Genomic DNA, 44543 nt, shown 5'->3' with positions numbered 1-44543 from the left:
CAAGGCCCGGAAACTTGCCAGCAAGAAACACGTCGCGTAAGAATCGCCCACTTCTGCTCCGCCAGTGACCTCACAAGGTGATCCCCAACTCGGGAAATCGGGTGGTCCTCAACTGGGAAATCGCGCAGCCGGCGATGAATCAGTTCGCTGTGCTGTACGGAGATCGCTTCGTCAGTCACGCGAGTTAACGCAACCCGCCTCGAACACAGAAAATCTGATACGTCCTCTGCGGCAGCGTTTCACCTTGCCGACGCACAAGGGCTGCGAGCATGCCAGCTGGCATCGCCGCTGCGTTTCGAATCGGGCCCACTGCGCCCATGTAATGACCCGGCGAATCCTGCTCAGGTCATGCCGCTAATTTGAAAGCCTCAGCCGGCGTTCTCATCTCCAGCGACTGATGAGGTCTGCCGTTGTTGTAGAAGCGGATCCAGTCGCCGATCACCCGACTGGCGTGCTGCAAGGTCTCGAAGCGATGGCGGTGCACGCATTGGTCTTGAGCGTGCGGATCACGCGCTCGACCATGCCGTTCTGCTCCGGCGAGTGCGGCGTGATGAACTCCTGTCGGAGCCCATAGTGACTATTCCACGCGATCGTGAACAGGGTTTCCACGGGATGGTGAACACCAAATCCACGGCAACGTGAACACGATTCCACGGCATCGTGAACACTTGGGTGGGGTGCGTGACCCGCGTATTGCGTCACGTAATTTTGTTACCGGATGCCTCACCAATGATGTTACCGGCTTGGCTCGGTCTCGTGGATTTGAACGGCGTTTGCCCACCTGTAAAGCAAAGCCCAGGGTGACACCCGACGTGAGCAGAAGCTGCGTCTACATTGGTCATGATTCATCACACCGCCGCTGCGGAACTCACGTCCTGTGTATGGTCCTGCATCCCGCAGATCAACCGCTGAATCGCTTCTCGACGCCAGATCTGTAGGCGACGCCTCAGCGTGCGCAGATGGCTGCGGTTGTAGAGCCCCGGATAACGCGCTTGGAATTCGACGAGCAGTTCTGCTGCGGTTTGATCTGGATGTTCCTCCATCCACTGAAGCATTTCAGACCAGTGAGCTGTGCAGCTCTGCATAGTACGGCCACGTCCGCGAGGGTTATTGCTGAAGCGGCGATACTTAGGGCGCGGGATCATGACGCCTCGAGCCCGTGCGTCCTGGCGCCACTGTTTCACCAACTTTGCTAGACGATTCACGTGCTTCGGATGAAATCGACCGGGAAACTGGACACACAGCTCGTCGAATAATTGCGCGGAAGTGATATTCGGGAAGCCTTCGAGACGGCGACACACCAGTGGCCAGATCATTGTGAATGCACGGTAGACGGGCTTGCCGGGTTCGGCGTAGATCAACTGAGGTCGTTTAAGAATAGGCTTGGGTGAAATAGCTGGCGGAGTCTGGACGAGCGGCTGTATCACAGTCGCGGCCGCCGCTGCGTTCTTCGGCGTTTGGGCGCCAACGGGTAGCGCCACGGTCTGCAGACTGCGCAGATAGCGCGGTTTGGCTTCTACGGAAAATGTCGGGCGAATCTCGCCAGCGCGCCACGCACTGGAAAGACTCGCAACGAAGCCGGCAAGATCGGGTGGTTCGGGCATTGTGCTGGGAAGGTGGCCTCCATCAGCGAGTGTCACCAGATGCGCTTGGACCGCGCGTATCTCCTCTAGCAGCTTCAACGGATCTAAAGCGCCGGCCACTTCCCGCAGCTTGGCTTTGGCAGTCTCAGAAAGGTTCTCTGCCTGCAGCAGCCGTTCGCAAGGGGTCTGCGGAGGATGGTACCGCTTGGACACCTGAGCGCCCTGGCGATGCTTCTCCGCGAGCTTGAAGGAGGGTTGGAAGAAGTTCACGAACAGACGGGCGGCACCGTACAGTCGAGTGATGACCTGCGCGGCGGCGATCCCCTGGAAGCGACGGTAGCCGAGGAGCTTGCGCACAACAGCGCCATTCTTCTGCTCGATCCAGGCCTGGTCGTTCTTTCTCCAAGGCCGCGAGCGAGTGAGCTCGATCCCCTGGCTGAGGCAGTACTTGATCAGAGACTCGTTCACAAACTCGCTGCCATTATCAACGTCCAGCGCACGAAGTGCGAACAGTAGTGCCTGGCGAATGCAGTCGAGTGTCTCAACAACCAAGCCACTCTCGCGAACCACCAGCGGTGCAGCCTCGGTCCAACCGCTGGCAATGTCAGTCATCACAAGGCTGTTGACGTAACTTCCGCAGTTGGCATCTCCGCAGTGTGCAACGAGGTCCATCTCCATGCTCCCCGGCGGCGGCTCGTTCCAGTCCGCAAACGTTCGTACCGGTACCCGCCGGCGTGCCGCAGGCATCGCACGGCGGGCCTTCTTCAAGCGTGTCGCGCTACGCGGTACTCGCAACAGCCGATCAATGGTCGAGGCGCTCATGGCCAGAATTTTTTGGCGCATCGCCTCGCCTAAATGCAAATGTCCGTTCCGCTCTAAGGCGGGCAACAAGATCGGCAGCAGTGCCCGCAGGCGCTTCCCACACACGCGATCGGATGCCTCCCACAGCACGATCAGCACGGCGCCCGCTGCTTCGTCGTACAGCGATGGTCGGCTGCGGGTCTGTCGCCTCTTCGTGGTGGGCTTAGCGTTGAGTGCCCGAATCGCCGACTTCTCGTGATAGCCGGTCGCAGCAATGAACTCATCGAGGATCTTGCGCTTCTCAGCACCGGATGCCGCGCCATATCGGCGACGAACCACGTGGGTCAGCTCAGCCCGCGCCGTATGTGTCATCGTGGTGCCCATAGCTTGCCTCTGAGTTAGTGGGAGACAAGCATGGTGCCAGTGATGATCACCGGTAACATCTTAGGTGAGGCAACGATCCCTGCTCGGTAACATTACTTATGAGGCAATGCGCGGGGCGTGGAAAGGTGTTCACGATCGTGGAAAAGCGTTCACGATGCGTGGAAAGTCGTCGGCGGCTGGAGATTGATCGAGACGCGAACTGCGTAATCTTGCGGGTTTTGCCCCGCGGAGCCGTAGTCGATGCCGAACGAGAGGATCTCCATGTCGAAGTTGAAGCAGCTGATCGGGCTGCAATCGAGCAATTTGAGCGTGCGGGCGCTGGCGCGTGCCCTGGATCTGTCGATTGGAGCGGTCTCAAAGTACCTGCGAGCGGTGCGCGCGGCCGGAATCAGCCCAGCCGACGCCGAATCTCTGTCGGAGGTCGAGTTAGAGCTGCGCCTCTTCGGGACGACGACGACGGCGACGACCGGCGCGCTAGTGGCGCCGGATTGCGCGTGGATCCACAACGAGCTCAAACGCCACCGGCACGTGACGCTGCAACTGCCGTGGGAAGAGTACGCCGAGCGTTATGGCCAGGCGACGCATCGAGCGCTACAGGCGCTTTTCCCACCGCCGGTAGCCCAATGATACGTTGCACAGAAGCCTCCCGGAGATGTTGAGCAGCGCCTCCATTTCTCCGTCATGTCGGGTGGGAGGCGTCCATACCATCTTCTGTGAATCGACTCTTCTTCATCTTGCTTCTCGATCCGAGGAGCGATCATCTCACAAAGCTGGAACTGTTCCGAAATTCGACTAGCAGGTCAATAGCTCATCAGCTCGCAAGCTTTGGAGGTCTTGTCGATATCCTCGGCCGACTGCGCCGGCTGAGCCGGCGTGCGTCGCCTGAATCGTTAGGTTGATGGCCGGAGGTCTGGGTTCCGGGAAAATTCGTGCCTGTACACAGAAACCGCGGATTAAACACGCTGAGCCGGCAACCGCAAGATGCGGTTGTTTGATCGATTACGTTACTGAATTGTCGTTACGCCGACGAGCAAGGATTGTTGGCTACTTTCTGATTTCGAAACAATTGTTCACGCGATGTAAAGCGGTATCGAGATTCTCAATAACTAAGATGCCAATACGTGACACTTTGTTCATGACGGGTACGCACTGAGTGGATCGCGCCAAATTCCGAGTCTGCACGCATTAGAGTCGATCTTGTCAGGGCAAATGGGCTGGCGTTGTTGACGCTCTCGTCGAGTGATGATGCAGTCCTTGTACTGCCGAAAATGCGATCGGATGGGAAGCCAAGACTGCCGGTCTTTTCCCCCAACGTGGAGTAATAAATGAGTCCTAAGCACATCGCGTTCTTTCCGTTTCCGCATCATCCACACATACTTCCAACGCTTGCCTTTGTCTCGGCACTAGCCAGGCGAGGGTATCGGGTCACTTACGTTGCGCCGGATATATTCGAGGTAAGGGTGAAGGAGGCGGGGGCTCACGCAGTTATAAGCCCACGATTTATCAACATGTCGGGCAACGGCAGGCCAATATGCACTGATCTCTTTGCTCTCACGGATCAAACGATTGATACTGTCGCTGCTTTTTACGAAGGAAATAGACCAGATCTGGTCATCTACGACCGGGCATGCCTAGCGGGACGGCTGCTCGCACGGCGGTGGGGTACACAAGCGGCGACGAGCACATCAGTCCTTGCATTCGAACTGGCAAACCCGGAGGTTCTGGGTGAATCCGCCAGGAAATGGCGCGATGTTCTTATGATGTCTCATAAAGAGAGAGATGTCTTCATGACCCAGCGTGGGATTGAAAACGCTAATACATTTTTTCACAAAGAAGATTTGAACATACATTTATATCCGCGGATATATCAGGTCGCAGGAAGCGTCTTCGATGAGAGGGATTTCTATGCCGGGCGGTGTGCTGCCGAGTTGCCATGTTGGGCAAATTGGCAGCCGAAATGGGAGCGACGGGGGCCAACAGTATTGGTGGCCACGTCGACGGCATATATACCAGGTCCGCAGTACTTCAAGATGTGTATTGAAGCGCTGTCCGAACTTCAGGGTCATGTCATCTTGTCGATCGGAGACCGGATGGACGCCAATGTGCTGGGTGTACTGCCCCCAAACTTCGAGGTCGTTCAGGGTATTCCGCAGGTCAAGGTAATGCCCTACGTCGATTTGTTCATTTGCAAAGCAGGTCCAGCCTCGGCGGCAGAAGCTATGTATCATGGGGTGCCGATGTTAATGATAACGCACGGCGACATCGACCCGGAGTCCTACGCAGAGAATGCAGAACGATTGGGTATGGGACTACATCTTCGAGGAGAAATTAGTGCCGCAAGGCTGCGAACTGCAACCTACCAGATGCTTCAGCAGAAGGAATTCTTCGACAGAATGAAACTGCTGAGTGGCATAACTCGTCGTGAGCCTGGAGGCGAGGAAACTGCTAATCGCATCGAGGAATATCTCAGACGGTAGGCTTGAGAGCGAGTCCATTCGTGCCTTGTCTCAGCAGTCGCCCTGACGACTTGCACTGATTGAGGGGGGCGAGCGCAACGACTTGCGCGGACAGTCCATCATCTCATGGTATGCGAATGAGTTCGGTCCGGTTGAGTGCGAAGACGGTCCTCAGGTTTGTATAGGTCTCGTATTCTCGCAAACTTCCGGGTCTCTGGGCCAATGTCTAGAGTGGCTTGCCAGAGCGGCACGCTATGTCAGGTCCTGGCCGCGACGCCGTTCCTCGGCGAAGGTTATCGCAAGGTTTGGGGGAAGCTGCGCTTTGCTGGCATTCGCACGAGCCCCGGGCGGGTGATGCGTCTGATGCGTGAGCACAACCTGCGAGCGCCGGTAAACTTCGGTGCACTGAAGGGGCCACGCTCTCACGACGGAACGATCATCTCGCCGGCGCCCGATATGCGCTGGGGAACGGATAGTACTTGCTGTCGCACGATCGACGTAATCGAACGACGTTCACGCGGATCGACGTTGCGTAATCGGCGCGGACGCTCCGCCCCGTCAATGATCCGGAGTTCATCGGGGCAATTGAGAGAGCTCGCGACTCAGCGGCCGACCTATCGCTACCGCAGATGGTGGGCATTGCCACGTCGGCTTCGTGCTGCTCGTGGCCAATCCCGAATAGGCGCCAAGCGGGTCTATCGACTCGCGAAGGCGCATCAGCTGCTGCTCTAGCGGCATGCCGGTGAGCCTTCGTGCGGCTTGGCGCACAAGGGTACCGTCGCGGTGGAGCGCGGCGATCAGCGCTATTGCTCAGATGGCTTCGAAATCCGCTGTGACAATGGCGACAGGTTCGTGTCGCCTTCCGTCTGGACTGCTGCGACCGCCAAGCCATTCAATTCGCAACCACTACCGGCGGAATCCGCGGAGAGCTTATCGGCCACGCGATGGTACAGATGCTGTTGGAACGCTTTGGTCTTGCGCCGGAGCAACTGAGTCGCTGAGTGGCCAATCGACAGCGGTTCGGTATATATATGGCTCGTGAAAACTCGGCCATTCCCTGAAGAAAAACGGCTCCATCCCGGGGCGGATACTTCATCGGTCACCTCAAAGCAACGGCAGCCGAATTCTTCCTGAACCTTCGAGCGCGACTATGTGGCCATTCGCGCCGCAACTCTCGCTGAGAGGTCCTGCTGAAAGAGCTGCCCGACCGGGTTCGCCTACTACAATCTCGGCCATTCGAATCGAGCGTTGAAGTATCGTTTGCCGGAATGAGGTCAGACACGACAAATTCAATATACCTGTCCGTCCTGTTCGTAGAGGCAACTCCAGAAGGATCTTCAAGCGTGACTATGTAGACATCCGTGCCGGTACTGGGGCTGAGCTTGTGCCGAAAGCCGCGGAACTGGTTCGCCGACGCCAATTTACTGCACCCGAATTGATGGCGGACGTTAGCTCGCCAAAAGTTCAGAGGTGCGGAACTGAATCACTGTGTCTGTTCGATTCACTGAGCGACGACGGGGAGTGAGCCGGTCTCGCCTGCCTTTGGCACGCCATTTCTTCGTTAGCCGCAACATGTCCGGCTTCAATGATGTCCTCCAGCGTCATTTCAATCATAAGCAAGGGGTCAAGGATAAGACCGGATCGATCTATTCAAGGTGTTTGGTCGATCACGTGCGTCTCGGGTCGCTCTGCGGAGATACAAATGAAAACTATTAATCGTGGTCTAGTACCACTCGCCGTGTGTCTTGCGATTCCGACACTGGGTAAGGCAGCTGACAATACTCGCAATCCGGATGTCGACCATGAACCAGTTGTCGATGAGAACAGTGGACAGGCGGTTGCCAAAACAACGAGCTTCAAGCTGGTGATGCTGAAAGAGGAAGAGAGCGGAAACGTGGTGAGCGGCACTTCCAATGAGAGCGGCGCCACTGATGGTCAGCGCAAACGCAGGAGCATAGAGGAGGTTATTGTAACAGCGACCAAGCGGTCTGAGCTTCTACAGAATGTTCCAATGAGCGTTGCGGTGGTTACAGCCGTTGACATCGAGGAGCGGGGCATCGTCAACGCGGAGGATTACCTGCGGGGAATCCCCGCGGTAAGTCAAACCAACGGTGCTTTTGGGGGGCCTGCAATCATTATCCGGGGAATTGTCGACACTACCTCGTTCCAGAACTATGGATCGGGGCCGACGGTCGCTACGTACTTTGGGGAGACGCCAACCACAAACTCTGGGGGAGTAACGGGTGGTTCAAACGTGGACACGAAGTTGGCAGACATCGAACGGGTCGAGGTATTGCGCGGGCCGCAAGGCACCGCCTTTGGTACTTCTTCGATGGGCGGCGCCATACGGACTATTCCAGTGGCCCCAAGGCTAGATCGAATTGAGGGCAAAGTAGCGGCAGGTTATTCGGTCACTTCAGGGACTGGTGGGGACAACTACGAAATTCAGGCTGTGGGCAATCTTCCCATCATCACGGACAAGCTGGCGATTCGCGCGACCGCGTATCAGTATCAAGACAGCGGCTATTATCGAAATCGCGCAGGTTCTGATGCGGCTTTCCAAGCAGCTGCGGTCATACCTTATGGCGCGCAGGCGTTCGCTCGCGATGAGAAGGAAGTTGGACAGTTCTTTGTTTGGGGTGCGCGCGTGGCGGCGCTGTTCCAAGCCACCGAGAAGCTGCGGTTCACCTTCAGCTACCTCAATCAGGAGACTGAAACGGATGGATTTCCGATAACTTCGAATGGAGTCGCCTTCGATCAGCAGTTGCTGCAGGTCGCACCGGAACACGTTCGCCGTGGGCAGACTGGCGGGTTGGCCGATTCGAACCTCGAAATTGCAAACGCAGTGGTGGAGTATGACCTGGGCTGGGCGGACCTTCTGGGAACCTATTCATACCTTGAGGGGGGAGCGCCAGTGATCGTCCCCGCGACCTACCTGAATCTGCCCTGGCCGGTATCGTTTTCGACAACGAGTCATAACCGCCAGAACGTAGGAGAGATCCGTCTGGCGACGCGACTCGACGGGGCGTGGAACTTCCTCGTCGGGCTCTACGCAGAGGACGTCTATGACGACTATTCATACAACTGGCTATGGCATGGTGATCCAGCAACCAATTTTTTCCCATCGGGAACGCGAGACCTGGGGACGTACTTTGATCAGCGCGATCGGACGCAGACGGCAGTGTTTGGTGAAGCCTCCTGGAAGTTCTCACCCAAATTTACCCTGACGGGGGGCGTGCGTGCCTATGAGTATGAACGCAAGATTCAGAGTGTCTCGACAGGGGATATCCATGGTGGCGGCGCATCGGAAAAGGGGGGCATCGATGCCTCAGGCACGACCTTCCGCGGAAACTTGAGCTACAAACCGAATGAAAGTGCACTGGTATATGCCGGATGGGCCGAGGGGTTTCGTCTCGGTAAGCCTCAACCCGTAGCACCTTCTGCCTTGTGCGACCACGATGGTGACGGAGTTATCGATGGAACCGCCATCACGATCGAATCGTCCAAATTTGTTAACTCAGACAGTCTCGAGAACTACGAGGTGGGTAGCAAGTTTGCGCTCTTGGACCGACGCCTCACGATAGACGCGACTGTCTTTCGGACGGAGTGGTCTGATATCCCGGTCAACTCCAATCCCCGAGCAATCAATCCCTCCGCCTGTAATTGGGGCTTTGACGTAAATGGCGGCACGGCTCTTTCAGAAGGCGTCGAGGTTCAGGCGCAATTTCAATTGACGAATTCATTCCGAGTGGACCTTGGAGGGGCATACATTGACGCACATCTAACCGAGGACGTGCCAGCGCAGGGGCTGTTCTCCGGTGATCCATTGCCAGGGTCACCGAAGGTGAACGGGAGTCTTAGTCTTCAATACGCGCTAGATTTCGCTGGTCACGCCACTTCGCTCCGCGCGGATACCATATATGTCGAGTCCTTTCCGGTCGCTCCAAGACAAGTAGCCGCCGCGGAAGGGCCTGGCGGATATGTGAAGGTTGATCTTGCAGCACGGATGACGTTCGCGAGTTTGACTTTGGACCTCTTCGTTCGAAATTTGACAAACGAGGATGCATTGACTCTTAACGCCGGTGGGATCGGCGGTGGCTACAGACTTCGGCCGCGCACCGTTGGCGTTCGTCTCGGATACGATTTCTAGCGAGGCGGGCTGTGCACTTGTCAACTACACTTGGAAGCGGTTCGTCACTCCTGATTTCCGGTGCAACTATTATTGATGGTGTGGAAGATCGTCCGATTCAAGGCTGCGCAGTCTGGATCGAAGGGAATCGAATTCGGGCAATCGATCGGTACGAGAACTTGAGGATACCCCCGGGAACGCAGACTATCGATGCTCGAGACAAATACCTGATCCCCGGTCTGATGAATGCAAATGTTCATCTATGGCTTGGAATATTTCCTCTCGGTGATCTTCTTCGATATAACGATCGGGCCCAAGACGTTGTCGCCGAGGCGGCGCAAGTTGCACTAAAAAATGGACTCACCACCGTGTTCGACACGATGGGTGCCCGGAAACCGCTCATTGCGGTGCGTGAGCGAATTAACGCGGGCGAGTTAGTAGGTAGCCGCATATTCTGCGCCGGTTGGATTGTCGGGCTTGACGGAATCTTCTCCCTTGACTTCAATCCAAACGCCGCCCCGGTACTCGACAAGACCATAGTCGAATACATCAACGCTCAATGCGCCGAGAATGTGGGGCCCGCGTTATCTTGGATGACACCTGAGCAAGTTGCCAAGGAGATTCGTAGGTATATCGGAAAAGGGGTCGACTTCATAAAGTATGCCGCCAACGAACATCGATGGGGTGACGCAACGACATCACTTGTGTTTTCTCCTCGAGCGCAGGCCGCAATTGTCGAGGAAGCTCATCGCTCGGGAGTCACGGTGCAGGCCCATACGTCCTCCGTAGAGGGATTGAGAGCAGCAGTTGAAGCGGGCTGCGATCTCATTCAACACTGCAATATCACAGGGCCATTCCCCATTCCGGAGGAGACGCTCAAATTGATGGTGGAAAGAAGAACTGGGGCAGTCGTGTTCCCATTCACGCAACAGCGATTCGATTGGATCATGGGAAACTGTGAGATTGATCGTGCGTACTTCTCGACGTCAGACGTGAACTGTCGAAATCTTCTCCGCGCAGGAGCGATGCTGTTGCTCGCCAACGATGGTACGCAGTGGGGGCCAAGTCAGGCAGCTGATCCATTGCTCAGTACATACTGGAGCGCTCCCGGGGATGACAATCTGAACCCGCTCGACCAGGGGCACTTTGTCTGGCTAAAGGCAATGGAGGAAAAAGGAACCCCGGCAATGGAGCTACTGCGCGCCGCGACACGCAACATCGCTGTTGCCTACGGCAAAGAAAAGGATCTGGGAACACTGGAGCCGGGAAAGATCGCTGACATGGTCATTCTAGACCGGAATCCTCTAACGTCGGCTGAAAACTACCGCAGCATCCACATGGTGCTCAAAGATGGTGTGGTCGTCGACCGCAGTTCACTGCCGACGAACCCTGTGTTGACGCGCCCTCTTGACCCACCGACAGAGGAAGTATTGGACTATCGAGCTCACCGTCATATCGGTCGAAGTGGATTTCCAATGTGTCCGATGTGCGTTCCGCGCTGAGCCGATCGATGGTTGAATCATGAGCGGCAGGTGACGTGTCTGCCGATGAGAGACTCTGAATCTTCTACATGAGACTGGCACGCTTACCTGGCACAACCAATGATATCGGGGCGTTTTAGAGATATCCAGTGATCTGTCGCGAGTGAGTATTAGGTATGTTCGATGCCCGCAGGAACGGCAGAGAGTAGTGTTGCGCATGTTTCGATATAAGAACTATCTGCTCTGCGTTCTCGTCCTAATCTTAGCGTGCAACTACTTAGATCGGATTGCATTGGGGCTGCTACTGCAGAACATTAAGAATGATCTGGGGATGAGTGACACGCAGCTTGGTCTTCTGAGCGGGATAGCGTTTGCTTTGTTTTACGCTGTGATGGGCATACCGATCGCGCGATGGGCGGATCGAGGAAACCGGGTAACAATCATTGCAGCGACCACGGCTCTTTGGAGCGTGACGGTGGCGCTATGTGGAACTGCCGGCACCTTCATTCAGCTCATGTGCATTCGCGTGGGTGTGGCAGTGGGAGAGGCGGGGTGCTTTCCTCCTGCGTATTCGTTGATCGCTGATCATTTTTCCCGCGCGGAGCGCCCTCGTGCGGTTGCAATCTACATGCTGGGAATTCCTTTGAGCATGGTGGGGGGGTTCTTCTTTGCGGGATGGATGAACGAGCTGTTCGGGTGGCGGACGACGTTCATGATACTTGGCATGCCTGGGTTGTTCCTCGCCGCGCTCTCGTGGGCAACGTTGCGAGAACCGCGGTGCGGTAGTTCTCCCGCGGCTGATTCATTGCAGTCACAGATGTTCGATACACGGACATCGCCTCAGCATCCCAACGTGCGTGCAGTGTGCATGACCCTTTGGGCGAATCGGACTTTCCGTCACCTGCTGGTGGGTTGGTCCGTCCTCTCTTTCTTTGGGTACGGGATCTGGCAATGGCAACCCGCATTCTTCGTACGTACCTATGGACTGCAGACGGGCGAACTCGGAACTTGGTTCGCCATTATTTGGGGTGGTGGTGGATTGCTGGGGACATTGCTAGGTGGAGAGCTCGCATCTCGCCACGCGCCTCACAATGAGTCATTGCAACTGAAAGCCTTGGCGGTTGTGTACTGTGGTTTCGGCGCTCTATCGACCTGCATGTACCTATCACAAAGCCTCTATCTAGCATTGACGTTGATGGGAATTTCCGCGATTGGTATCACTACCGCCAACGGACCGTTCTTCGCGACCATCCAAACGCTGATTCCAGAACGCATGCGGGCGATGGCGATATCGCTGATATATCTGTTCGCTAATCTAATAGGAATGGGGCTTGGGCCACTAGTAGCAGGGATGCTGAGCGATGCCTTTCAACCGATCGTTGGCGGGGAGTCGTTACGATATGCGCTGCTGGCCTTATCCCCTGGCTACCTGTGGGGCGCTTGGCATTTGTGGAAGGCCAGCGAAACGATCAACGAAGATCTGAATCTTGCGCCGGCTGCCTTCTCGCAGGACGAACCCACGACATTGAAGAAACGTGCACGAACCCATTGAGCGACGGGTGATCAAGGGGAGATACGATGGAAGATGACCCTTCCTATGAGGCCTTGTATCGAGAAGCCGAGCGAATGCACACCGAGATATGGAGGCCGGGAAGCGGGGAGATTTGTGACGTAAGGGAAGTTCAAGTAGTACCGGGCGGGCAAAGTGCTGTTTTTGCAGGCGCCGTGATGGGGACGTTGGAGGGCCTCCCAAGAACTGGAATCTTCCAGATCGATCTGGGCTCGGCGGAGACTCAGCTGTTGAGCCTGGGGCCTCACACAGATCGACTACCGAAATGTTCGCCGGACGGTCAGGTGATCGCTTTCCTGTCGGATCGCAATGGCATTGGAAACTTCCAACTTCATTTCATCAGGCTCGCGAGTCGTACCGTGCTGTCGGCTCCCTCTGTGGATGGTTGGGTCGAGTACTTTCACTGGTCACCCGACGGTCGGCAGATACTACTCGGCGTGGCTGGTCACGGCGCGGATGTTTCCGGCGTGAACGGCGCGGTTACAAGCAAGCGGGATGCCGAATCCTGTCTCTCGTGGATGCCCACCGTTGATGATGGAGTTGGTGACAATCGCTGGCGCAGTACATGGGTTTATGATCTAGACAACGATCGTGTGCGTCGAGTGAGCCCAGTTGGATGCAACACTTGGGAGGCCGTATGGTGTGGGAATCGAACCCTCACAGCTGTTACGTCCTACGGCCCTAGTGAGGGGCTATGGTATAGCGCACGGCTAAGCCTGATCGATGTTCAGAGCGGCGAGGTTAAAACGCTGTACGTCCCCAAGGAGCAACTGGGGTGCCCTGCATGTTCGCCATCAGGAAGATCTGTAGCCGTCGTAGAGGCGATTTGCAGTGACCGAGGTCTGGTCGCCGGAGTGCTGCTACTGATTGATTCTGAGACGGGTGAGTGTCGTTACGTGCCGACGGGCGATGTCGATGTCGCATATCTCGAATGGTGTTCCGAGACGCGCTTGTTACTCGCGGGTCATAGAGGACTGGAAACAGTTGTCGGCCACTTTGATCCCCGAATCGGAGCGTACCGGGATGTGTGGCGCAGCTGCGAAATTTCGACGGGCGGCGTGTATGTCACAGTCGCGAGCACGAATCCTAATGGTGACTGCGTGTTAGTTGGCGAGGGGTTTGCGCGCGCGCCGGAGATTGCACTGATTTGCAATGGCACGTATCGGCGAGTTAAGTCATTCGATAACGGCTATACGAAGGAGGTTAGTACGATCGGATCAATTGAGACCGTGAGCTGGCAATCGACAGAGGGTCTTCAGATTCAAGGTTGGCTATTGACACCGCAAGGAAAGGGGCCGTTTCCGATGGTGATGAATATACATGGCGGACCGGTGTGGCATTGGCGCCAAGCGTGGTTAGGGCGTCGGCTGTGCTGGATTCTGATGTTAATCAACCGCGGCTTTGCGGTCTTTCTTCCGAATCCGCGTGGTAGCTCAGGTCGTGGTCACCGCTTCGCCCGGTATGTGGTTGGCGATATGGGTGGGGCTGATACATGTGACTATATGTCGGGACTGGATCATCTCTGTGCGGCAGGGGTCGCAGATCCCACTCGGTTGGGCGTTACGGGAATCAGCTATGGTGGCTTCATGACTGCTTGGCTGATCACACAAAGGCAGTGCTTTGCCGCGGCAGTAGCCGTGGCGCCCACTACCAATCACGTTACGCAGCGATTGCTCTCGAACATTCCAGAGTTCGTCGACCTGTTCTTAGCCGATTCGTACAACAACCCCGGTGGAAAATACTTCCGCCGCAGCCCAATTATATATGCTAATCGAGTGAAAACGCCCACGCTGAATGTCTGTGGTTTGTTGGATCGGTGTACACCACCCGAGGAGGCTGCGCAGTTCCATAGAGCCCTATTGGAGAACCGCGTCAGATCGGTATTGGTTACCTATCCGGAGGAAGGTCATGGAGTACGAAAGTTTCCAGCCTTGCTGGACTACTCAGCACGAGTCGTCGCTTGGTTTCTAGAGCATATGCCAGCGTTGAATCCCATATGAGAGCAGGTTAAGGCAATGACAGTGATGGCTGCCCCAATGCGCGCTCGCGAGCTAGGCATACCTTTTTCTGGTACACCCGGAACTCTGAACGCAATTACCGACGTTCCTGGTGTTGAGGTTGGATATTCGACGCTGTGGTCGGGGAGTGGAATCCTCAAAGTGGGTGAGGGCCCCGTGCGAACTGGCGTGACTGCGATCCTTCCTCGAGGCCGTCTGGATGCGAGACCTTGCCTAGGTGGGTCCTTTGCTCTGAACGCTGGCGGGGAGTTCACGGGCTTCACCTGGCTAGAAGAGCGCGGCATCTTTGAAGGGCCAGTGTTGATCACTAACACGCATAGCCTTGGGCTCGTGCGTGATGCGGCAATTCAATGGATGCGTGCCAGACGATGGCCCCGATTGATCGAGTACGTGGTCCCGATGGTTGGGGAAACCTTCGACGGATTCTTCAACGATATCGACGGCGGTCACATTGAATCAGCACACGTATTTGAGGCGTTGGACAGCGCCAGGGGCGGTCCGATCGCGGAGGGTAATGTTGGCGGTGGGGCGGGTATGATCAGTTACGCATACAAAGGAGGGACAGGCACGTCGTCACGCCGACTTCCGGAGAAAGAAGGGGGCTATACCGTGGGCGTGCTGGTGCAATCGAACTATGGCGCGCGGAGACACTTGCGCATCGCCGGCATTCGAATCGGGGAAGCTCTGACAGGGGATATGCCTCGCTATCTTGATCCAGGAGTCCTTCCCGATGATCTGAAGCGGAGGTACGCATCCTGGTGTACAAAGGGTGTCGTTGAAGGTTCTATCATTGTCATTGTTGCAACTGACGCACCTTTGCTGCCACATCAGCTCAGACGGCTTGCGAAACGTCCGGCGCTAGGTATGGCTAGAATTGGCGGCATTGGTACCACACTCTCTGGCGACCTGTTTCTTGCGTTCTCGACAGCGAATGCCGATCTGGGTGAGGTTGTTGGCGAGTTTCCGGCCCCCGCGTGCATCGATCCATACAATGTCAGAATGCATCCTAATCTGGCACTGACAGCTCTGTTCGAGGCGGCGATCGACGCGACAGAGGAAGCCATACTCAATGCACTGGTGGCATCAGACGCTGCAGAGGGCGTGAATGGTCTTTACGTTCCGTGTCTCCCGCACTCTCGAGTGCAGGAAACTCTGCGTGCACACAATTTATTGACAATATAGCCTGCCGGGAGGGCTCAATTGGCAATTGCGAGTGCATCGATCCGTTGCCGCTTGTGTGCCTGTCTTTCAGGGCTGCTCCGGATGCAACCCAGCAACTCTGGAGTGCAGCAGCCTGACGAGAGCGAAAACGGCCCACCTATCATGGCCGCTCCACACGCGGCACAAGTCCGTCGCCCAGCGTTCGTTCGGCGCACTTGCTACAGATGGGAGCGCTTGCACTCGTGGCCTGTTAAGCGGTCAAGGATTTCTTGGACACACGGTTGCAGGTAATTCGATTCTCTCAGGCCGCCAATCTGGTATTGGCGCCGTAGTACGCTCGACGCACGTGAGCCGGTGACCGATGCTGATGCCGTTCGATCATCCAGCGCTCATTGTAGAGCTCCGCCCAGTCGATGAGCGCGCGACGCAGTTCCTCGATCGTCGCAAACGATCGGATCCACAGCAGCTGTTCCTTTAGCGTGCGAATGGCGCGCTCGGCGCAGCCGTTGCCTTCGGGCGCGCGCACGAACGAAGGGCTCGACTGGATGCCGAGGAAGGCGATCTCCTGCTGGAACGCGTCGCTCATGTACTGGCTGCCATGGTCGTGCCGCAACTCCAGGCCGGTGGCGACGTTGCGTGCGATCGCCCCGAAGTGTTTGCGTACGCCCTGGCGGATCGGTTCCAGCGCCTCCCAACGCGTCGCACGCTTGACAGCGTGGATACCCACGATTTCCGCGGTTAGTGATCCACGGCGAGCAACACCGAGGCCTGACCTTCCTCGAGCGTGAAGGTCGTCGTCAGATCGGTGCCTCAGCGCAGATCCGGCGCGTCCGGAATGATCGTACCCTCATGGCTCTGCGGTCCGCGCGGCCCGCCGCATCGTGTCGGCGCCTGCAGGCTGTGCTCACGCATCAACCGCAGCACGCGCGGCTTGCTGGTGCGAATGCCGGCGAAGCGCAGCTTCGCCCACACCTTGCGATAGCCCTCGCCCAGGAAGGGCGAACTGCTCAACTGCGTGCGAATCCGTTCCACCAGCTCCTCATCGCTCCAGGGTGTTCTTGGTCCGCGACGCACGCTCGACACCGTCGCCTTGGCTCGACGCTGCGCGTACACGCTGGAACGCGCCACGCCGGCCACCTCACACACCACACCCAAACCGCAGCGTTCATTGCGGGAAATCGAAATCGCGGCTCTCACAGCTTCGACTTCCCAGGCGCTAAAGGGCCCGCTTTCCTCTCATACACGTCGATCACTTCACGAGCGACCTCAAGTCGTAACGTCGTCGCGCCAAGCGCCTTCTGCAACTGCGCGATCTTCTCGTCGCGCGAATCCACCTCGCGGCTCTTCAATCCCGCCAGGCCATTCTCCAGAAAGACATCGCGCCAGCCGGACAACGTCGCCGCATTCACCTTCAGCTCCCGCGACAACGTATCCAGATCCTCGCCCTTCAGAAGTCGCAGCACCGCCTCCGACTTCTTCCTGGCCGACCAGCGGCCACGCTCTACCTCATTCACACCGGAATTCTTCTTTGCCATCGGACACTCCTCCAGCCACTACTTTGGCCCAAAATGGTGTCCAAGGAAATTCTAGGCCGGCCCAGCGTTTATCCACAGCCTCCAGCCGGCCCTTGGGAGGGGGCCGGCATGCCGCGGAATCGGGAGCCGGCATGCAGCGGAATCAGGGGCCGACATCAGGCGGAATACACACGCGCCATCGCCAAAAACAGGCGGTTCCTGACAGCCATCAACAAGCCGAGCATGTCAGAAGAAGGGCCAATGTTCAGCGGACAAGAGAACAAGTGAATAAGCGATGCTCGGAAACCTCTGTGATAGATACAAAAGTCAACAAGTTAGGACGATATCGTCTGCCGACATATCCAGAATCACGCACTCAAGTACGCTTATCGGGTTGGTCATGTCATGTGTCTCATAGCCTTAGCTCGCGGTGTCGTCAGTTGAGACGGAATTCCAGGGTGAGAGTCACAGATGCCCGTTACCGAGCGACTAGCCTGGCCGACGCTGCCTACTTCTCTTGAGGTATACCTATGCGGATAACCCTGCTGCAAGCAAAACTACATCGCGTGCGCGTCACACGAGCGGATCTACATTACGAAGGCTCATGCGGTATCGACGATGACCTGCTAGAGCGATCTGGAATACGCGAGTTCCAGCACTTAGAGATTTATAACGTAGAGAATGGGGAGCGATTCACGACTTATGCAATAAAGTCGCGTCGAGGAAGCGGTGAGATTTGTCTCAATGGTGCCGCAGCCCGCAAAGCTGCAATCGGAGATCATCTGATCATCTGCGCGTACTCAAGCTATGAATCAGAAGAGATGAAGGCATATCAACCGATTGTCGTTTTGGTTGACGACGATAACAGGGCCGAACATAAGATCGTTCGGGCGGCGAAAGCCGAGTAACTCCTCCTCTATCGGAACGCGTCGCCCTGCTTGTTGGAGCACAATGGTGAGCACACAAATTTCCCCCGAGTTCTCGGGTCGAGATGCATTGGTGCGGGAATCGTATCAGGTGAGGCTTCGGCTTTCGGAAGGGCGGTCGGAGTTTACGGTCTCCTCGCAAGTTACGCAGCGAATGCGAGAGTTGGCGGGAGCGCATGGCGTACCCTCGGTAATGGTAGTGCATAGCCTGTTGATAGGCCTTCTGAGCACATGGGGAGAGAACATAGAGCAAGCATCGGCTGCTGGCATTGGAAATGAAAGTAGGAGAGATGAACAACAACTCTCTGCGCTAGCCAGCATCAATGCGCTTGAGAGTGTGGATGAGCTAACCGTATCGGACCTGATCGATCGAATGAGAGTGAGCGTGTCAGAAGGAAGTGGTCACGAGCGCGGAGATGGAGAGAATATATTGTGGATGTCATTGGAGGGGGAGGCGGAAAGAGCGAAGATATCACTAGGGAACTTGAACGGGCGCGCTGGAAAGGAAATGGTCGATCGAATTGCCGAATCGTTGGGCGTAATGCTGGAGGAGCTTGCTCAGTATCCGGAAAAGAGGATCTGCGATCTGGCAACTTTAGCTGAGGCCGAGAGGGATAAAGTAACATCGGAGTTCAACAATACTGAAATGAGCTATCGGCAGCAATCGCTAGTACACGAGCTCTTCGAGGAGCAAGTGGATCGTGTGCCGAATGCGATTGCACTGAAGTTTGAAGGGGAGGAGATCACGTACACAAGACTCAACAGATTAGCAAATCATTTTGCATTGCAGCTGAGGGCGCGGGGGGTAGGCCCAGATAGAATTGTCGGTGTATGTATCGAGCCGGGTGCGGCGTTGGTAGTCGCATTGCTCGCAGTTTTGAAGGCGGGAGGAGCCTATCTGCCTCTAGATCCGGGCTACCCAAACGCGCGCCTTCGATCAATGATTGAAGATGCGGATCCTTGCGTGCTGCTGACGCAGGAGCGACTGTTGAGCACGCTGGCAGACGTGGCGCGCGATGTTGTGTTGTTACAGAGTGGATCGTCGGCGCTGATAGACGGCGAGCACGAGAACCTCGGCCGAGGCCTGGTGCAGGTGACCCCGAGGAATCTTGCATATGTAATCTATACCTCTGGGTCGTCTGGAAAGCCGAAAGGGGTGCTAGGGGAGCACCGTGGCATGGTCAATCGAATCTCGGCACAAGAGGCGATCGGCGCCTTCCGGGACGATGACATTTGTATCCACAAGACCTCGATCGGCTTTGTGGATGCCATCTTCGAAATCTTCGGACCACTATCGCACGGCCGCCCGCTGGTGATAGCTCCGGCGGGCGCAGCTCGCGATATTCCGTCAGTGGCACGATTGATCGAGCGCGAGCGCGTCACGCGCCTCATAACTGTGCCTTCTCTAGCGAGGTCTCTGGTCGATTGTGCTCAGTCTGAAGTTTTCCTCCGTGGTGTGCGGAGCTGGACTTTCAGCGGGGAGGAACTGCCCGAACAGTTGCTCAGCGAGATGGAGGCGCGATTCCCATCGTGCAGCTTTGTAAATATATATGGGTCATCGGAGGTGGCGGCGGATGCCACCTATTACCTGGTCAAAAATTCAGAAGGATCGCGTCCATCGATTGGTAGGCCGATAGCAAACTCGAAGGTTTACATCCTTGATCGCCTACTCCGGCCGTCGCCGGTGGGGGTCGTTGGAGAGTTATACATTGGAGGTGTGGGCGTCGCGCGTGGATACCTGAATCGGGGGGGGGCAACTGCGGAATGCTTCATAGCCGATCCATTCTGCACAGAAGGCGGAGGTCGCATTTATAGGAGCGGAGATCGGGGGCGATGGCGCAAGGATGGAACTATCGAGTATTTGGGGCGCAAAGACCGTCAAGTCAAGGTCCGTGGGGCTCGAATCGAATTGGGTGAGATCGAAGCACAGATACTGAGAAATATGAAAGTTCGTGAAGCGGCGGTAGTTATGCACGACGGTGGGACACCGATTGGAGCGCAGCTGATGGCGTACGTGACTCTGCGCGATGATAACGACAAAGCCGTCGAGGAATTGCGCTTGAACTTGCGGACTGCGTTGCCGGAGCACATGGTTCCAAGTTCAATTACTGTTCTGAAGAGCTTTCCGCGCACGCCGAGCGGAAAATTGGATCGATACCGTCTTCCGAAGCCGGAGCGAGAGGCATATGTAAGCAGTGCGTTTGAAGAGCCGCAAGGGGAGGCGGAGCGGGTCATCGCAAGGGTTTGGCGTGAGTTGTTGGGCATTGCGAAGATATCCCGCCACGACAATTTCTTTGAACTGGGCGGTCACTCGCTGATGATTGCAGAGATGATGGAGCGCCTGCGCGAAGAGAATCGGGTCATCCCAGTTTCCCGTGTCTACGCGCATCCAGTTCTATCCGATCTCGCGTCAGTTATAAGCGAGGAGCCGGTGATACCCGTTGAGGTGCCGCCAAACAGAATTCCGGAAGAGTGTGGCTTCATTACGCCCGAGATGCTGCCGATGATTGCATTGACGGCGGCGCACGTAGAGGCGATCGTGAGAATCGTGCCGGGCGGTGCGGCAAATATCAAGGATATCTACCCGTTGCTCCCGCTGCAGGAGGGAATGCTGTTCCATCATCTGCTCGACGAACAAGCGGGCGATGCATACGTGCAGCTTACATTGCTGTCGCTGCGGTCTAGCGAGCAGGTGTACCGATTGGTCTCAGCACTGCAGCGAGTGATCGATCGGCACGACATTCTACGAACTTCGATTCTGTGGGAGCAGTTGGAGCAACCAGTACAGGTCGTCCTCCGACGAGCTGCGCTGAACGTGGAGGAGGTCGCGATTGGTTCAGATCGGCCGGTGGCTGACTTCATAGACGAATGGATGAGTGTCAGCGGTCGTCGAATGGATCTGCGGAAACCACCTCTCCTGAGTTTGCAGTTCGCTCAAGACCCGCGTGGCGGCGGGTGCCTTGTGCTGCTCCAGATGCATCACATGATCGACGATGAAGCATCTCTAAAAATTCTGATTTCTGAGGCTGTGAGCTGCTTTGCAGGCCCAGCAATGGAACTGCCGAGCCCGAGTGCATATCGCGAGCACGTCTGGAGAGTGTTGTCGCGTTCGGATGGTCGCGCGGCTGAGGCGTTCTTCTCGAGAAAGCTGGGGGATATCTCGGAGACGACCGCGCCTTTTGGGTTGCTCGATGTTCACGGAGATGGTAGCGGCATTGAAGAGGCGCGCAGCCACTTGGAATCCTCTTTAGCCCAGCGTGTGCGAGTTCAGGCGAAGCACTTCGGTGTAGGGGCCGCGGTTCTCTTTCATGCGGCCTGGGCAATGGTGGTCGCCCACAGCTCCAGCCGAGATGATGTCGTGTTCGGAACGGTGCTGTTGGGGAGGTTCCAGGGAGGTGTAGGAGCGCGCCCGATGATTGGAATGTTCATCAACACGCTTCCTTTGCGAGTGAAACTTCGCGATGTCGCAGCGCAGGCGCTGCTGCGGCAAGTACACCAGGAACTTGGAGAGCTGTTGAGCCACGAGCAGTCGTCGTTGGCGGTGGCGCAGCGTTGTAGCGGTATTGTGGGATCGCCTCCGCTCTTCAGCGCAGTGTTGAACTATCGGCACAATGAAGTAGACCCTGGCACGGAGTGGGCGCGAGCTCCGGGAGTTGAGCTGCTGGCCAGTCAATATCGTACGAGCTACCCGATTACTATGACTGTGGACGACTTAGGTTTGGGTTTCGGATTGACGGCGCAAACGGCTTTGCGCATCGATCCGAGGAGGGTCATTTCCTATCTCGCTACAGCGGTGCAGTCGCTCGTTGGCGCACTGGAGTCCGAATTGCAGGCGCCCTCTCTAGGTCTATCGATTCTGCCCGACGCCGAGCGTCAGCAGATCATTGGGTCGTTCAGCCGGTCAGGTGACCCCTCTTCGAAGGGAGCATTGCTTCACGAGCTTTTCGAGGCACAGGTGGAGCGTGCGCCAGACTCTATTGCGGTCACCTTTGAAGACAATAGATTGACATATGCTGAACTGAATCGGAAAGCAAACCAACTTGCGCGGTTTCTGAAGGGTAAAGGGGTAGGGCCGGATCAGCTAGTAGGCCTTTGTATGGACCGCGGATTGAATATGGTTGTGGCGATTCTTGCCATTCTAAAGGCCGGCGGGGCGTACGTGCCAATGGATCCCGCCTATCCTCCGGAAAGGCTGGCGTACATGCTGAGGGATGCGGTGCCCGCGTTGGTGCTGACCGAAGAAGGTGTTCGGGGAAGGTTGCCGAGTGAGTTGGTCGAAGTGGTTGCGATGGATGCGGAGTGGGAGGCGATTGCAGCCAGAGAGACTAGCGACTTGGTTTCGACGCGTAATGAACTTTCGGCCGGGCGCTTGGCGTACGTCATCTATACCTCCGGATCTACGGGGGACCCAAAGGGTGTCGCAGTTGAGCATCGGAATGTCGCCAGACTGTTCATCGCGACCCATGCGTGGTTTGGCTTCGACCAACGTGATGTATGGACGCTGTTTCACTCTGTGGCTTTTGATTTCTCTGTTTGGGAACTCTGGGGGGCTCTTCTGTATGGCGGGCGCGTTGTCGTGGTTCCATACCTCACGGCACGTTCCTCGGATGAGTTCTATCGCCTGCTGTGTGAAGAGTGCGTAACCGTGCTGAATCAGACGCCAAGCGCATTCGCTCAGCTGATCGACTCGCAAGTCCGGAGCACATCAAAGAGCTCATTGCGTCTGGTCATCTTTGGTGGTGAGCGGCTCGATTTACGTATGTTGCGGCCTTGGGTGGCCCGGAACGGAGCAGAAAGGCCTCAGCTGGTGAACATGTATGGGATTACGGAGACGACGGTTCATGTCACTTACCGTCCGTTGACGAGGGCCGAAATCGAGCTGGATCGAGCCAGCGTAATTGGAAGGCCCATCCCCGATCTTCAAATCTACATACTCGATCAACGCAGGCAACCTGTGCCGATTGGAGCCGCAGGGGAGATTTACGTGGGAGGGGCCGGAGTTGCTCGCGGATACCTTGCGAGACCGGGATTGACCGCGCAGCGGTTTACGCCGGATTCGTTCTCTGCTGATTCGGGCGGGCGCCTATACAGAACCGGAGATCTTGGTCGTTGGTGCGCCGATGGTGACATTGAGTATCTGGGACGTAATGACTCTCAAGTCAAGATTCGAGGTTATCGCATCGAGCTGGGAGAGATTGAGCGGCAGCTCGCGCGTCATCCTCAGGTCCACGAAGCGGCGGTCATTGTGCGCGAGGATGATCCCGGGGAGAGGCGATTGGTGGCGTACATCGTGCCGGATCGCGAGCGAGTGCACGATCAACAAGTGGTCGCCAGTGAAGAGGGTGTGGATGACGAAATTGTGGCGCAGTGGGAGGCACTTTACGACGAAACGTATGGAGCGCAGGCGTCGGGTCCGAGCTTCGTCGGATGGAATAGCAGCTACACGGGTCAGCCGATTCCCGAGTATGAAATGCAGGAATGGCTGGAATACACGATCGATCGCATCAAGTCTCTCCATCCAAGGAGAGTCCTCGAGGTGGGATGCGGCGTGGGGTTGGTGCTGCAACGCTTAGCGCCGCATTGTGAGAGGTATACGGCAACCGATCTCTCACGTGCTGCCCTGTCGAGCCTGCGCCTGTGGATAGACCGCCGCGCAGACCTACAACAGGTCGAGCTATTGCATCGATCGGCGATGGAACTCTCCGATCTCAAAGCGGGCTCCTACGATACGGTGGTGTTGAACTCAGTGGTGCAGTATTTCCCCACCATTGATTACTTGGTGGCGGTGATAGGCGAGTGCGTCCGCCTGCTGAGCCCAGGTGGAAAGATCTTTATAGGAGACGTGCGCCATCTGCCATTGCTAGGCGTGTTTCATGCGGCGGTTCAACTGAACAAGGCAAATGCCACAGTCAGGGCAAATCAGCTGAGGAAGCGAGTGGTTCGGGCGGTAGAGCAGGAGAAGGAACTGGTGATTGATCCGCTCCTCTTCTACGTTTTACCGCACCGCTTGGCAGGCATCAGCGCCGCGGAGGTGCTGCTGAAGCGCGGTAAAGGAGCGAACGAACTGACGCGTTATCGTTATGACGTGGTCTTATACACAGAGGAGATTGCCGACGCCAAACCGGATTGCGATGTCTTCGAATGGGGTGCCGACATCGACTCTGTGGAAGAACTGCAGGCATTGCTGCGAGGCAGAGCGGGCGGAAGTTGGTGTGTGAGGTCGATCCCGAACGCCAGGCTCGCTCGAGAGTTGCTGGCTCAGCGATTGATCGAGGGCGGTGAGGGCGAGCAAGAGGCGAGCGCGCTGCGGCGGCAATTGACTACCAACTCCCTCGATGGAGTTGATCCGGAGGACCTCTGGCAACTAGGGCACGCCTATCACTACAAGGTCGCGATCCGTTGGAGTTCGCCGGAATGTCTCGGGAGCTTTGAGGTGCTGTTCTTGGATCGCTCCCAGGGCGCGTCATTCGAAGTGCCCGCACATGTTGCGTCAAAGCCGTTGAGCGCATTTGCTAATGACCCGCTGGGAAACGGCTATCGAATGCAACTTATCCCTCAGCTGCGAGAGTATCTCAGGGAGCGGGTGCCAAACTACATGGTCCCTGCAGCTTGGGTGACTCTGAAACAGTTTCCGCTCACGGTGAATGGGAAGCTGGACCGAGGAGCGTTCCCTGCACCTCAGCGTCGCGGCGAGGAGCTGGGTGAGTATGTTGCGCCTCGTACGGAATTGGAACGTGCGCTTGTGGAGATCTGGGCACAGCTGCTGCGAATCGATCAGGTCGGAATACAAGACAACTTCTTTGAGCTCGGGGGGCATTCGCTGTTGGCCACTCAGCTGGCGGTGAGAATTCAGTCTTCGTTCGCAATAGAGATTCCAATGAGACTGCTGTTTGAGTTCCCGACTGTGCAGCAGCTGGCAACGAAAGTGGATGAACTGCGGAGAGCGAGCTTGCTGAAAGCGATCGAAGCGGGAGGGGAAGAGATGGAGAAAATTTTGGAACGGGTATCGACCATGCCGGACAACGAAGTGCAGGAGCTGATGCGCAGTTTGCGCGATAGGTGAGGTATGGACCATTCTCCTTCTGCTACGGAAAGGCTCCATGCATTGTCGCAGGATAGGCGCGACCTTCTCGAGTTGCTCCGCAAACAACAATCCGATCACTCTAGAACGATCGAAGCGCTTCCGCGCGTTGATCATGCGGTGATGACGCCATCCTGGGCGCAGCAGCGTCTCTGGTTCGTCGATCAGATGGAGTGCGGCTGTGCGGCATACAACATCGCAATCGCAGTCAGGATCATAGGATCATTGCATCGTCAACCGCTTAAGCTGGCATTGGACAGGCTCATCACGCGGCACGAGTCATTGCGAACAACGTTCACGAATGTCGATGGACACCCGATGCAAAGAATCGGAGAGGTACACAGCTTCGATTTGAAAGAGATCGATCTGAGTGGCTACGATGCGTCCGAACGAAGCGCTCATGAGCACAAGCAGAAGAGGGAGGAGGTTCATGAGAAATTTGATCTGAGCGCGGGACCTCTGATTCGCGGCCGCTTGCTCAGAGTACGTGATCAAGAGCACCTGTTGCTCATCACGATGCATCACATCATATCCGATGGGTGGTCAATGGGTGTCTTCTTTCGGGAACTGGGAGAGCTGTACGCGGCGCACTGCGCAGGACGCAACAGCGCACTCGAGGCACTACCCATCCAGTATGCAGACTACGCACAATGGCAGCGGCAGTGGCTTCACAGCGAGGTACTGGCTCGGCAGCTCAACTATTGGCGGAGCCGGTTGGAAGGCGCAGCACCGGAGTTGCAGCTTCCAACGGACAGGGGGCGGCCATCCACGCACAGCTTCGAGGGTAGAAACATTTGGATAGTCTTCGATTCGGAGACGTGCTCGAACGTTCGCGCATTTGCGCAGCGTCATAGGATGACTGTCTTCATGGTGTTATACGCTGCGTGGGCGATATTGCTATCCAGGATCAGCAATCAGGAAGATGTTGTCATTGGCACGCCGATCGCCAATCGCCAACGTCCAGAGCTCGAGAGTTTGATCGGATTCTTCGTGAACACACTCGTGCTTCGAGTGGCGGTACAGGCCGATTCTGAACTCGAAGCATTCCTTGAACAAGTAAAGGCCGTCACTCTGGGGGCGTATGAGAATCAGGATGTTCCGTTCGAGCGCATCGTTGAGATGCTTCAGCCGGAGCGAAGTAGGAATCGGAATCCAATTTTCCAGACAATGTTGGCGCTGCAGAACGCCCCCAAGGCAGAGCTCAATCTCGCGGGTCTGACGCTGACGTTGGAGGACGGAGAGGACGAGCCAGCGATGTTTGACTTGTTTGTATCGCTAGAGGAGCGAGGAGACGAGATCGTTGCTAATGTGAACTACGCTGTAGCCTTGTTTGATCAAACGACCATTGAGCGTTGGATGGCTTGTTTCGGAGAGCTGTTGCGGTCGATGATCCGAGGGGCCGGTGGACGCATAGGCGACTTGACGATCTTACCGAAGGATGAGCGACACAGGGTCGTCAGTTCGTTCAATGGTTTGACGGTCCAGCATCCACAGAGCCTTCTGATTCATGAGCAATTCGAGGAGCAAGCCCGGCGCACGCCGGACAGGATTGCGGTGTTGCATGATCAGCAGCACGTGACGTACGCCGAACTGAGCGAGCGAGCGAGCTGCTTGGCGCGCTATCTAAGAGCGCTGGGGGTAGGGCCGGATCAGTTAGTGGCGATATGCGTCGAGCGCAGTGTCGAGATGGTGGTGGCTGTGTTGGGAACGCTGAAGGCGGGAGGGGCCTATGCGCCTTTGGACCCAAACTACCCCACCGAGCGGCTGCAGTACATGCTGGAGGATGCGGCGCCGAAGGTCGTGTTGACGCAGGAGAGGTTGAGGTCAAAGTTGCCGGCGGAGCAGGAGACAGTCATTACGCTCGATACGCGATGGGCGGCGATATCGAGGTGTACCGAGAAAGCCAGCTCTGCGACAGAGCTTGGATTGAACTGGCAGAGCCGGGTGTACGTGATCTACACCTCCGGTTCGACGGGGATGCCGAAGGGCACGGCCATGACGCATGCAGCGATGGTGAATCTGATTGAATGGCATCGTCGGGTGTTCTCGGCAGCTGAAGGGAAGCGTGTTCTGCAGTTCTCTGCGCTTAGCTTTGATGTGGCATTTCAGGAGATTTTCTCGACGCTGTGCATGGGCGATACGTTGGTACTGTTGGATGAGTGGTTGCGTCGAGATGCTCGAGCGTTGATGGAGTTGCTGATCGAGCAGTCGGTTGAAAGGCTGTTCCTGCCTCCGCTGATGCTACAAAGCTTGGCGGAGTCCTTTAAGGACAGCGGCGCGGTTCCAACCAGTCTGCAAGATGTGATCACAGCAGGGGAGCAACTGCGCGTAAGTGCAGAGATATCGAGCTTCTTCAAGCGGCTTAGGGGCTGTCGGCTGCATAACCACTATGGGCCGACTGAGTCTCATGTAGTCACGGCGCTGACCTTATCGGGTAGTCCCGATGATTGGCCGGTACTGCCGAGCATAGGGCGGCCTCTGTCGAACACGCAGATCTACATTCTCGACGGAGGCTGGCAGCCAGCGCCGATAGGCGTAGCCGGAGAGATCTATATTGGCGGGGCAAATGTTGCGCGCGAGTATTTTAAGCGTCCGGCGTTGACTGCGCAGCGTTTCATCGCCGACCCGTTCTGTGCCGATGCAGGAAGGCGTCTGTACAGGACCGGAGATCTGGGGCGGTGGCGAGCGGATGGAACATTGGAATATCTGGGGCGAAACGATGATCAGGTAAAAATCCGTGGATATCGCATTGAGCTGGGTGAGATCGAAGCGCGGCTGTCAACGCATGCGCAGGTGAGAGAGGTGGCGGCCATTGTTCGCGAGGACGTGCCAGGCGAGAAGCGACTGGTGGCGTATGTCACGCGACGTGATGAGGTAGGCCTGGGCGTTGAGGATTTGCGCGCACACCTGAGAGCGTTGGTGCCCGAACACATGGTGCCAAGCGCATTTGTGATTTTGGAAAGCTTGCCGCTTACCCCAAGCGGGAAGCTGGATCGGCGAGCGCTGCCCATCCCAGAAATGGGGGCTTACGCACTTGAGGCGTACGAAGCGCCCCAAGGAGAGATCGAGCAAGCGGTGGCGGAAATTTGGCAGGAGTTGCTGGGCGTGGAGCGCATCGGACGAGCGGATAACTTCTTCGAACTCGGTGGCCACTCGCTTCTCGGAACTCGTGTGATTGCGCACATCCGCCACCTTTTCGATGTTGAGCTTCCACTTCACGTCCTCTTCGAGAGGCCGACGATTGAAGGGATGAGTGACTGGATTGCGGAGGAGATTGGCGTGGACGTATCGGCGGAGGCGCTATGACGGAATCGCTCGGTAAAATGCAGGCGCAGAATCGGCTCGATCAACCGGGCGTAACTCGGAGGGCGGACGTAAACAAAGGTTCAGTGGGAGGCAAACGCCGGGCACGAATGCCACCGCTGGTGCCATACGAGCATAGTGGCCCTTCGCCGCTCTCCTATGCGCAGGAGCGGCTATGGTTCTTGGAGCAGCTCGGTTTGGTCGGCTCGGCGTATAACGCTCTAATGTCGATGAGGCTGCAGGGTGAGCTGAACGGCACGGCCTTGGAGCGAAGCATATCCGAGCTGATTCGTCGGCATGAGAGCTTGCGCACGCGATTTGAATCGGTCGGAGGAAATCCATATCAAGTGGTTAGCGCTCCTGAGGCCTTCGTATTGAAGGCAGTCGATCTGACGGAATTGAAGGAGCCGGAGAGAAAGTCAGGACTGGATCGGTTGATTCGTGAAGAAGCAGAGCGTCGCTTTGATGTGGCCAAGGGTCCCTTGATGCGGGCCAGTGTCTTGAAGTTGGCGGCGCGAGAGCACGTTCTCTTGCTCACGTTACATCATGTTGTAACCGATGGGTGGTCGTGGGGGATCCTGTTCCGTGAACTAGGTGCGTTATATGAAGCATATTGCAGCGACTTAGCCTCTCCCTTGCCGGAACCGAAAGTGCACTATCGCGATTATGCACGCTGGCAGCGACAATGGCTGCAGGGAGAAGTGCTGGAGGAGCATCTACAGTATTGGCGGGAGAGGCTGAGTGGAGCCCCACCGGAACTCGATCTACCGACAGATCGTCCGAGGCCTGCAGTTGAGAGCTTTCGAGGGTCGGAGCTGAAGTTTGAAGTCTCTGCAGCTATCACTCGAGCACTCAAGGACCTGGCGATACGTGAGCGGGTCACGTTGTTCATGGTGGTCCTGACCGCCTTTCAAATAGTGTTGTCGCGATGGAGTGGACAACACGATGTTGTCGTAGGCACGCCGGTGGCCGGGCGGCGTCACAAGGAAGTGGAAGGGCTGATTGGGTTCTTTGTGAATACATTAGTGCTGCGCACGGATGTTTCTGGAGATCCGACGTTTCTGCAGCTGTTGGGGCGCGTAAGAGACGTGACGCTCAGTGCGTATGCGCATCAGGATCTGCCGTTTGAGGCCCTCGTCGCGGAACTGCGCCCTGATCGAAGTCTGAGCCGCCAACCCATCTTCCAGGTAATGCTTGCGTTGCAGAACTATCCAGAGCAGCGCTTTGAGTTGGCGGGGTTGACGTGGACGTGGGCCGATCCAGAATGCGCAATCACGCATTTCGATCTGACGTTGCACTTGGCGGAAACCAACAAGGGCTTATTGGGAATATTTGAGTACGCAACGGATTTGTTCGACAGAGAGACGATTGAAAGGATGGCTGTGCATTTCAATACTCTGTTAGGAGAGATACTAGCGTACCCCGGCCGACCGATCAGTCGGCTGGCAATGCTTGGAAATGCCGAGAAGCGACGGCTGTTGGAGTGGAACGAAACAGCGGCGCCCTGCTCACAGAGCCTTCTGATTCATGAGCAATTCGAGGAGCAAGCCCGGCGCACGCCGGACAGGATTGCGGTGTTGCATGATCAGCAGCACGTGACGTACGCCGAACTGAGCGAGCGAGCGAGCTGCTTGGCGCGCTATCTAAGAGCGCTGGGGGTAGGGCCGGATCAGTTAGTGGCGATATGCGTCGAGCGCAGTGTCGAGATGGTGGTGGCTGTGTTGGGAACGCTGAAGGCGGGAGGGGCCTATGCGCCTTTGGACCCAAACTACCCCACCGAGCGGCTGCAGTACATGCTGGAGGATGCGGCGCCGAAGGTCGTGTTGACGCAGGAGAGGTTGAGGTCAAAGTTGCCGGCGGAGCAGGAGACAGTCATTACGCTCGATACGCGATGGGCGGCGATATCGAGGTGTACCGAGAAAGCCAGCTCTGCGACAGAGCTTGGATTGAACTGGCAGAGCCGGGTGTACGTGATCTACACCTCCGGTTCGACGGGGCTGCCGAAGGGCACGGCGATGACGCATGCAGCGATGGTCAATCTGATTGAATGGCATCGTCGGGTGTTCTCGGCAACTGAAGGGAAGCGTGTTCTGCAATTCTCTGCGCTCAGCTTTGATGTGGCATTTCAGGAGATTTTCTCGACGCTGTGCATGGGCGATACGTTGGTATTGTTGGATGAGTGGTTACGTCGAGATGCTCGAGCGTTGATGGAGTTGCTGATCGAGCAGTCGGTTGAAAGGCTGTTCCTGCCACCGCTGATGCTACAAAGTTTGGCGGAGTCCTTCAAGGATAGCGGCGCGGTTCCAACCAGTCTGCAAGATGTGATCACAGCAGGGGAGCAGCTGCGCGTAAGTGCGGAGATATCAAACTTCTTCAAGCGGCTTAGGGGCTGTCGGCTGCATAACCACTATGGCCCGACTGAATCACATGTGGTCACGGCACTGACCTTAGCGGGCAGTCCCGATGATTGGCCGGTTCTGCCGAGCATAGGACGGCCTCTGTCAAACACACAGATCTACATTCTCGACGGAGGGTGGCAGCCGGCGCCGATAGGCGTAGCCGGAGAAATCTATATTGGTGGGGCAAATGTTGCGCGCGAGTATTGTAAGCGTCCGGGGGTGACTGCGCAGCGCTTCATCGCGGACCCGTTCAGTGCCGATGCAGGAAGGCGTCTGTACAGGACCGGAGATCTGGGGCGGTGGCGGGCCGATGGAACATTGGAATATCTGGGGCGAAACGACGATCAGGTAAAAATCCGTGGATATCGTATTGAGCTGGGCGAGATCGAGGCGCAGCTGTCAACGCATGCGCAGGTGAAGGAGGTGGCAGCCATTGTTCGCGAGGATGTGCCAGGCGAGAAGCGACTGGTGGCATATGTCACGCGGCGTGATGAGGTTGGCCTGGGCGTTGAGGATTTGCGCGCACACTTGAGAGCGTTGGTGCCCGAGCACATGGTGCCAAGCGCATTTGTGATTTTGGAAAGCTTGCCGCTTACCCCAAGCGGGAAGCTGGATCGGCGAGCGCTGCCCATCCCAGAGATGGGAGCTTACGCAGTTGAGACGTACGAAGCGCCCCAAGGCGAGATCGAGCAAGCCGTGGCGGAAATTTGGCAGGAGTTGCTCGGTGTGAAGCGCATCGGGCGAGCCGATAACTTCTTTGAACTCGGTGGCCACTCGCTTCACGGTATGCGGCTGATTGCGCGAGTATCCGCGCGTTTCTCGGTGCGACTGAGTGGTATTGCGATGTTCCAGCATCCCACGATAGCTCGAATGGCGAGGGCAGTTGAGTCGCTCCGAGCGACTGATCAGCGGCCACTTGACAGTATCCCGGAGCAATCCGAGGAGGGAACAATATAGGGTTGAAATCGAACGGAGATGACGATTTGCGGTCGCAAATCCCTAAAGGATCCGTTCGGGTGGACATCGAGACGAGATGCCTCGACTTCCGCTGCCGTATAGGCAGTGTCTCATCGAAGGTCTGCCGGTACTGCCGTTTGAGAGCATGGACGTCGAGGTGAGGTCGCGTGCGAGATAGGGACGATCTGCGGTGGTAATCCGCGCAAGGATAAAAGTGCCATGGATAATATTGCGGATGTTCTTTCATCTCTCCGTGAAAGGGGGGTTAGACTGTGGCTGGAGGGAGATCAGCTCCGCTACAAGGCGCCTGTGGGAGCCCTCACTCAGGAGGATATTGACAGGCTAAGGGCATCTAAGAGGACGGTAATAGATCTTCTCTTGGCGTTCGAAGAGCCGCGCGAAGGCGCCCCTGTACTGGTGCACGAGCAGGTCCGGCGGGCCCCTTTGACGTTTGCCCAATTGGCTCATTGGCATGCCTATCGCTTAAGTGAGCGGCGGGCGATACGGCAAATCGCATCCGCGACGCGCGTAGTCGGACACTTCAACGTAGAGCTATTCAAGAGAAGTGCTTCTGAGATTGTACGCCGAAGCGACGCACTACGAACTGTCATCGTCGTGGCCAACGGCGTGCCAACCCAGGAAATGTCTAGTGAAGGAGTCCGTCAGGTACGGGTTGAGGATTGGACAGGGCGATCGAAGGACGTTCGTGACATGGCGGTTCAAGAAACGATTGATCGGTTGGTCCTCGAGCCAATTGACATAGCCGTGGGCCCACTGTTCGAGATGAGGCTGCTAAAGATCCTTGAGGACGAGCATGTGATAGTGGTCGTGATGGATCACATGATTTCTGATGCGTACTCCATGAACATTCTGTTGCGGGATACTTTTGCAGCGTACGTGCAAGCGATCGGCGAGGGCTCTATTTCCCTGCCCCCTATGCCACTTCAGTACGCCGATTATGCCGTGTGTCAACGGAGGGGGCTTGAGGCGTGGAAAGAAGAGCATGAAGCATATTGGACTCAGCGCTTAGCCGGTTGCCATCGACAGAGATTCCCGAACCGTAGAGGGTTGCAGTGCAGAGCGCGGCCGGGCTGGGGTACGGTGCACTTTTCAATCAATCGACGGTTGAAGGCTGCGTTGCGAGACTGGAGCCGCACTAGGAAGACCACTCTTGTGATGAGCATATTTACTGCGTATGTCGCACTCGTCATGCGCTGGTGTGGCACGTCAGAGTCTGTAGTTCAGTATCAATCCGACGGGAGAGTGAGCCCAAGCGTGCAAGACACGATAGGGTTCTTTGCGACAGTGCTGTACCTGAGAATATCTGTGCTAGAAGCCGATAGCTTTGTGGATCTATTGAATCGAGTTACTCAGGAGTACTGTCAGGCATACGAACACGCAGACTTCTCATATTTATCTGCCAAAGACGATGTCGAGGGATTCACGAGAAACACAACTTTCAACTGGGTACCGCAAGGGTCAAAGATTGATGTGTCGAGGCTGGCCGGGTCGGCAGATGAGATCAGCCTATCATCTGTAGGGTTCACCCATCCGACATTGAAGCAGTTGGAGCTGGATTACGAGCCGGTCATGTTGCTCTACGATGCCGACGATGAAGTGATTGGAAACTTTCAGTTCCCATTGGGCCAATTCACTGTTGAATCAATGGAACGCCTCGCGCAGGCATTTCTCGTCTATCTAAATGCCTTGGTTGAGCAGCCCGAGAGAAAGGTGCAGGAGGTCGTGCTCCCGGAGTGCTGAAGTTGCGAAATGATCGTCGCTCAGCATGAGAGGTAGGTGGCAGGCGATCCCGTCTTCCGGTCGGGAAATTCTCACGGAGAAGTGAAATGTTCAAGCGGCAGCACGTGGTGCGAGACTTTTTCGACGGCGCCAACGAGATGCGGGACGCGCTGGATCTGTGCTTTAGAGATCCCTATACCCACAGCATAAATTGGCGGTACTTCTGTCACCCGGGTATGTACGCGTATCTCAGAACAGCGCCGCAAGGAGTGCTACCCGCCTCAGTTTTGGACCGATTTACTCGGCATCTTAGGGATTGGTGCTTGGAAAACCTCGGGCTGGTGCCCGCCGATGTGCCTTCGCTGCATTTGATGGTCAACGGATGCAGGTTGGGACTGCATAGCGATTTTCACAACGGAGTCTGGGGGTATGTCTACTCGCTGACGCGGTGGGATCGCAGGAAGTTCTCAGGCGGTGAGACGCTCCTGCTGCGGGATGGCGTGCCGAGCTACAAGAGACATCATGTGCACGGAGAAGTGCTCTATGAATTGGTGCCAGCGAACTTCAATCAGCTGCTGATTTTTGACGATAGGATTGTACACGGAACCCCAGTCATCGAAGGCAGCATGGATCCCGTCGAGGGGCGTATTGCGTTGGTAGGTCACATCCGAGCCACCTCGCCCATGGTCGATGGAAGTATCGCACCGGAAGATGCACGCAGGACTGTCAAGGGGGTGCTCCCGGAGATTCATGAGCGCATCCGGGGTTACAAGGACGTGCAAGGAACCGTCGTATACAGGCTTCACGTGGCGGAGACGGGCATGGTGGAGTCGATAGCAATCCTCACGGATAATCTAGTAACTCAGGCGATTGGCTATGATCGATCGGAGGCAGTTTCTGCGGTGAGAGCGATCGTACAGAAGGAGGTTGCTAGACTACAGTTCGGAGCGACCAATGGAAAAACGACAATCATTGTGCCGGTGCTGATTCCTCTTCCAGATCTGCGTCCGATAGAGTTTACAGTGCCCCATGGAGCGTCATGTAGCGAGATGCACCAGTGGGCGTCGTCGCATCTCCATGCGATAGGTGAACTGGACCTTCGAGGGGGTTGGGAGGGGTGGACATATGTTGTCACAGAGCCGATCTCGGGATGTGTTCGGATTGAGCCTGGGCAGGTCGTGTTCTCTTTCGACGCGCCCATGTGGGTTCCATCACAACGAGAATCCTTCCAAACAGCTCTTCGGGATTGGGCCGCAGCGGTGAGAACGGACGCTCAATTGAACTGATGGGGGGGGACGGGGGCGCGTCTGGATTCTGTGTTGTCTTGAAGAGTCGGTGGTCGGGATGAGCGCCGTAATGCACGCTGCCAGGCAGGCCGCGGCTCGAAATCGGCAAGCCATTCGTACACAATGGTGAAGGCTCACGGGGGGCGGACAGGTCTCTCAGAGTTATGGCACGCGCCTGAGAAAATAGAACCGGCTTTGACGCATTGTGAGTAGCCACACCTCGCGGAAGTGGAGGGGTGTGAGATTGTAGAAAAGGATAAACGCTGCGTTCACTAACCTCCCGGGGAGTATGGCAATCAGAGCAGACATTGTTCGTCGCATGCGTGAGGCAAGTTTTGGACAGACATACTTCCTGTACTCACTGAATGAGTAGAAGCCTGCTCCTCGTAGCAGCAACAGCCATTGCATGTGCTTCCAGGGTTGACTGCTGGCAACGTGGCTCTTCGCAGATTCGGAGATGGGTAGTGACTCTACAAGTGATGGCCATCGGTGGAAAATAATCTCGATCATTTCTGTCGACCAAGCGTGTGTATTGCCTCCACGATAGCTGATCAGCGGTGTCGCGATCATCCGGGATTCCAGCGGAAGCCGGTCCTGAAAAATTACCCCGAAATACGTCATCGATGATCCGTAGTACCTCTGTCGTTCTCGAGTCAGCCAGATCGAGCGTTTGATGATGATGCAGCCTATGTACTTTAATAGATCGCCAAGTTCTGAGAATAGACGATCCATTTCCGATGGAGGATAGGCGCGGTCGGATGAAATATTGACCCACCGACGCGAGAGAGCTTTCGACATGTCAAGACTTCGGTATTCAACGTTGACAATGATGAGGCTGAGGTCTACCTCAAGTGCGTGTAGAACGGTGGCGATAGCATGCGGCTTCAGGATATCGTCGTCCGACATTAGCCAGCAATATTCGCCTCGCGCGAGTTGAACTACGCAGTCGTAATCACGATCGATGCCCTGGTTTGTTTTTTGTCTAAAATAGCGCAATTGATCAAATCGTTTTGAGTAATCGGAAACAACGCGTTCAGTGTCGTCAGTTGATGCGCCGTCGAGGACGACTAACTCGCATTCCTCGGTAAGTTGCACAAGGATGCTTTCAAGCGTGGTACCGATGAATTGCGCGCGATTGAAGGTTGTAATGCAGATCGAGAGCTTCACTGGCGATGATCGAGTGTTCCAAGTGAACACGTGTGAATCCTTGGGGAGGCCCGTGACGAGCGGCAGTTGAGATCCTGTTTTCCGGTGGAGATGATACTGCTCTCGGGTGACGGTTGTTCACCTTGCGCAATCCGGAGATGGGATGCGCCGGGCCGGGCGGTAGGGAAGATGAGTAAGCGGAGTCGTCACCTGTGGCTGAACAGTCGACATGCGTGGAAAAAACTCAGGGAAGGCCCCGAGAATTGAATGGCTTGACCACGGCACCTATACGTATCGGGTCGGTCGTTGGAGATTGCAGGTTTCACTGCGATGAGCCGGAGCGGCATTGAGATGCATCGCGACATGGGCGTTGGCCCATACGGACGCAGAGTTCCCCGAGATGTAGTGAGTACGTCCTGATCGCTATTCGCTCTGGCTCACGCATCTCCGCTGATGGATTCGCCACTGTCTTGTGCCATCTGCGGGCTTAAGAGTTTCTGAAGATAGGTCAGGCGCTAGCTGCTGTTCTTGAGTCACGTGGAACCTTCGATGTTCTTCAGGGGATAGACACGACGTTCGGGTGGTCTACGAAGGATAGGATTGCGCAGCTAGCCCGTGATTGGCACGCGAGGGCGACTCCTGACCTGCCCGGGGCGGATCATCGGTGCAGTTGCTCTTGCCACTCTTTCCGGGAGATGAAGAGCCGGCGTCCACGTTCTTTTGTTCGATCATATGCTGCCTGCACTCAGCGATTCTGAGTAGGGAGTGCCTGTGACTACACGCCGTCAATTCCTGAAGCAGGTTGGTGCAGCAACTGTAATCGCGTATGGGACGAGTACTGCAGGCGCCAGGGCATGCGGAGCGTCGTTGGGGAGATCGAGAGTCTCGCGGCGACATCCACGCATCCTCTCAGTGACACCTCAAGAGACAGAGGTGCTGCGACACGGCGGGCATGGTGACAACTGGCATATGAGTTGGGCCGCTGACAATCGTCAATATGTGAGCATGTGTGATGGGGTAGGCTTCTCAGGTCAACTGAGCTTGTCCTACAACACTCGTATGATTTCCGTTAGCGATGGGGCCAGGGATCCCAGGTTTCACGATCTGCCTGGCTACCCAAATCTCGCGGCGCCCTCGCAGACCGCCAGCGACACTCGGTACTATGGATTTGGCACGCTTGCACTTGACGGATTTCTCTATCAGTTCATGAGTACATTTAATCGACCATTTCACGTCGATAACTTGAGAAGCAAAGCGTCTAGTGATGTCATGCGATTCAATGGGGTCAAGCTCATATATTCGCCGGATCAAGGACGTACTTGGCACAATCAAGATGGCTCGACGCCGATCGTCTGGGATTCTTGGGATCGGCGTTCACGCGATACGATGGTCTTCTTTGAGGAGGATCAGGAGGCTTTCTCTCTACTCAGTGTCCTTCAGATGGGGAGAAACTACGGTTTCAACCGTGATGGTTACGTCTATGTTTATGCGCCCAACGGGAACACGGAAGGCTCGATGAACGAGCTTGTAATGTTCCGGGTGCCAAAGGCACGGTTACTCGATCGACACTTCTACGAGTACTTCGCGGGGCGCCAAGACGGTGGTGCGGCTAGATGGACGAGAGACATTGAGTCGCGAGCGGTCGTGCATACATTCCCTCGCGGTTGGGTCAATAAGTTGGTCCATCCCTACGCGTGGCAGCCAAGTGTCGTCTACAACGACCCACTAGGGCTGTACATGATGGCAAACTGGGCGACGGGATGTACGCCGGAAGGCGTATGGTTTAGCAAACCCAGCTATCTTGGCTTTTGGGTAGCATCCGATCCATGGGGGCCATGGATGCAGATTCATGAGGACACCTCTTGGCGCCCAGCGGGAGACGTGAACGCGAGAGCTTACCAGCCTCAAATCGCCCCAAAATGGATAGCCGCCGATGGGAGATCATTCTGGCTCGTGTGGACGGACTTTCAGGGCGCGACTAATGAGGAACTGAAGCGTTTCTGGGCAGAGTACGAACGCAAGGCGAGCGCAAACCAGATTAGCGAGGGCGATGTCATAGAGAACGCGAAAATGATGCGGAAGTTCATGCCGTACTATGGGTTCAATGTGCAGCGTATCGATCTAGAAATCGCATAGATTGCAGCGCGATTGTCGCGAGTCGTGGATCCGCTATCGGCGAGTGACTTTCATCGGAGAGGATCTTGAGAGAGTTTGAAGCGGAGCTTGTAGTTCAAGCAGTGATTGCCTCTTTGGCAAGAGAGCACCGGATTTGCCTCAGTCCGAGGCTGCGCCTGAGAAGATGGCGCAGAGCGATCAGGAGGTTGACTTGAATATGTGTCAGCGTGCCTTGGAGCGTTACGTTGGTGTTGCCGCTGAGAGGGGCTCTACTCGCTGCTTGGTATTCGCGGTTGTTCGGGAACTCGATAGGCTCGCAAGGGTGTCGGCAGTTCGGTGAAAATCCGCCAATACTCTTTGCGCGCGCTAGCACTGTGTGCCTTACAGGGGCATCGAGATTGGCCGCCCGCGTGGCGCACTCCGCAGCCAAAGTCGTCCTATGACGTAGTGATCGTCGGCGGCGGCGGTCACGGCTTGGCGACCGCTTTTTACCTTGCGAAGCATCATGGTGTCACTCGCATAGCATTGCTCGAGAAGGGCTGGATCGGTGGAGGCAATACCGGACGCAATACAACCAACGTTCGGTCTGATTATCTGTTTCCAGAGAGCGCCGCGATCTACGACTTGGCGCTACGATTGTATGAAGATCTCGCCCGTGAACTAAATTTCAACATCATGCTCTCCCAGCGCGGATGGCTTACTCTGATTCACAATCAGCACCAGATGGAACTCGCCGCACATAAGCTTAATTGGCTGAAGTGCAATGGCGTGGACGGTGAGATCATTGATCGAGCTGTAGTTCGAGGCATGCTGCCCCATTTTAATATGGGTCGTGATGCACGGAATCCCGTGCTCGGCGCGTTCCTTCAACGACGTGGTGGGACCATCCGGCATGATGCCGTTGCTTGGGGCTATGCGCGAGCTGCGGACCGCTTGGGTGTCGATATCATCCAGAACTGTGAAGTCGTGGGCTTCGAGAAGAGCGCAGACAAGATCACATCAGTGCACACGACTCATGGCCGCATCCACTGTGAGCGGGTTGGTATGGCGGTGGCGGGGCAGTCGACCGCGTTAGCGGCCATGGCTGGATTTCGCTTGCCTTTGACAACCCACACCTTGCAGGCCATGGTGTCAGAGCCAATTCGTCCTGTGCTAAATCACGTCGTCATCTCTCCGGCGACCGGCGTCTACGTTAATCAAACACAGAAGGGCGAGTTGGTGATGGGGGGCATGCTCGACCTGTATCAGTCCTACGCTCAGCGGGGTAACTTTCCGACGATCGAAAAGGTGCTGAGCGCGGTTGTGGAAATGTTTCCAAGTTTCGGCCAGCTGCGATTGATGCGTCACTGGGGCGGTGCGGTGGACATCGTGCCTGACAGTTCACCAATTCTCGGTCCGACGCCTGTTCGCAATTTGTTTATCAACTGTGGGTGGGGTACAGGAGGATTCAAAGCTATTCCCGCTGGCGGCTTAATGCTAGCTCATTCGCTCGCCACCGGCAGCACGCATCCAATGGCTCAACCATTTGGCCTCGATCGTTTTCGAAGTAACCGCTTGGTCGACGAAGGCGCCGCCGCGGGCATCGCGCACTGAGGGTAAGCGATCGTGATACTGATTCGATGTCCCTATTGCGGCGAGTTGCGGACTGAAGATGAGCTCACCTACGGGGGCGAAGCAAACATCGCTCGCCCCGCCGAGACCGTCTCGGACGAAGCATGGACAGACTATCTCTTCATGAGGACCAATCCGAAGGGCATTCATCAGGAGCAGTGGTGTTGCTCGGCCGGGTGCGGGCAATGGTTCAAGGTCGTGCGCGATACGGTGAGTCACAGAATCCTGGATGTGTGGAAGTTCGAGGAAGTCTCGCAGGCCGCAGAAGAGGTCGCATGACGACGCACGGTTACCGATTGCCCTCCGGAGGACGGATCGATCGTACGCGGACGATCGCATTCGAGTTCAACGGACGAAGGCTCTCAGGTCATCCAGGAGATACCCTGGCCTCGGCATTGATGGCGAATGGCGTCGATATCATCGGTCGCAGCTTCAAGTATCGCCGGCCTCGTGGTCTCTATGGTGCGGGCGTTGAAGACCCCAACTCCATGGTGGCCGTGCGGGATGCGTATGGTTACGAGCCGGCGCTTCGCGCAGGCCAAGTGCGCTTGGGCGATGGAATGCAAGCGTGGTCGGTGCGAGGCTGGCCGTCTGCGGTGTTTGATGTTGGTGGCGGCGTGCAGCTGGTATCTGGTTTGCTCAATGCGGGCTTTTACTACAAGACGTTCAAGTGGCCGTCGTGGTCTTGGTTCGAACCGTGGATTCGACGGGCGACTGGCTTCGGTTGCCCGCAGGCCGTGGATGAAAACCGCAAGGTTCATCATCGTCATGCCACGTACGATGTGCTGATCGTCGGTGGTGGTCCTGCAGGATTAGCGACCGCTCGTTCGCTGATCGGCAGCGGCCTGAGGGTCTTTCTGGCTGAGGATCAACCCCAGCTCGGGGGATCGCTGAACTGGGAGGCCGCGCTCATCGACGGTCAGTCGGGATCAGCCTGGGCAGCGTCGATGGCGCGCACGCTCGCAGAGGATTCGCATACGACGATTCTCACCTCCACCACGGTCACGGGGGCCTACGAGAACGATCATTTCGTGCTGGTGCAATCTTTCTGGGATGATCGCGGCGTCCACACGGAATGCCTCTGGAAACTGCGTGCGCATCACGTCGTGCTGGCGACCGGCATGATCGAACGTCCGTTATTGTTCCCAGACAATGACCGACCGGGCATCATGCTCTCGGGCACGGTGCGCCGGATGATCAACGAGTTCGGTGTGGCGCCTGCTCGGCGGATGGCCATCTATACGAACAACGACAGTGGCTATCTCACTGCACTCGCAGCGTACCGCGCGGGCATGGCCATCGCCGCGGTGGTCGATACTCGCTCCGCCGAGGCTGCCATGCATGCAACGCTCAGCAAGGAGATGGGCATCCCATGCCTCTTCGATGCACAGATCCAAGCGACCGCCGGCTATCGGCGGCTAGCGACGATCACGGTTCGGCAGGTGAGCGCCGTCACCAAGATCGCGTGTGATGGTCTTGCGGTGTCTGGTGGATTTTCTCCCTGCGTTCATCTTGCGGGACATCGAGGCAGCAAGCCGGTCTACGATCCCACGTGCGGGGCCTTCGTGCCGGGTGACGTGCCGGAGAGGTGGCACGTGGTCGGCGGCGTCAAGGCAACGCTCGATCTATCAGCAACGTTTGCCGACGCCGGGGCCGTTGCACACACCATTCGAGCGGGACGCGGCGGCTTGGGATCAGCACACAGTCCCCGAGTTGATGTGCTCTCGTTGGGAACGGGTGCAATCCCCACGCAGCCTAGTGTAGGTTCGTCGTCTCGGATGTGGGTGGACTTTCAGAACGATGTGAAAGCCTCCGATATCGAGCTTGCGGCTCGTGAGGGCTATGTCGCCATCGAGCACTTGAAACGCTACACCACCCTCGGGATGGGGACGGATCAGGGGCGGACCTCGAATGTCGTGGGATTGTCACTCCTGGCGGCACTGACGAACCGGACGTTGAGTGAGGTCGGCACGACGACGTTCCGGCCGCCGTACACCGCAATACGTCTTGGAACGATCGCGAATGCTCGTCGTGGCGATCTCTTCAAACCTCGACGATTGTTTCCAACGCATGGTGTTCACGAAAATCGCTCAGCGGTGTTCGAGGATTTCGGGTGGGAGCGACCGGATTGGTATCGTAGTAATGCTAACGAAAGGGAAGCGGCGGTCGCGCTCGAAATGGCCGCGGTACGCAATCACGTGGGGGTGTTCGATGCATCTTCCCTCGGAAAGATCGAAGTCACGGGGCCGGATGCCGCGAAGTTCTTGAGCCGCTTCTACGTATCGAACCTAATGACGCTCAAGCCGGAGCGGGTGCGCTACTCCGTGATGCTAAAGGAAGATGGGGTCATCTTCGATGATGGCGTCGTGTCCTGTCTTTCGGACAACCATTTTCTGGCGAGCCCCACGTCTGGCAATGCCGAGGCGGTCGCTGCGTGGTTCGAACGATGGCGTCAGACGGAGTGGCCGACGATGCAGGTGGCGATCTCGCCCGTCACCGCCAATTGGACATCGATCGCCCTCGCGGGACCCCTTGCGCGCGCATTGTTGGCGCGCCTGCAACCGGACTTCGACATTTCAAATGACGCATTTCCCCACATGCAAATCCGCGAGGGGACCGTTGGTGGTGTCTCGGCCCGGGTGGCACGAATCAGTTTCACGGGCGAACTGCAATTCGAGGTCTCCGTGCAGGCACGCTACGCCTCCTCGTTGTTGAGCACCGTTCTTACGGCTGAGGGGGACCTCGAGCCGCGCCCGGTGGGGCTTGAGGCTTGGCTACGCCTGCGGCTCGAAAAGGGGTATCTGCACGTGGGCTCGGATACCAATGGACGCACGACACCGCTCGATATTGGCATGGGCGGCATCGTCGCCAAGCGCCAGGACGATTTCATCGGTAAGCGGTCGCTCAAGTTGGCATTTGCGACGAGCTCGGAGCGCGAGCAGCTCGTCGGCTTGAGAGCGCTCGATGGATCCTTGGAGGTTGGCGGTCGGATCCTATCGCGGGGGCATACGCAGGTGCCGTGTCCCACGGAAGGCTATGTTACCTCCGCGTGCTTCAGTCCTTCAGTGGGAGAGTCCATCGGGCTCGCACTCATTCAGCGAGGACATACGCGTGACGGGGAGGTGGTGAAGGTGTTCTGCGGCGGCACACCCATCAGCTGCCGGATCTCGAACCCGATTTTCTACGATCCAACGAATCAGAGGCTCCAAGCGTGAAGCTTCAACTGCAGTCCTCGCTCGGGGTGGATCTCGATGCGGCACCGAACGAGGCCGGTGGCCTGCCCAATGGGATGGCGTTGCGCGAACGAGCCGATGTGGGGTGTGTGTTCCTCAATGCGGCGGTCAATGCGGCGGAGGTCATCGAGGGCGGGAATGAAGCCCTCGGCGTGCAATTACCGGCACGGCCGGGCTCGATCAGCCGAGGCCCTCGCTGCTCGGCCATTTGGCTCACGCCTCGCGCTTGGTTGGTTCAGTGCCCCGTTGACGATGAGCTCGAGCTTGCATCCCGCGTCAATGCTGCATTCGCTGACAAGCGGCTTCATGCCGCGCTGTTCACGGACTATCTGTATTGGCTCGAACTGTGCGGGGAAGGTGCAGAGGCGATTCTGCAGCAGGGGGGCTTTGTTTCGTTAGAGCGGGATGGCTTGGCCGTCGGGCATGCCAAGCGAACTCTGGTCGGCAACATCCCGGCCGTGATCATCCACGAGCGCAAGTTCGAGTGGCTCGTTGGGATCGAGCGCAGCCGGACCAAGTACTTCGTCGGCTGGCTCAACTCAGTGCGCGATGCACCTGCCGGATAGCGCTCGTCACCATGACGTGGGTGGAGGCGAGAGGCTGCCAATCGAAATGGTCGATCGTAGCGCAGGAGTCTCATGATCATCTTCAGGACGAACTGAGGTTCACCGGTGGCGCAAGAATCCAAAGAACCGATGTGCCCATCGATCTAGAAGCACAACCGCGCCACATCAGTTGTTGCTGCAATCCGATGCCGCAGAGCCAGTCACCACTGTCCGGCGCTGAAGGAAACTCGAGGAACATGCGCGCAACTAAAACTGGTTGAACTTTCCGAGTTCGAACCATGGATCGTGTCACCCTCTCGGAATAGCCTCACAGGCTACGGACTGGAAGGATCACTATCCTCAACCAGAAACTCGGCTCGGTCCGCCGGCGGGTTCCTCGAGTTCAGACGTAGTCCGACAATGAGTAGCACGGTGACCGCCGCCCAAAACATAGCCCATCCCTTATCTTGGACATCCCGCAGAATGCTATAGCCGATGCCTCCGGGAAGCGTCGCGGTCCAAAGCCAGAAGATCATCGCGAACTTCAGTACCGGCACAAAAAGTACGATGCCGGTGAGAATGCCGAGCGTTACAATTAAAGCGAGGTGCATCTTCGGAAACGATTGATGGAGCAACGTGCCCACGATGAATCCGACCCATAGCGCCTCCAATGCCAAGAGGACGCCGCCCCCGCCCTTGCGAGTGACTCGTACAACTCGTCGTCCCATTTGACTCCTCCTTGTATTTCGGCACGCTCGGATTTAACGATGCATTCATTAGAAGATGCAGCTGCGACCGCGCAATCTGAACTTTGCGATCTTAGTCCGAACGAGCGATTCGCGTCATTGCGGCTTATTTTTGAGGCCTGAACGCTCTCGGCGGTGGCCTTCGATTGATGACCGCACGGAGAGCGGGACTTGATCTTGCCCAGTTGAGCCGTCCTCAGATTCTACCCTCCGGCCGATAGATCGCCACAGTGCGCGATTTCCCAGTTGAGGACCACCCGATTTCCCGAGTTGGGGATCACCTTGTGAGGTCACTGGCGGAGCAGAAGTGGGCGATTCTTACGCGACGTGTTTCTTGCTGGCAAGTTTCCGGGCCTTG

23 protein-coding genes and 1 pseudogene are annotated in these 44543 nt (G+C 56.7%); 18 read left to right on the top strand and 6 right to left on the bottom strand.

Going from position 1 to position 44543, the window contains the following annotated elements; translation table 11 throughout:
• Positions 1-346: 346 nt before the first annotated feature.
• From EKO19_RS40155 to EKO19_RS37885, 3 genes are all read right to left on the bottom strand, one after another.
• Complete coding sequence (locus EKO19_RS40155; RefSeq protein WP_407676687.1) at positions 347-442, bottom strand: integrase core domain-containing protein; 96 nt, start codon at positions 440-442, stop codon at positions 347-349.
• Positions 439-609 carry a transposase gene (locus EKO19_RS39410; protein ID WP_246039052.1) on the bottom strand — a complete coding sequence of 57 codons (171 nt, stop codon included), beginning with the start codon at positions 607-609 and terminating at the stop codon, positions 439-441. Before EKO19_RS39410 ends, EKO19_RS40155 begins: the two co-directional genes overlap by 4 nt.
• Positions 610-848: 239 nt before the next feature.
• Positions 849-2768: an integrase catalytic domain-containing protein gene (locus EKO19_RS37885; protein ID WP_129782645.1), complete on the bottom strand. Its 1920-nt coding sequence runs from the start codon at positions 2766-2768 to the stop codon at positions 849-851.
• Positions 2769-3029: 261 nt separating this feature from the next.
• Between EKO19_RS37885 and EKO19_RS37880 the strand changes: the two genes are divergently transcribed.
• The 7 genes from EKO19_RS37880 (at position 3030) to EKO19_RS37850 (ending at position 15604) form a co-directional block, all read left to right on the top strand.
• Entirely contained in the window at positions 3030-3395 is a 366-nt protein-coding gene (locus EKO19_RS37880; protein WP_129782644.1) for a hypothetical protein, read from the top strand.
• A gap of 698 nt (positions 3396-4093) precedes the next feature.
• The gene (locus tag EKO19_RS37875) at positions 4094-5245 is read left to right on the top strand and encodes a nucleotide disphospho-sugar-binding domain-containing protein (protein ID WP_129782643.1); all 1152 of its coding nucleotides are present in this window, start codon (positions 4094-4096) and stop codon (positions 5243-5245) included.
• Between the two features lie 1681 nt (positions 5246-6926).
• Entirely contained in the window at positions 6927-9374 is a 2448-nt protein-coding gene (locus EKO19_RS37870; RefSeq protein WP_175597350.1) for a TonB-dependent receptor, read from the top strand.
• A 17-nt stretch (positions 9375-9391) separates the two neighbouring features.
• The gene (locus EKO19_RS37865; protein WP_129782641.1) at positions 9392-10855 is read left to right on the top strand and encodes an amidohydrolase family protein; all 1464 of its coding nucleotides are present in this window, start codon (positions 9392-9394) and stop codon (positions 10853-10855) included.
• A 196-nt stretch (positions 10856-11051) separates the two neighbouring features.
• Positions 11052-12386: a spinster family MFS transporter gene (locus EKO19_RS37860; protein WP_129782640.1), complete on the top strand. Its 1335-nt coding sequence runs from the start codon at positions 11052-11054 to the stop codon at positions 12384-12386.
• 26 nt (positions 12387-12412) lie between these two features.
• Complete coding sequence (locus EKO19_RS37855) at positions 12413-14404, top strand: S9 family peptidase (protein WP_129782639.1); 1992 nt, start codon at positions 12413-12415, stop codon at positions 14402-14404.
• 15 nt (positions 14405-14419) lie between these two features.
• Positions 14420-15604 (top strand): DmpA family aminopeptidase, encoded by a 1185-nt coding sequence (locus EKO19_RS37850; protein ID WP_129782638.1) that lies wholly within the window; start codon positions 14420-14422, stop codon positions 15602-15604.
• A gap of 280 nt (positions 15605-15884) precedes the next feature.
• On the opposite strand, the pseudogene EKO19_RS37840 reads toward EKO19_RS37850, so the two are convergent.
• Positions 15885-17118: pseudogene (locus EKO19_RS37840) on the bottom strand (IS3 family transposase).
• Positions 17119-17627: 509 nt separating this feature from the next.
• Here EKO19_RS37840 and panD point away from each other — a divergent pair.
• The 6 genes from panD (at position 17628) to EKO19_RS37810 (ending at position 34789) form a co-directional block, all read left to right on the top strand.
• Positions 17628-18005 carry an aspartate 1-decarboxylase gene (panD, locus tag EKO19_RS37835; protein WP_129782637.1) on the top strand — a complete coding sequence of 126 codons (378 nt, stop codon included), beginning with the start codon at positions 17628-17630 and terminating at the stop codon, positions 18003-18005.
• A 526-nt stretch (positions 18006-18531) separates the two neighbouring features.
• The gene (locus EKO19_RS37830) at positions 18532-25086 is read left to right on the top strand and encodes a non-ribosomal peptide synthetase (RefSeq protein ID WP_175597348.1); all 6555 of its coding nucleotides are present in this window, start codon (positions 18532-18534) and stop codon (positions 25084-25086) included.
• 3 nt (positions 25087-25089) lie between these two features.
• Complete coding sequence (locus EKO19_RS37825; RefSeq protein WP_129782635.1) at positions 25090-28410, top strand: non-ribosomal peptide synthetase; 3321 nt, start codon at positions 25090-25092, stop codon at positions 28408-28410.
• Positions 28407-31763: a non-ribosomal peptide synthetase gene (locus tag EKO19_RS37820; RefSeq protein ID WP_129782634.1), complete on the top strand. Its 3357-nt coding sequence runs from the start codon at positions 28407-28409 to the stop codon at positions 31761-31763. The genes EKO19_RS37825 and EKO19_RS37820 overlap by 4 nt, the downstream gene beginning before the upstream one ends.
• Before the next feature lie 219 nt (positions 31764-31982).
• Positions 31983-33524, top strand: coding sequence for a condensation domain-containing protein (locus EKO19_RS37815; protein ID WP_129782633.1), 1542 nt, complete (start codon positions 31983-31985; stop codon positions 33522-33524).
• Between the two features lie 302 nt (positions 33525-33826).
• Positions 33827-34789: a hypothetical protein gene (locus EKO19_RS37810; RefSeq protein WP_129782632.1), complete on the top strand. Its 963-nt coding sequence runs from the start codon at positions 33827-33829 to the stop codon at positions 34787-34789.
• Between the two features lie 162 nt (positions 34790-34951).
• On the opposite strand, the gene EKO19_RS37805 is transcribed toward EKO19_RS37810, so the two are convergent.
• The gene (locus EKO19_RS37805; RefSeq protein WP_157995638.1) at positions 34952-35956 is read right to left on the bottom strand and encodes a glycosyltransferase family 2 protein; all 1005 of its coding nucleotides are present in this window, start codon (positions 35954-35956) and stop codon (positions 34952-34954) included.
• A 948-nt stretch (positions 35957-36904) separates the two neighbouring features.
• Here EKO19_RS37805 and EKO19_RS37800 point away from each other — a divergent pair.
• From EKO19_RS37800 to EKO19_RS37780, 5 genes are all read left to right on the top strand, one after another.
• Positions 36905-38071 carry a DUF4185 domain-containing protein gene (locus tag EKO19_RS37800; protein WP_129782630.1) on the top strand — a complete coding sequence of 389 codons (1167 nt, stop codon included), beginning with the start codon at positions 36905-36907 and terminating at the stop codon, positions 38069-38071.
• 315 nt (positions 38072-38386) lie between these two features.
• Entirely contained in the window at positions 38387-39643 is a 1257-nt protein-coding gene (locus EKO19_RS37795) for a sarcosine oxidase subunit beta family protein (RefSeq protein ID WP_129782629.1), read from the top strand.
• 12 nt (positions 39644-39655) lie between these two features.
• Positions 39656-39940, top strand: a complete 285-nt coding sequence (locus EKO19_RS37790; RefSeq protein WP_129782628.1) for a sarcosine oxidase subunit delta — start codon at positions 39656-39658, stop codon at positions 39938-39940.
• Positions 39937-42876: an FAD-dependent oxidoreductase gene (locus EKO19_RS37785; protein WP_175597346.1), complete on the top strand. Its 2940-nt coding sequence runs from the start codon at positions 39937-39939 to the stop codon at positions 42874-42876. The genes EKO19_RS37790 and EKO19_RS37785 overlap by 4 nt, the downstream gene beginning before the upstream one ends.
• A complete protein-coding gene (locus EKO19_RS37780) occupies positions 42873-43460 on the top strand; it encodes a sarcosine oxidase subunit gamma family protein (protein WP_129782626.1) in 588 nt (195 codons plus the stop codon). The genes EKO19_RS37785 and EKO19_RS37780 overlap by 4 nt, the downstream gene beginning before the upstream one ends.
• 314 nt (positions 43461-43774) lie before the next feature.
• Here EKO19_RS37780 and EKO19_RS37775 read toward each other — a convergent pair whose 3' ends face one another.
• On the bottom strand, positions 43775-44083 hold the full coding sequence (locus EKO19_RS37775; RefSeq protein ID WP_129782625.1) for a hypothetical protein: 309 nt from the start codon (positions 44081-44083) through the stop codon (positions 43775-43777).
• Positions 44084-44543 lie beyond the last annotated feature (460 nt).

Source organism: Peristeroidobacter soli (assembly GCF_004138485.1).
GTDB classification, from domain to species: Bacteria; Pseudomonadota; Gammaproteobacteria; order Steroidobacterales; family Steroidobacteraceae; genus Steroidobacter; species Steroidobacter soli.
The sequence above is the reverse complement of the archived record's forward strand: the minus strand, read 5'-3'. Positions and strand labels throughout refer to the sequence as shown.

Bases quoted from the DNA above. Each gene is read 5' to 3' on its own strand.
- EKO19_RS37885 (WP_129782645.1), bottom strand. From the start codon at position 2,768: ATGGGCACCACGATGACACATACGGCGCGGGCTGAGCTGACCCACGTG.
- EKO19_RS37880 (WP_129782644.1), top strand. From the start codon at position 3,030: ATGTCGAAGTTGAAGCAGCTGATCGGGCTGCAATCGAGCAATTTGAGC.
- EKO19_RS37875 (WP_129782643.1), top strand. From the start codon at position 4,094: ATGAGTCCTAAGCACATCGCGTTCTTTCCGTTTCCGCATCATCCACAC.
- EKO19_RS37870 (WP_175597350.1), top strand. From the start codon at position 6,927: ATGAAAACTATTAATCGTGGTCTAGTACCACTCGCCGTGTGTCTTGCG.
- EKO19_RS37860 (WP_129782640.1), top strand. From the start codon at position 11,052: ATGTTTCGATATAAGAACTATCTGCTCTGCGTTCTCGTCCTAATCTTA.
- EKO19_RS37855 (WP_129782639.1), top strand. From the start codon at position 12,413: ATGGAAGATGACCCTTCCTATGAGGCCTTGTATCGAGAAGCCGAGCGA.
- EKO19_RS37850 (WP_129782638.1), top strand. From the start codon at position 14,420: ATGACAGTGATGGCTGCCCCAATGCGCGCTCGCGAGCTAGGCATACCT.
- panD (WP_129782637.1), top strand. From the start codon at position 17,628: ATGCGGATAACCCTGCTGCAAGCAAAACTACATCGCGTGCGCGTCACA.
- EKO19_RS37830 (WP_175597348.1), top strand. From the start codon at position 18,532: ATGGTCGATCGAATTGCCGAATCGTTGGGCGTAATGCTGGAGGAGCTT.
- EKO19_RS37825 (WP_129782635.1), top strand. From the start codon at position 25,090: ATGGACCATTCTCCTTCTGCTACGGAAAGGCTCCATGCATTGTCGCAG.
- EKO19_RS37820 (WP_129782634.1), top strand. From the start codon at position 28,407: ATGACGGAATCGCTCGGTAAAATGCAGGCGCAGAATCGGCTCGATCAA.
- EKO19_RS37815 (WP_129782633.1), top strand. From the start codon at position 31,983: ATGGATAATATTGCGGATGTTCTTTCATCTCTCCGTGAAAGGGGGGTT.
- EKO19_RS37800 (WP_129782630.1), top strand. From the start codon at position 36,905: ATGAGTTGGGCCGCTGACAATCGTCAATATGTGAGCATGTGTGATGGG.
- EKO19_RS37785 (WP_175597346.1), top strand. From the start codon at position 39,937: ATGACGACGCACGGTTACCGATTGCCCTCCGGAGGACGGATCGATCGT.